42 protein-coding genes are annotated in these 47984 nt (G+C 62.2%); 16 read left to right on the plus strand and 26 right to left on the minus strand.

Annotated elements, in window-relative coordinates:
• Window positions 1–202 precede the first annotated feature (202 nt).
• The 3 genes from CER19_RS20650 to CER19_RS20660 form a co-directional block, all read right to left on the minus strand.
• Window positions 203–1720 carry a glycosyltransferase family 39 protein gene (locus CER19_RS20650; protein WP_116667782.1) on the minus strand — a complete coding sequence of 506 codons (1518 nt, stop codon included), beginning with the start codon at window positions 1718–1720 and terminating at the stop codon, window positions 203–205.
• Window positions 1721–1748: 28 nt separating this feature from the next.
• On the minus strand, window positions 1749–3404 hold the full coding sequence (gene arnT / locus CER19_RS20655) for a lipid IV(A) 4-amino-4-deoxy-L-arabinosyltransferase (RefSeq protein ID WP_116667783.1): 1656 nt from the start codon (window positions 3402–3404) through the stop codon (window positions 1749–1751).
• A 181-nt stretch (window positions 3405–3585) separates the two neighbouring features.
• Window positions 3586–4266, minus strand: coding sequence for a histidine phosphatase family protein (locus tag CER19_RS20660; RefSeq protein WP_116667784.1), 681 nt, complete (start codon window positions 4264–4266; stop codon window positions 3586–3588).
• Between the two features lie 274 nt (window positions 4267–4540).
• Between CER19_RS20660 and CER19_RS20665 the strand changes: the two genes are divergently transcribed.
• The 6 genes from CER19_RS20665 to CER19_RS20690 all read left to right on the plus strand — a co-directional run bounded on the left by CER19_RS20665 (window position 4541) and on the right by CER19_RS20690 (window position 11810).
• The gene (locus tag CER19_RS20665; protein WP_116667785.1) at window positions 4541–5209 is read left to right on the plus strand and encodes an ABC transporter ATP-binding protein; all 669 of its coding nucleotides are present in this window, start codon (window positions 4541–4543) and stop codon (window positions 5207–5209) included.
• A 1-nt stretch (window position 5210) separates the two neighbouring features.
• Window positions 5211–7673: an FtsX-like permease family protein gene (locus CER19_RS20670; protein ID WP_116667786.1), complete on the plus strand. Its 2463-nt coding sequence runs from the start codon at window positions 5211–5213 to the stop codon at window positions 7671–7673.
• Window positions 7663–8727 (plus strand): lipocalin-like domain-containing protein, encoded by a 1065-nt coding sequence (locus tag CER19_RS20675; RefSeq protein WP_116667787.1) that lies wholly within the window; start codon window positions 7663–7665, stop codon window positions 8725–8727. The genes CER19_RS20670 and CER19_RS20675 overlap by 11 nt, the downstream gene beginning before the upstream one ends.
• 140 nt (window positions 8728–8867) lie before the next feature.
• Window positions 8868–9863, plus strand: coding sequence for a hypothetical protein (locus CER19_RS20680; RefSeq protein WP_116667788.1), 996 nt, complete (start codon window positions 8868–8870; stop codon window positions 9861–9863).
• A gap of 2 nt (window positions 9864–9865) precedes the next feature.
• On the plus strand, window positions 9866–10246 hold the full coding sequence (locus CER19_RS20685; protein ID WP_116667789.1) for a hypothetical protein: 381 nt from the start codon (window positions 9866–9868) through the stop codon (window positions 10244–10246).
• A 115-nt stretch (window positions 10247–10361) separates the two neighbouring features.
• Window positions 10362–11810 carry a hypothetical protein gene (locus tag CER19_RS20690; RefSeq protein WP_116667790.1) on the plus strand — a complete coding sequence of 483 codons (1449 nt, stop codon included), beginning with the start codon at window positions 10362–10364 and terminating at the stop codon, window positions 11808–11810.
• A gap of 5 nt (window positions 11811–11815) precedes the next feature.
• Here CER19_RS20690 and CER19_RS20695 read toward each other — a convergent pair whose 3' ends face one another.
• Window positions 11816–12517 carry a sterol desaturase family protein gene (locus tag CER19_RS20695; RefSeq protein ID WP_116667791.1) on the minus strand — a complete coding sequence of 234 codons (702 nt, stop codon included), beginning with the start codon at window positions 12515–12517 and terminating at the stop codon, window positions 11816–11818.
• Between the two features lie 328 nt (window positions 12518–12845).
• On the opposite strand from CER19_RS20695, the gene CER19_RS20700 reads away from it, so the two are divergent.
• The 6 genes from CER19_RS20700 to CER19_RS20725 all read left to right on the plus strand — a co-directional run bounded on the left by CER19_RS20700 (window position 12846) and on the right by CER19_RS20725 (window position 19802).
• Entirely contained in the window at window positions 12846–13769 is a 924-nt protein-coding gene (locus CER19_RS20700) for a substrate-binding domain-containing protein (RefSeq protein WP_116667792.1), read from the plus strand.
• A gap of 62 nt (window positions 13770–13831) precedes the next feature.
• Window positions 13832–15340, plus strand: a complete 1509-nt coding sequence (locus CER19_RS20705; RefSeq protein ID WP_116667793.1) for a sugar ABC transporter ATP-binding protein — start codon at window positions 13832–13834, stop codon at window positions 15338–15340.
• The gene (locus tag CER19_RS20710) at window positions 15306–16298 is read left to right on the plus strand and encodes an ABC transporter permease (protein WP_116667815.1); all 993 of its coding nucleotides are present in this window, start codon (window positions 15306–15308) and stop codon (window positions 16296–16298) included. Before CER19_RS20705 ends, CER19_RS20710 begins: the two co-directional genes overlap by 35 nt.
• Window positions 16299–16323: 25 nt before the next feature.
• On the plus strand, window positions 16324–17403 hold the full coding sequence (locus tag CER19_RS20715; protein ID WP_116667794.1) for an alcohol dehydrogenase catalytic domain-containing protein: 1080 nt from the start codon (window positions 16324–16326) through the stop codon (window positions 17401–17403).
• A gap of 1 nt (window position 17404) precedes the next feature.
• A complete protein-coding gene (locus CER19_RS20720; RefSeq protein ID WP_116667795.1) occupies window positions 17405–18937 on the plus strand; it encodes an FGGY-family carbohydrate kinase in 1533 nt (510 codons plus the stop codon).
• Between the two features lie 139 nt (window positions 18938–19076).
• Window positions 19077–19802, plus strand: coding sequence for an SDR family oxidoreductase (locus CER19_RS20725; protein WP_116667796.1), 726 nt, complete (start codon window positions 19077–19079; stop codon window positions 19800–19802).
• Here CER19_RS20725 and CER19_RS20730 read toward each other — a convergent pair.
• The 15 genes from CER19_RS20730 to CER19_RS20800 form a co-directional block, all read right to left on the minus strand.
• Window positions 19799–20803 (minus strand): LacI family DNA-binding transcriptional regulator, encoded by a 1005-nt coding sequence (locus tag CER19_RS20730; RefSeq protein WP_116667797.1) that lies wholly within the window; start codon window positions 20801–20803, stop codon window positions 19799–19801. The two genes, CER19_RS20725 and CER19_RS20730, sit on opposite strands and share 4 nt — an antisense overlap.
• Before the next feature lie 58 nt (window positions 20804–20861).
• Window positions 20862–21725, minus strand: a complete 864-nt coding sequence (locus CER19_RS20735; protein WP_116667798.1) for a LysR family transcriptional regulator — start codon at window positions 21723–21725, stop codon at window positions 20862–20864.
• Between the two features lie 61 nt (window positions 21726–21786).
• Window positions 21787–23043 carry a Vps62-related protein gene (locus CER19_RS20740; protein WP_165861654.1) on the minus strand — a complete coding sequence of 419 codons (1257 nt, stop codon included), beginning with the start codon at window positions 23041–23043 and terminating at the stop codon, window positions 21787–21789.
• Between the two features lie 346 nt (window positions 23044–23389).
• Complete coding sequence (locus CER19_RS20745) at window positions 23390–24793, minus strand: amidase (RefSeq protein WP_116667800.1); 1404 nt, start codon at window positions 24791–24793, stop codon at window positions 23390–23392.
• Complete coding sequence (locus tag CER19_RS20750) at window positions 24790–26058, minus strand: Zn-dependent hydrolase (RefSeq protein ID WP_116667801.1); 1269 nt, start codon at window positions 26056–26058, stop codon at window positions 24790–24792. The genes CER19_RS20745 and CER19_RS20750 overlap by 4 nt, the downstream gene beginning before the upstream one ends.
• Window positions 26059–26071: 13 nt before the next feature.
• Window positions 26072–26767: an ABC transporter ATP-binding protein gene (locus tag CER19_RS20755; protein WP_116667802.1), complete on the minus strand. Its 696-nt coding sequence runs from the start codon at window positions 26765–26767 to the stop codon at window positions 26072–26074.
• On the minus strand, window positions 26767–27516 hold the full coding sequence (locus tag CER19_RS20760; RefSeq protein ID WP_116667803.1) for an ABC transporter ATP-binding protein: 750 nt from the start codon (window positions 27514–27516) through the stop codon (window positions 26767–26769). Before CER19_RS20760 ends, CER19_RS20755 begins: the two co-directional genes overlap by 1 nt.
• A complete protein-coding gene (locus CER19_RS20765; protein ID WP_116667804.1) occupies window positions 27513–28523 on the minus strand; it encodes a branched-chain amino acid ABC transporter permease in 1011 nt (336 codons plus the stop codon). Before CER19_RS20765 ends, CER19_RS20760 begins: the two co-directional genes overlap by 4 nt.
• 1 nt (window position 28524) lies before the next feature.
• The gene (locus CER19_RS20770) at window positions 28525–29385 is read right to left on the minus strand and encodes a branched-chain amino acid ABC transporter permease (protein WP_020301305.1); all 861 of its coding nucleotides are present in this window, start codon (window positions 29383–29385) and stop codon (window positions 28525–28527) included.
• Between the two features lie 57 nt (window positions 29386–29442).
• Window positions 29443–30645, minus strand: coding sequence for an ABC transporter substrate-binding protein (locus CER19_RS20775; RefSeq protein WP_116667805.1), 1203 nt, complete (start codon window positions 30643–30645; stop codon window positions 29443–29445).
• 206 nt (window positions 30646–30851) lie between these two features.
• A complete protein-coding gene (locus tag CER19_RS20780) occupies window positions 30852–31619 on the minus strand; it encodes a FadR/GntR family transcriptional regulator (protein ID WP_116667806.1) in 768 nt (255 codons plus the stop codon).
• Window positions 31620–31727: 108 nt separating this feature from the next.
• The gene (locus tag CER19_RS20785) at window positions 31728–32483 is read right to left on the minus strand and encodes an alpha/beta hydrolase (protein ID WP_116667816.1); all 756 of its coding nucleotides are present in this window, start codon (window positions 32481–32483) and stop codon (window positions 31728–31730) included.
• A gap of 107 nt (window positions 32484–32590) precedes the next feature.
• On the minus strand, window positions 32591–34003 hold the full coding sequence (locus tag CER19_RS20790; protein ID WP_116667807.1) for an efflux transporter outer membrane subunit: 1413 nt from the start codon (window positions 34001–34003) through the stop codon (window positions 32591–32593).
• Complete coding sequence (locus CER19_RS20795; RefSeq protein ID WP_165861655.1) at window positions 33996–35978, minus strand: MacB family efflux pump subunit; 1983 nt, start codon at window positions 35976–35978, stop codon at window positions 33996–33998. The genes CER19_RS20790 and CER19_RS20795 overlap by 8 nt, the downstream gene beginning before the upstream one ends.
• A complete protein-coding gene (locus CER19_RS20800; protein ID WP_116667808.1) occupies window positions 35968–37137 on the minus strand; it encodes an efflux RND transporter periplasmic adaptor subunit in 1170 nt (389 codons plus the stop codon). The genes CER19_RS20795 and CER19_RS20800 overlap by 11 nt, the downstream gene beginning before the upstream one ends.
• Before the next feature lie 327 nt (window positions 37138–37464).
• Here CER19_RS20800 and CER19_RS20805 point away from each other — a divergent pair, with 327 nt between their 5' ends.
• The 4 genes from CER19_RS20805 to CER19_RS20820 all read left to right on the plus strand — a co-directional run bounded on the left by CER19_RS20805 (window position 37465) and on the right by CER19_RS20820 (window position 41677).
• Complete coding sequence (locus CER19_RS20805; protein WP_060763710.1) at window positions 37465–37947, plus strand: sigma-70 family RNA polymerase sigma factor; 483 nt, start codon at window positions 37465–37467, stop codon at window positions 37945–37947.
• 119 nt (window positions 37948–38066) lie between these two features.
• On the plus strand, window positions 38067–39404 hold the full coding sequence (locus CER19_RS20810; protein ID WP_116667809.1) for a lysine N(6)-hydroxylase/L-ornithine N(5)-oxygenase family protein: 1338 nt from the start codon (window positions 38067–38069) through the stop codon (window positions 39402–39404).
• Between the two features lie 174 nt (window positions 39405–39578).
• A complete protein-coding gene (locus tag CER19_RS20815; RefSeq protein WP_014719028.1) occupies window positions 39579–40799 on the plus strand; it encodes a putative DNA modification/repair radical SAM protein in 1221 nt (406 codons plus the stop codon).
• A complete protein-coding gene (locus CER19_RS20820) occupies window positions 40796–41677 on the plus strand; it encodes a TIGR03915 family putative DNA repair protein (RefSeq protein WP_116667810.1) in 882 nt (293 codons plus the stop codon). Before CER19_RS20815 ends, CER19_RS20820 begins: the two co-directional genes overlap by 4 nt.
• Window positions 41678–41744: 67 nt before the next feature.
• Here the strand turns inward: CER19_RS20820 and CER19_RS20825 are convergent, their stop codons facing one another.
• The 7 genes from CER19_RS20825 to ctlX all read right to left on the minus strand — a co-directional run bounded on the left by CER19_RS20825 (window position 41745) and on the right by ctlX (window position 47662).
• Complete coding sequence (locus CER19_RS20825) at window positions 41745–42242, minus strand: Lrp/AsnC family transcriptional regulator (protein ID WP_116667811.1); 498 nt, start codon at window positions 42240–42242, stop codon at window positions 41745–41747.
• Window positions 42243–42246: 4 nt separating this feature from the next.
• Window positions 42247–43077, minus strand: a complete 831-nt coding sequence (locus CER19_RS20830) for an ABC transporter ATP-binding protein (protein ID WP_305955562.1) — start codon at window positions 43075–43077, stop codon at window positions 42247–42249.
• Between the two features lie 3 nt (window positions 43078–43080).
• Complete coding sequence (locus CER19_RS20835; RefSeq protein WP_014719024.1) at window positions 43081–43794, minus strand: ABC transporter permease; 714 nt, start codon at window positions 43792–43794, stop codon at window positions 43081–43083.
• The gene (locus CER19_RS20840) at window positions 43791–44492 is read right to left on the minus strand and encodes an ABC transporter permease (protein ID WP_014719023.1); all 702 of its coding nucleotides are present in this window, start codon (window positions 44490–44492) and stop codon (window positions 43791–43793) included. The genes CER19_RS20835 and CER19_RS20840 overlap by 4 nt, the downstream gene beginning before the upstream one ends.
• A gap of 178 nt (window positions 44493–44670) precedes the next feature.
• Complete coding sequence (locus CER19_RS20845) at window positions 44671–45450, minus strand: ABC transporter substrate-binding protein (protein WP_116667812.1); 780 nt, start codon at window positions 45448–45450, stop codon at window positions 44671–44673.
• Window positions 45451–45677: 227 nt separating this feature from the next.
• The gene (locus CER19_RS20850) at window positions 45678–46724 is read right to left on the minus strand and encodes an ornithine cyclodeaminase (protein ID WP_116667813.1); all 1047 of its coding nucleotides are present in this window, start codon (window positions 46722–46724) and stop codon (window positions 45678–45680) included.
• An 11-nt stretch (window positions 46725–46735) separates the two neighbouring features.
• Window positions 46736–47662: a citrulline utilization hydrolase CtlX gene (ctlX, locus tag CER19_RS20855; protein WP_116667814.1), complete on the minus strand. Its 927-nt coding sequence runs from the start codon at window positions 47660–47662 to the stop codon at window positions 46736–46738.
• Between the last annotated feature and the right edge of the window lie 322 nt (window positions 47663–47984).

A 47984-nucleotide genomic window follows, 5' to 3' on the forward strand; every position in this document is an offset into this window, starting at 1 on the left:
AGCAGGCCTCACAGCTACAACGACTACCGGTCGCCGGTCGCAAAGGAAAGGTTGGCGGCGTGAACCTTAATCGGTGTCCAAGATTACTTGACCAGTTCAAGCTCGCTCCTACAGAGAGCGATCTACCGTCGTCTTGGCAATCTCCAACAAATGCCACACCGCCAGAATCTTCGCCATGAAAAAGGCCAGCAAGCACAGTGCCTCAGCGTATCCCCGGAACAAACGCCACACTCCCTCCCTCACGCGCCCTGAACAACCGCTCCCCATTATCCGGCTGGGTCGTCACCACCTGATGGTCCACCCCCAGAAACGCCAACGGCGTCGGCTCGTCCTTGGAATACTGCGCGACGATTATCGTGCGTTGCGGATCAAACCCCTGGCCGCTGGTTTTCTCCAGCCAGGCCATGAACGCGGCGCTGTCGCCCTGGCGCGGGAAGTCCTGGCTTTCGCTGACGTAGTAGAAAGGCTTGCCGTGGTTTTGCAGGTACATGGGCAGCTTGTTGTCGACCTCTACCAGCACCAGTTGCCATTGGTTCCAGGGCGCGCGTTTCTCCGCCTGGGCTTGCAGGTCGGCGGCGAAGCGGGTAACGCCGCCGTTGCCGTTGGTCCAGGGGTAGATCACGCCCAGCACCAGCAAGAGCAGGCCCGCGCTGAGGCCAAAGCCTGTTTGCCAACGCGGCCAGCTTGAAGGTTTTTTGCGCAGGCGTTCACTCAGCCACCAGGCACCGAGCAGTTGGGCAAAGGGCACCAGCGGCAACACGTAGTAGCTGCGGCGGCTGCCGCTGGCGGGGGAGAATACAAACAACAGGCCCAGGCCCCACACCAGCCAGCGTACGTTGGGCGGCGCCCTGCGCCAGTTGCGCACGGCCAGCCACAGGCCAAGTAACCAGCAGGGTGCCCAGGGCAGGGTGTAGACCGGCAGGTAAATCAGGGAGGGGTAGATCGGCCCCATATGGTCGAAGGGGTCGAAGAAACGCACCACGTTTTCGCGGAACACCAGTTCCAGGCCGCTCTCGCCGTAAGTGGGGGCGCCGTAGCGGTGGGACAGCACAAAGGGAATCGCATACACCACGCCGGCGATGAGCAGGGCCAGCACCAGGCGCAGGTTGAGGTGGCGTTTGTAGCGGTGTTCGCTGAGCAGGTGTGGCAGCAGTACCAACCCTGGCAGCACCACTCCGATCAAGCCTTTGAACAGCGAGGTGGCGGCCAGCAACAGGAAAAACACCGTGTAGCGCCCCAGCCGCGTGTCATCCGGCCCGCGCCAATACCACCACACCGCTGCCAGCACGCCGCACACGGTGAGTACATCGGCGGTGGCCACGCGGGCCCAGAACAGGAAGTAGAAGGTGGTGGCGAGCATCCACCCGGCGATCAGCCCAGTGCCTTTGCGAAACAGGCGTTCACCGATCAGGTACACCAGCCAGATGCTCAACCACGCGGCAAGCACCGATGACAGGCGCAGCGACCACGGGCCGAGGCCGCCGAGCAGATGGGCAAACCCGGTGATCAGCCAGTAGGAGGGCAGGGGTTTGTCGTAATACGGCGTGCCTTTGAGATACGGGTCGAAATAGTCGCCGCTTTGCAACATCTGCAAGGCGATATTCGCCCAGCGCGTTTCCGGCCCCCACAGGTCGCGGCTGCCCAGGCCCAGCAAGAGCAGCAAGGCCGAGGTGCCCAGCAGTAACACCAGGGCGCCGCGTTCGGTTTTCCAGAAACTCATGGGATGTTCCCTGTGGCAGGCGCTGCATTCAAGGTTGTTGGGGGTAAATCGTCAGCACCAGGTTGCCCTTGCGATAGCGTTTGCCGCCGGGGGGCAACTGCCCTTCTTCGCGGTGTTCGCTGGTGCTCTTGACCTGCATCAGCACGCCGACCGACCCGTGTTGGCGGGCCTCGACCAGCCAGGCCTGGACGCTATCCGGCGTGACCTTGCGCTGTGCCGCGTCTTGGTAGTTCAAGCCGTAGCGCAACTCACCCTGGGTGTTATAAAACGCCACGTCGGGCCGGCGCAGGCGCCAGGTCAAGGCCGATGCCAGGCCCAGGTCATTGCTCAGCAAAGCACGGGTAGGTTGCAGTTCGTCCAGATGTTCCAGCACGAATTGGTCGGGCATCTCGTTGTCTTCGATCAGGGCCGGCATGCCCGCCGGCAGCAGTGCCACCAGCAAACCAATGCCCAGGGCGGGCATCGCCCACAACGTCAGCGGGCGCACCGCTTGCAGCAGGTTGGCGAGGATCCAGCCCAGCAGCACGATAAACGTCAGGGACAGGTTGAACATCTCCGCATGGCTATTGCCATACAGCGGGCGGGTGATTTGCAGGTAGATCAGCGCCACCATGGCCGTCATGCCAAGCACGAAATTGAGCGCGCCGTTGATGACTAGGGTGCGGACCTTGCCTTGCTTGATCAGGTCGATCAAACCGTGGCCCATCAACAACGCCAGGGGCAACAGGCACGGCATGATGTAGGTCGGCAACTTGCCTTTGCTCAGACTGAAAAAGCCCAGGGGTAGCAGCAGCCACAGGGCGAGAAAGGCAATCGCCGGTTGGCGCTTTTCCTGCCAGGTTTTTAGCAGGGTGCCGGGTAGCAAGGCGGCCCACGGCAGGCACGCCACCACCATGATCGGCAAAAAGAACCACAACGGCCGCGCATGCTGTGCGTTGTCGGCGGCAAAGCGGCGGATGTGCTCATGCCAGAAAAAGAAATGCCAGTAATCCGGTTCCCGCAGGTGGATCGCCAGGGCCCATGGCAGGCATACCAGCACGGCAACCAGCACCGCCAGCGGCCCGTAGCGCATCAACTCACCGACGCGACGTTGCCAGACCAGGTAGGGAACGGCGATCAAGACCGGCAATAGCCAGGCCAGGAACCCCTTGGTCATGAATCCCATGGCGCAGGCCACCCCCAACACCGCCCAGGCACACAGGCGTTCGCGTGGCGTGCGGCAGTCCAGGGCAAACCACATCGCCACCAGGCTCAGGTTCACCCACAGGGTGAATTGCGGGTCGAGGTTGGCATACCCGGCTTGCCCGGCCACCAGGCCGAAGCTCATGTAGAGCAGGGCGCAGGCAAAGCTCTTGCGCGGGTCGTTCCACAAACGACGGGCGAGCAGGTAGGCCAGCACCACGCTCAGGCCTGTGCTCAGGACCGAGGCGATGCGCACACCGAACAGGTTTTCACCGAACACCGCCTGGCCGAGGGCGATGAGCCAATAGCCGGCGGCGGGCTTCTCGAAATAACGCACGCCCATGAAGTGCGGCGCCACCCAGTTGCCGCTCATCAGCATTTCCTGGCTGACCTGGGCGTAGCGGGTTTCGTCCGGCGTCCATAAACCGTGAAAGCCCAGGGGCAACAGGAAGAACACGGCAACGCCAAGCAATAGCCAGGACACAGGGTTTATGCGGGGCATACGCACATCGCTCCATAACGTTCAAGCAGGGGCAATGTCGGTATTAATTTAATAGGATGAAGCATCGTAAGGGTCACTAAGTTGTTGTAGGAAAACTTAACTAACAGGCGCGACTAAACATGCCAGAGGGGGGCTGTCGTTTTGCTGAACGTCTCGCGGCTTAATATGTAAACAAGTGTAATTAAAGTTGTTTAAGTGCGGCGGTCCACTCTTCGCTGTTCATGGTGCCCATGGCCTTGAAGGTGCCGTTGGGCAGCATCTTGACGAACAGTGCGCTGCCGTACTCTGCAGCGGCTGCGTGAGGGAAACCCAGGCTGGTCTGGAAGTCGCTCATGCAGGCGCTGTGGGTGATCAGCATCAGGTTGCGCCCCGGCTGTTTGTGGCTGAGGATTTCGTCGCCCATGGCGTCGCCGCAGATGGCCAGCGGGCCGGGGGACAGCTCGGTCTTGCCGAACATGAACAGTGACGTCTGGGCGGTTCGCGTGGTGGGGCTGCTGAGCACGTCGGTCAGGGCCATGCCCAATGAATCAAAGGCTTTGCCCAGTTCGACGGCGCGTTCAGTACCGTTGATGGTCAGGCCATCGGCGGGGCCGAAGCAGGGGTTGGCCGAGCGGTCACAGCGCTCTTCATGGCGCACCAGCACTACCAGCTCACCCTCGCGCCAACTGGCGAGCACCCCGGAGGTCACCAGGCGATTGCCCACGCCCAGGTCCAGGGGCGAGCTGGGCCAGAATAAAAAGCCCGCCAACAACAAGGCGGTAACGCTGATGCCAAGCAGGTGCAGGCGGTATTTTCTCAGGCATTTTAACCTTGACCTTTTGGGTTGCGGGTTGGCCAGGATCATGTCTGCCACGCGGTTCATCCTCGGCACTGTTTATTGTGTTTATAAAAAGGTTGCACGACGGGGCAGTTGCCCTTAGTGAGGCAGGAGACTGTCACAGCACTGCTGTCTTTTTGCTGAACACTTGCATGTTAAGAGTGTCACTTGGATTAACTAATAAGTTGTGAATTACCACGAGTTGGCGGGCACTTTAAAGTTCGGTGGATGGGCAGACGGTGAAATCCATGTGAAAAATTTGCGTGGGCAGGAGCGTCAGCCGTTATTCTCATTGCGGGTCCTTCAGATGAGCGTTCTTATGTTGCAGGTGCAAGGTGTTGTTAAAAACTACGCGACCCCGCAAGGCCCGCTGACCGTCCTGGCCGGCGTCGACCTGTACCTGGGTGCGCGCAGCAGCCTGGCGCTGATGGGCGAATCGGGCAGTGGCAAAAGCACCTTGCTGCACCTGGTGGCCGGGTTGGACCGAGTGGACGCCGGCAGCATCCGCATCGGCGAGCAGCGCCTGGACCAACTCAACGAAGGGCAACTGGCCCATTGGCGCCGCACGCAAATCGGCCTGGTCTTCCAGCAGTTCAACCTCATCGGCAGCTTGCGCGTGGAAGACAACCTGGCGTTCCAGGCGCGGCTGGCGGGGCGTTTCGACCCGCACTGGCAAGCGCAATTGGTGGAACGCCTGGGGCTGGGCGACTTGCTGCGGCGTTACCCCGAGCAACTCTCCGGTGGCCAGCAGCAACGGGTTGCCGTCGGGCGGGCGCTGGCCTCGCGACCGGGTTTGTTGCTGGCCGATGAACCCACCGGCAACCTCGACGAAGCCACCAGCGATGAAGTGCTGCAACTGCTGTTGGACCTGCTGCGGGACAGCCCCACCAGCCTGCTGATGGTCACCCACAGCCCGCGCCTCGCCGCACGGCTTGACCGGCAGGTGGTGCTGCACCGTGGGCGTGTCGTGCCGATGGGCGCGCGCTGAAATGGCGCTGTTTTACTGGACGCTACGCGCTTTGCTGAGCCACTGGCGGCGCCATCCGGTGCAATTTTTCAGCGTGCTCACCGGCCTGTGGCTGGCCACCGCGCTACTGACCGGCGTGCAGGCCCTCAACAGCCAGGCGCGGGACAGCTACGCCCGCGCCAGCCAATTGATCGGTGGCGAACCTCAAGCCAGCCTGATTGCGCCGGACGCCGCCAGTTTCCCCCAAGCACTGTTTGCCGAGCTGCGTCGCGCCGGCTGGCCGGTATCCCCGGTGGTGCAGGGGCGGGTGGTGCTCCAGGGGCGTGAGCAACAGCGTCTGCAATTGATGGGCATCGACCCGGTGTCGTTGCCCGGCAGCGGCAGCGTGGCGGGGCAACGCTTGAGCCAGGCGCAGATGCTGGCGTTTTTCGAGCCGCCGGGGCGTACCTGGGTCGCTGCGCAAACGTTAGAGGCGCTGGGCTTGCAGGCGGGTGAGCAGCCACTGACTTCTACTGGGCAACGCCTGCCACCGTTGCAGGTACAGGCCGATATGGCGCCCGGCCTACTGCTGACCGATATCGGTTTTGCCCAACCCCTGCTCAACATGCCCGGGCGCCTATCGCGCTTACTGTTGGACAACACCTTCGCCGCCCGCCACCCCACGCCACCCGCCGCGTTGCAACTCAAGCAGGGCGAGGACAGCAACCTGTCACGCCTCACCGAAAGCTTTCACCTGAACTTGGATGCGGTGGGTTTTTTATCCTTTGTGGTGGGGCTGTTTATCGTGCATGCGGCCATCGGCCTGGCCCTGGAACAGCGCCGTGGCCTGCTGCGAACCTTGCGCGCCTGTGGGGTCAGCGCACGCATGCTGATCCTGAGCCTGGGCCTCGAATTGGGCGCTTTGGCGGTGTTGAGCGGTGTGCTCGGTATCGCCAGCGGCTACCTGCTGGCCAGCCTGTTGCTGCCGGATGTCGCCGCCAGTTTGCGTGGCCTGTACGGCGCCGAAGTCGCTGGCCAATTGAACTTGAGCCCCTGGTGGTGGCTGGCCGGCCTGGGCGTGAGCCTGCTCGGCGCGTTGCTCGCCGGGGCCAGCAGCCTGTGGCGCGCAGCGCGTTTGCCGTTACTGGCGCTGGCCAACGCCCAGGCCTGGCATCAAGCCCATGAGCGCTGGCTGCGGCGCCAGGGATGGGTAGCGTCCGCGGCCCTGGCGATCGCGCTGTTGGCGCTGTGGCTGGGCGATAGCCTGGCCGCCGGGTTTGTGCTGATGGCGGCCTTGCTGTTGGGCGCGGCGTTGGCGTTACCGGTGCTGCTCAACGGGTTATTGAAAGCGGTGCTGGGGCGCAGCCGCTCGGTGCTGGGCCAGTGGTTCCTGGCCGATTGTCGCCAACAGCTGCCGGCCTTGAGCCTGGCGCTGATGGCGTTGCTGTTGGCCCTGGCGGCGAATATCGGCGCCGGCTCCATGACCTCGGGCTTTCGCCAAACCTTCACCCACTGGCTGGAGCAACGCCTCACCGCCGAGCTGTACCTCAACCCGCAAAATCCACAGCAGGCTGAGCAACTGAAAACGTGGTTGACCCGCCAACCCCTGGTGCAGGCTGTATTGCCCGCCTGGCAGGTGTCAGTACAACTGCAAGGCTGGCCGGCAGAAGTGTTCGGCGTGGTCGACGACCCCACTTATCGTCAACACTGGCCGCTGCTGCAGGCGGTGGACGCGCCCTGGGACCGTTTGCTGCAAGACGACAGCCTGATGCTCAGCGAACAACTGGCGCGACGCCTGAAGGCGCAACTGGGCGATACGGTTTCCATCCCCACCCCGCAGGGCATCTGGGCGCCGAAGATCGTCGGCATCTATGCCGACTACGGCAACCCCAAGGGCCATCTGCTGGTCAACGCCCGGCACCTGTTGGTGCATTGGCCGACGCTCTCACCGGCACGCTTCAACCTGCGGGTGGCGCCCGCCGACGTGCCGCCGCTGATCCGTGAAGTGCAGCGTGAGTTCGCCCTGGAAGACAGCCGCATCGTCGACCAACAGCAACTCAAGGGCTGGTCCAGCCAGGTCTTCGAACGCACTTTCGCCGCCACCGCCGCGTTGAACAGCCTGACCCTTGGCGTCGCCGGCGTGGCGTTGTTCATCAGCCTGCTGACCCAGAGCCAAAGCCGCCTCGGCCAGCTCGCGCCGTTGTGGGCACTGGGCGTGACGCGCCGACAATTGATGCTGCTCAACCTCGGCCAGACCTGGCTGCTGGCGGTACTCACGTTGATCCTGGCGTTGCCGCTGGGGCTGTTGCTGGCGTGGTGCCTGGATGCGGTGATCAACGTGCAGGCCTTCGGCTGGCGCCTGCCGCTGCAGGTATTCCCCGGGCAGCTTGCGCAATTGCTGGGGCTGGCGATGCTTGCCACCTTGCTCGCGTCGGCCTGGCCCCTCTGGCAGTTGTACCGCAGCCGCCCGGCGGATTTGTTGAGGACGTTCGCCCATGAAGATTAAGGCATTGGCGTGCATCGCCTGGTTACTGCTGAGCGGGTGCGACCAGGCGCCCGCACCCGAGGACAGTTTCGCCGGGCTGGGTAGCGATGCGGCGGACTTTGCCCAGGTGGTGCCCGGCAAAGTCTTCAGCTTCCCTGAGGACCATGGGCCCCATGACGGCTTTCGTATCGAATGGTGGTACGTCACTGCCAACCTCAAGGATGCCCAGGGCAATGTCTTCGGCGTGCAATGGACGCTGTTTCGCAACGCGTTGAAGGCCGGCCCTGTTGAACCGGGCTGGCGCGATTCAACCGTGTGGCTCGGCCACGCCGCCGTCACCTCGGCCACCCGCCACTACGCCGCCGAACGCTTGGCCCGGGGTGGCGTGGGGCAAGCCGGGGCCCAGGCGCTGCCGTTCAACGCCTGGATCGACGACTGGACCTTCGCCAGCCGCCCCGGCGCCGCCAGCCCCTTGGCCGACATGCAACTCAAGGCCAGCGGCGCGCAATTTGCCTACGACCTGCACCTGACCTCCAACCGCCCGCTGGTGCTACAAGGCGACCATGGCTACAGCCGCAAATCCGACCAGGGCCAGGCGTCGTACTACTACAGCCAGCCGTTTTTCACTGCCAACGGCAGCGTCAGCCTCGACGGCCACACCTACCAGGTCAGCGGCCCAGCCTGGCTCGACCGCGAGTGGAGCAGCCAACCCCTGGCCGCCAGCCAGACCGGCTGGGACTGGTTCTCCCTGCACTTGGACCGCGGCGCGCAGCTGATGCTGTTTCGCGTGCGGCAGAAAGACAGCGACGGTTACCTCACCGGCACCTGGATCGACGCCCAGGGCCACACCGAGACCTTGCACAACAGCGACATCCAACTCACACCGCTGACCACCACGGCCATCGACGGGCGCAACATTCCCACACGCTGGTCGCTGAAAATTCCCGGCAAACAGCTGGACATCACCACCGAAGCCGTCAACCCGAAGGCGTGGATGGACCTGGGTATTCCGTACTGGGAAGGGCCGGTGCGGTTTGAGGGTGGGGTGGGGTATTTGGAGATGACGGGGTATTAGGGGCGCTTTCTGTAGGCGTTCATCTTTTGCTGTGTAGGCAACTTCCCAAACGTACTTTTTGACCCCCGCCTGCTTGTGTCCGGGCTGTAGGCGCTTGCTTATATTTCGATGCCATCTTCATGGCATTCGAGATGTAAGGCATGGCGCAGGCATACCTCAACGACCGCACCACGGACTACCTCAGTTTGAAATCCCGGCTGATGGGTGGGGCGTTGAGTCTGCAGCGTTCTGATCATTTCAATGTATTGAATAGGCACCTGCGCCATGGGCTGGTGACGCCAGGGCAGTTGGTGATTATCCCGGATAACTACAGCATTACTTGCAGTGCAGAGGAAGCCTGGTTGATGCGTTATGCCGAAGAGATTCGCCGGGGACTGGCACTGGATACATCGGCTGGAGCAGCAGCGATCAATGACTACGACCTGCTGCAGAGCCTGTTGGGATATGGCTCGATAGGAGTGGGCAGTGCGACATCGGCGTGGGGGCGACATCTGGATGAGGGGGTGCTCACGCTCGAGTCGATTGAACAGTTACATCATCGGTTGAAGGGTGGCGGCTTGGATTGGGTTGAGTTTGTTCGCCAGCGGCAGATTCTGTTCGGCAACTTGAACATGCAACTGCAAGGTGCAGCGCGGTTTGGGACGGGGCTGCGAGGAAATCAGTCATTGAAAAAGGTGCTTGGGGTTTCGACCAAGAGCTATCTGCATAAAGGAGAGATAGCGGGGTATGCGCAGCGGATCGGGGCAATTGCGCAGGCGTCGAAATGGCTGGGGAAGGGGACTTATGTGGGGCTGGCTCTGGATGTCGGCGTGGCGAGTTTGGAAATCAAGGAGGCGTGCGTGGAGGGAAGGGAGGCGCAGTGTCGGCGGGCGAAGTATGTGGAGACGGGTAGGTTGGTAGGTGGAGTATTAGGGGCTGCTGTTTTGGGCAAGCGTGGCGCAACTATTGCCCGCAGTGCATGCCGAATTGCATTGGGTGTTTCACTGAAAGGCAACGGTGAACTGGCTTGTGGAATTATCGGAGGGGCTGCGGGCGGGGCTGCGGGAGGCGCTTTTTTTGGTGAGCTTGGTGGGTTTTTGGGGGGAAGAATATTGGAAGTCGACGGCGATCTGATATTCCAACCCGAGGGAACATAACGATGTCCCTTTTTCTTGTATATAGCATTGTGATGTTCGCTTGGGTGTTTGTCGTCTTCGTACTGATAGTGTTTGCTGAATACGCAAAGCTGGATGAACTGGAAAGTTACTTCAGTGAGAACGAGAAGGTTCTTAGGCATAAGCGTTTCAGGGAAGGATATGATCCGATCGATAGATATCATCGCATGAGCCTGATGATCGACATCCTGTCAGGGCCGAAAGCTTTTCTGAAGGCAGGCCTTGTGACCGAAGCCGAGCTGGCGTCTGTCCCCTTGACGCTTAAGCGCTGGGCCTTGTGGCCGTATCGCCTCGCGGATGTTTGTTTCATCGAGATGATTGTGTGGGAGGTTTGGCGCAGATGGTGTGATATCCCAATTCCATAAAAGGAGGCAGAAAAAACACTGTACATGCATACAGCTTTGTCCTACAGTCCATCCCAGGTGACCGGATGTCACCGGTTACCTGAGCTTCAATTTTTTAACTATGGATGGATAAAAAATGAAATCGAAAAAAGCCTTCATTCTGGGCGCGGCCATGGCGGCCTCTTGCTTCGTTTCGGCCTTTGCCCTGGCCGAGCAAACCCCGGCAAAACTCAGCGCACAGGCGGTCAAGCAGGCCGTGGACAAAGCGTTGAAACCTGGCGGTACGCTGGAAAAGGCCAGCGTTTCGGGCGAACTCAAGCAAAAGCTCAATGCCGCCAAGGCCGGGCAGTCCAACGTCGTCAAAAAAAGCAAGGCGGCCGTCGGTAATGCGGCGATTGACTCCCCGGTTGGCCAGCTGGAAAAACCTGACTCGGCGCACATGAAACAAGCCGCAGTTGCAGCCTTCACGCCGTTGTTTCCCACCCTGGATATCAACACCCTTTATACCCTCACCGGTGTGGAGACCGGCGCGCAAATCGCTTACCACTTCAACCTGCCGAAAAACGCGCGAATTCAGGTACAGCTGCTGAACCAGAGTGCCGGGACGGATATGTCGTTGACGCTGTTCCATGACGACGGCCAAGGCAACCTGACGCCGTTGGGCACCTCGGATAACCCCGGCAGTGCCGATGAATACCTCAACGGCGTGTTGCCGGCCGGTGACTACTACTGGTTCATGGTGGCCAATGCCGCGAGCAACTCGCAGTTCAGTTTCGGTGTGGCAGTGGACAGCAATGTGGATGCCTACGAGCCCAACGACACTGAGCAAACCGCGTTCGCGCTGCCGGATGCCTTGAACCAGGTGACCGGTAACCTCGACAGCGTCAATGACGTGGATTACTTCTCCTTCGTCTCGTTGCGTGGCCAAGGTGTGGGCATGTTCCTGGGCGATGACGGTGCGGGCACGCGTAACCAGTGGATCTTCGAACGGTTCGATGGCACCCAGTGGGTGGAAGTCCCGCAGGGCTCTACCTCCACCTATCCCAACCTGACGCCGGGCTACACAGTCAAGGTGCGTGTACGGGCCAACCCGGCGGTGGCATTGAACCCTCAGGCTCAATACAAGCTGACCCTCGGCTCGGCGCCACGCCTGAACCAGCACAATGTGAACGGCGATAACGTGGTGCGCATCCCCAGCTCGATCTTCCAACTGGCCACCCAGGCGGCCCGCAATCTGAGCTGGAGCACCCAGTGGTCAGACAGCACTGGCGAGCCCCTGCGCGGCGTCACCCCTGTACTGCGTGTCGACAAGCATTTTGGCGGCACTTACAACTGGGTCGACTATGAGGCCAAGACCGGCATCACCGGTGCAGCCTCGGGGAATGTCGCGCTGGGCACCTGCTCTGGGGACTACAAAGTGCGGTACCCGGACAGTGGCTCGGGCCAGACCTACAACTGGGAAACCTGGTTCAACGAGGGCGGCTGGCGCATCGAGCTCAGGGAGTTCCCTGGTGTGGGCGTGGGTGGCAATACCGTCCAATACGTCAGCCTCGGCCACATCTGCAGCCAGACCATCGTGCGCTGATTGATCTATGTGTGTGAAGCGGGGGGCAGTCCAGTTGGACTGCCCCTTTTTTTTACTGTGGGTTCCCAATGCAAAGTGCCAAACAGATAGTCCATCAACGGCAGCACGATGTTGAAGTTACGCCCCTGCATCAGCTCACGACGGTGATGCAAGGCGTGCAGGCGGTGCATCTGGCGAATCCACGGCAGGCGCGCCAACGGGTGTTCGGCAGGCAGATGTTCGCAGGCGTGGAACACTTCGTAGAGCAGGTAACCGAGGATCATGCATCCGGCAAACAACCCGGCAACGTTGGGGCTCAGTTGGCTGAGCAGCCACCAGGCGGGAAGGGTGATGGCCAGGCTGTGCAGTACGATCAGCCAGGCCGGAAATAGGATGACGCGCCAGTCCCGGGGGCTGTCGTAGGTCATGTGATCGGGGGTGAAGAAACTGTGGTGGTCGCCAGTGTGGCGTGCGTAGAACAGCCGGGCGAACGCATGTTTGTGATGGCCCAGGTGGCGGTGCACGAGGTAAATGCACAGGTTGAAGAACAGCAGGGTCAGGGGCACGGTCAGCCACTGCAGGGCAGTGATATCGGTGGTTGACGACCAGGCCAGCGTGATGCAGGCGATGCCGTAACCGAGGACGAACGCGGCATGCAGCCAGGGGTTGTAATGCGGGTTAACGTTTGCGCGGTAACGGTCGCGGAAAGACTCGGTTGGGTGGGACATGGCCGGCTGCTCGCTGTGTTTTTATTTGAGGCTGAGCTTAGTTGGCTTAGGCGGATGTGCGAGTTTTTACTGGCAACCCTTGCCCCCTGTAGGAGCGAGCTTGCTCGCGAAAAATGTCAACGATAACGCGGGCTTCTGAATAAACGCGGCGCCTGTGAGTTTTTCGCGAGCAAGCTCGCTCCTACAACAGGAGGGCAAGCCAGCTCCCACATTTCGACCACGGCCGACCAGTGGAGGCTTGCACAGGTCTGAATTACTTGTTAGTTTCTGGCAAAATGTTAACGATAACATTTGCTCTAAAAATAAAAACAAAACAGAGACCCACGCCATGAAAATTCTCTCCAAAACCCTGTGTTTACTGGCTGCCAGCATTACCCTGGGCAGCGCGAGCCCTGCGTTTGCCGACGCCGCCAAGCCCATCCGCATCGGCGCCTCGTTCCAGGAAATCAACAACCCCTATTTCGTCACCATGAAAAATGCCCTGGAAGAAGCCGGCGCGACCATCGGTGCCAAGCTGATCATCACCGACGCCCGCCACGACGTGTCCAAGCAGGTCAGTGATGTCGAAGACATGCTGCAAAAGGGCATCGACATCCTGCTGATCAACCCCACTGACTCCGTCGGCGTGCAATCGGCCGTCAAGTCGGCCCATGCTGCGGGTGTCGTAGTGGTGGCGGTGGATGCCCAGGCAGATGGCCCGTTGGATTCGTTCGTGGGCTCGAAGAACTTCGACGCCGGTTTCCAGGCCTGTGAGTACCTGGCTAAAACCATCGGTGACAAAGGCAATATCGCTATCCTTGACGGCATCGCGGTGGTGCCGATCCTCGAGCGTGTGCGCGGCTGTAAAGAGGCGGTGGCCAAGCACCCGGACATCAAGATTGTCAGCATCCAGAACGGCAAGCAGGAGCGTGACCAGGCCCTGACCGTCACCGAAAACATGTTGCAGGCCCAACCCACCCTCAAGGGTATTTTCAGCGTGAATGACAATGGCTCCCTCGGCGCGCTGTCGGCCATCGAAGCCAGCGGCATGGACGTAAAGTTGGTCAGTGTCGACGGTGCACCGGAAGCGATCAAGGCGATCCAGAAACCCGGCAGCCATTTCATCGCCACCTCGGCCCAATACCCCCGCGACCAGATCCGCCTCGCCCTGGGCATTGCCCTGGCCAAGAAGTGGGGCGCCCAAGTACCGGCCAGCGTGCCGGTGGACATCACCCTGATCGACCAGGCCAAGGCCAAGGACTTCAGCTGGTAAACCCCCAGGCCCCGCGCAATGCGTGGGGCCCAGGTCTTCCTTCTGAGTGCGAGGTCGGCGGTATGAGCAGTCTTCTGAAGCTGGAAAATATCTGTAAGCGTTACCCGGGGGTGCAGGCCCTCAAGGCCATCAACCTGCAAGTGGAGCGCGGCGAAATCCACGCCTTGCTCGGCGAAAATGGCGCGGGCAAGTCCACCCTGATGAAGATTCTGGGCGGGGTCGAGCATCAGGACGAAGGGCAGATCCTTATCGACGGGCAGGCCCGAAAATTTGCGACCTATCGGGATGCAATTGCCGCCGGGATAGGCATTGTGTTCCAGGAATTTAGCCTGATTCCCTACCTCACGGCGGTAGAAAATATCTTCCTGGGCCATGAGCTGAGCAACCGCTTCGGCCTGTTGCGCAAGCGCGAAATGGCCGAGGCCGCGCAGGCGCTGTTCGAGCGCCTCGGGGTCAGTATTGACCTGCACTGCGCGGTCAAGCACCTGAGCGTGGCCGAGCAGCAGTTTGTCGAAATCGCCAAGGCCCTGGCCCTGGACGCACGCTTGCTGGTGCTCGATGAGCCGACCGCGACGCTGACCCCCAGTGAGGCCGAGTTGCTGTTTGACATCATGCGCGAACTCAAGCGCCAGGGTGTGGCGGTGATTTTTATCTCGCATCACCTGGAAGAGATTTTCCAGGTCTGCGACCGCATCAGCGTGCTGCGCGACGGCGGCAATGCAGGCGTCACCGAGGTGGCCGACAGCGACATCGACCGCCTGGTCGAGATGATGGTCGGCCGTCGCCTGGAGTGCAGTTTTCCGCCTAAACCCACTACCGCACGCGGCCCGTTGCTGCTGGAGGTCAAGGATATCCAGCTGGTGCGCAACGGCCCCCACAACCGTTTCAATTTGCACAAAGGCGAGATCCTGGGCTTCGCCGGCCTGGTGGGCTCGGGCCGCACCGAGCTGGCCCTGGGCATGATGGGCGCGCTGCCCACGGTGAGCAAAGACGTGTGGCTGCGCGGGGAAAAAGTCAGCCTCGATGACCCGGCCCAAGCCCTGGCCCACGGCATCGGCCTGCTCCCCGAAAGCCGCAAGAGCGAAGGGCTGATCACCGCTTTCAGCATTCGCGAAAATATCTCGCTGAACAATTTGCCCAAGTATCAGAACGCCTCGGGCCTGATCGACAAGGCCCGCGAGTGCGCCAGCGTCGAAGCGCTGATGCGCCAGCTGTCGATCAAGGCGCCCAGTGGCGAAAGCCTTGTGGTGAACCTCAGCGGCGGCAACCAGCAAAAAGTTGTGATCGCCCGCTGGATCAACCACCACTGCGACGTGCTGGTGTTCGACGAACCCACACGCGGCATCGATGTGGGTGCCAAGGCGCAGATCTACGCGTTGATGCGCAGCCTCACCGAACAGGGCTACGCGATCATCATGATTTCCTCCGAGCTGCCCGAAGTCATCGGCATGTGCGACCGCGTCGCCGTGTTCCACAAGGGCGCCATCGTCAAGGTACTGGAGGCGTCCGCCGTCAATCCTCAAGAGGTCATGCGCCATGCAACAGGGGGCTCAAGTGAATACGTCCATTAACACCGCTGGCACCGGCCGGTTGCGCCTGAACGTGGCGCGGCTGCTGCGTTCGCCGGCGTTTTATCCCTTTGTCGGGCTGGTGGTGGTGACCCTGGTGATGATCCTCGCCAGTGACACTTTCCTCACCGCCAGCAACCTCTCCAACATCGCCCGCCAGGTGTCGATCAACGCAATCATCGCGGTGGGCATGACCTGCGTGATTCTCACCGGTGGCATCGACTTGTCGGTGGGGCCGGTGATGGCGTTGTCAGGCACCTTGACCGCCGGGCTGATGGTCGCCGGGTTGCCGCCGGGCCTGGCGATTGGCGTCGGGCTGCTGGTGGGCGTGGCCTTCGGCATCGGCAACGGGCTGTTCGTGGCGTACCTACACATGCCGCCGATCATCGTCACCCTGGCGACCATGGGCATCGCGCGCGGGTTCGGGCTGATGTACACCGACGGCTACCCGATTTCGGGGTTGCCAGAGTGGTTCGCGTTCTTCGGTCGCGCCAGTGTGTTTGGCCTGCAGGTGCCGATCCTGATCATGCTGATCACCTACCTGGCAGCTTATGTACTGCTGCAACACACGCGTATCGGCCGCTACATCTATGCCATCGGCGGCAATGAAGAAGCGGTGCGCTTGTCCGGGGTCCGTGCGGCGCGTTTCAAGCTGCTGGTGTACGGCATCAGCGGCTTCACCGCCGCGATTGCCGGGCTGGTGCTCACCTCGCGCTTGATGAGCGGCCAGCCGAATGCCGGCGTGTCGTTCGAACTCGATGCAATAGCCGCCGTGGTACTGGGTGGCGCGTCGATTGCCGGCGGCCGCGGAGTGATCATCGGCACCTTGCTCGGCGCCATGCTGCTGGGCGTGTTGAACAACGGTTTGAACATGCTTGGCGTGTCGCCCTACGTCCAGAGCGTGATCAAGGGCGGGATCATCTTGCTGGCGATTTTCATCAGCCGTCAGCGCCATCGTTAATACCTCACCACACAGGACCGAACACATGGACAAGCACACTCACATGCAAGCCGTCGTCTGCCACGGCCCGAAAGACTACCGCCTGGAGCGCATCGGCAAACCCCAGGCGCGTGCCAATGAGCTGGTGATCCGTATTGCTGCCTGCGGCATCTGCGCCAGTGACTGCAAGTGCCACTCGGGCGCGGCGATGTTCTGGGGCGGCGACAACCCCTGGGTCAAGGCGCCAGTGGTACCGGGCCACGAATTTTTCGGCTACGTGGTCGAGGCCGGCGAGGGCGCCGAGGAGCACTTTGAGGTCAAGGTCGGTGACAAGGTCATCGCTGAACAGATCGTGCCGTGTGGCAAGTGCCGCTTCTGCAAATCGGGCAAATACTGGATGTGCGAAGTGCACAACATTTTCGGCTTCCAGCGCGAAGTGGCCGAAGGCGGCATGGCCCAGTACATGCGCATTCCCAAGACCGCCATCGTGCACAAGATCCCCGAGTCGGTGTCCCTGGAAGACTCGGCGCTGGTGGAGCCGATGGCCTGCTCGATCCATACCGTCAACCGTGGCGATATCCAGCTCGACGACGTGGTGGTGATTGCCGGCGCGGGCACCCTGGGTTTGTGCATGGTCCAGGTCGCCGCGCTGAAGACCCCGAAAAAGCTGGTGGTGATCGACATGGTCGACGAGCGCCTGGAACTGGCGAAAAAGTTCGGCGCCGATGTGGTGATCAACCCCGGCCGTGACAACGCTCGCGAGATCATCAACGGCCTCACGGAAAATTACGGCTGCGACGTCTATATCGAAACCACCGGCGTACCGGCCGGCGTCACCCAGGGCCTGGACCTGATCCGCAAGCTCGGGCGCTTTGTCGAGTTCAGCGTGTTTGGCGCCGAGACCAGCGTGGACTGGTCGATCATCGGCGACCGCAAGGAACTCGACGTGCGCGGCGCGCACCTGGGCCCGTATTGCTACCCGATCGCCATTGACCTGTTCGAGCGTGGCCTGGTCACCTCCCAAGGCATCGTCACCCATGATTTCCCGCTGGACGACTGGGCCGAGGCTTTTGAACTGGCCAATTCGACCAAGTCGATCAAGGTGCTGTTGAAGCCGGTGCTCTGAGATGGACTACGTCATCGGTGTAGACATTGGCACCCAGAGCACCAAGGCGCTGCTGGTGGATGCCCAGGGCACGATCATCGCCCAGCACAGCCACGGCTACCGGGTGGACACCCCGAAAGTGCGCTGGGCCGAGCAGTGGCCGCAGGTGTGGCTGGATGCCGTCCAAACCTGCGTGGCCCAGTGCATGGCCAAGGCCGGGGTGCCGGCGCCGCAGGTCAAGGCGCTGTGCATCAGCAGTTTGTACGGTGGTTCGGGCATTGCCGTGGATGCGCAGATGACGCCGCTGCACCCGTGCCTGATCTGGATGGACCGCCGCGCCGGCGAGCAGGTGGCCTGGGTGCGCGAGCACGTGGACTTGGAGCGCTTGTTCGCCATCACCGGTAACTCGGTGGACAGCTACTACGGCTTCACCAAGATGCTCTGGCTCAAGCAGCACCAGCCCCAGGTGTGGGCGAATACCCGTTACCTGTTGCCGCCCAACAGCTATATCAATTGGTGCCTGACCGGCGAGTTGGCGGTGGACCACAGCAGCGCCGGGAATATCGGTGGTGTCTACGATGTGGCGGCGCGCAACTGGTCAGGCGAGATGCTGGATGCGCTGGGTATCGCGCAGTCGATGATGCCCGAGCGGTTGGTGTATTCCGGCGAGGTGGTGGGTGGTTTGCGCGCAGACTGGGCCGCCCGCCTGGGCTTGCAGGCGGGCACGCCAATCCTCGCTGGGGGCGTGGACGCGGCCATGGCGACTTTGGCGGCGGGTGTCACTCAGCCAGGCAATCATGTGGCGATGATCGGCACCAGCATGTGCTGGGGCTATCTGAACCAGCAGGTAGATGCACGTCACGGTTTGGTGAGCATGCCCCACGTATACAACGGCCACCGGGACCTGTACATCTTCGGCGGTGCGATCACCGCCGGGGCCTCGGTCAGCTGGTTTCGCGAGCAGTTCTGCCAGGCCGAAGAACAGCAGGCCCAGGCCACGGGGCAAGACAGCCTGGCACTGTTGGAGCAGAGCGCGATGAAGATTCCGGCAGGCAGCGAAGGCGTGGTGTTTTTGCCTTACCTGATGGGCGAGCGCAGCCCGGTATGGGATGACCACGCCAGCGGCAGTTTTGTCGGGCTCAACCTGTACCACAGTCGCGTTCACCTGTACCGCGCGGTGCTGGAGGGTGTGAGTTTTGCCCTGCGCCACAATATCGAAGCGGGTACTCAAGGCGCGCACTCCCTGGACCCGCGCCTGATTGTGGTAGGCGGAGCGAGCCATTCGGACCTGTGGATGCAGATCATCGCCGACGTCACACGCTACCCGGTGTACACCATCGTGCAGGAGGTAGAAGCAGCCCTGGGCGCGGCGTTGTTGGCGGCACATACGGTGGGGCTGGTGAGTGATGGGCAGATGGACACCGGCTGGGTGCAGTTGCAATTGCGGGCGCAGCCCAAGCGGGAGAATGTCATGACCTATGACCGGGCATTTGCCGAATACCTGAAGCTGTACCCGGCCCTGAAACCCATCATGCACAACCTGCAAGCCACCTGATTCAACACGGTCCAGAAATGTGGGAGCTGGCTTGCCTGCGATAGCGGTGTATCAGCACCCGATAAGGAGACTGACACTCCGCTATCGCAGACAAGCCAGCTCCCACAGTGGATCTTCATTGGTTTTGAGATCTTTATTTATGATCACCACCTTCGACTTCTCTCACCAGCGCATCCTCGTCACCGGTGCCAGCAGCGGCATCGGTCGCGAAATTGCCCAGCAACTGATCGCCAGCGGCGCTGAAGTCTTCGCCCTTGGTCGCGATGCCCAGGCGTTGGCGGCATTGGGTTGCCATACCTTGTGCGTGGATATCGCTGACAGCATCGCCCTCGACAAAACCCTGCAAGATTTGCCGCCCCTGCACGGCTTGGTCAACTGCGCCGGTATCTCACGCCTGGAGCCCGCCGCTGCCATCAGCGCCAACGCTTTCGACCAGGTGATGAGCGTCAACGCCCGCGCCGCTGCGCAAGTGGCCAGCCGGGTCGCGGCGAAGATGATCGAGGCGAACATTGCCGGCAGCATCGTCAACGTCTCCAGCCAGGCGTCGTTGGTGGCGCTGGACGATCACCTGAGCTACTGCGCCTCCAAGGCGGCACTGGACGCGATCACCCGCGTGCAATGCGCCGAGTGGGGCCGTTTTGGCATACGTGTCAACAGCGTCAACCCCACCGTGACTTTGACGCCGATGGCAGCCATGGCCTGGTCCGACCCGGCCAAGCGCGACCCGGCGCTGGCTGCGATTCCGTTGGGGCGTTTTGCGCAACCGGCGGACGTCGCGCTGCCGGTGCTGTTCCTGCTCAGTGACGCGGCAAACATGATCAGTGGCGTCAGCCTGCCGGTAGACGGCGGCTACACCAGCCGTTAGCCGTTTTCCAACTGCCCGGCGATGACCACTTTGTCCCGTGGCTTGTGCGGGTCTTGCAGGCGGTCAAGTAGCAGGCGCACCGCACTGCTGCCGGCCAGGGATGCATCATGGGCTACGCAGGCGATGGGCACGCCAAAGATATCGGCGAAGGGCAGGCGGTCGATGCCGCAGATGGTCAGGCTGTCATGGGCAATATTGTGCATGCGCAACGCGCGCAGGGCGCCCAGGGTGATCAACTGGTTGAAACCCATGATCGCGTCCGGCGCCGAGTGTGCGGTCAGGTAGTCGAGGGTATGCAGATAAGCCGGCATCAGCGTGTAGTCGCCCGCCTGCACCTCGACCTGAATGTCGGGGTGCTCAGCCAGCACTTCGCGCAGGCCTTTGAGGCGCTCCACGCTGATGCGCGAGTGCTCGGGGCCGGTCAGCACCAACAGGCGCTTGAGGTTCGGCGTCTGGCGTAACAGGTAGTGCGCGGCTTGGAGGCCGCTGTGGTAGTTGTCGAGCACCACACGGCTGAACGGGCTGTCGTGGATCGTGCGATCGAGCAGCACCACCGGGGTCTTGCCGTTGCCCAGGCGTTCGAGGTAGTCGGGCTGGTAGCTGGGCTCGTCGGAGACCGGCGACAGGATGATCCCGGCCACGCGGTAGCCCAGCAGGGTATCCACCGCCTTGCTTTCGAGTTCTTCCAGCTCATCGGTGTCCACCAGCATGATGGTGTAGCCGTGCTTTTTCGCCTCGCGGGAGATGGCCTTGATCATCTCGCTGTAGAACGGGTTGTCTACCGAAGCGGTGATGACCCCGATGATCAGGCTTTCACTGCGCTTGAGCCCGCGCGCGAAGGCGTTGGGCACGTAGTCCAGCTCGCGTGCCACTTCAAGAATGCGCGCCAGGGTGGCGGGTTTGACCAGGTCGGGTTTGCTCAAGGCCCGGGACACCGTAATGGTGGTCATACCGACCCGTTTGGCAATGTCGCTGATGGTGACGGACTTTTTCTTGTTCATCGGTAAGGCTGCGAGGGGAAACACCAGCAGGCTAGCATGTGCGCAGGCGTAGAGTGATTCAAATCAGCGGGTCCCAGCGTTGCGACCAGTCGCCTTCGGCCTTCACCACCGCGCGTAGCAGTTCCAGGGCTTGCTGCAACACCGCCGAATCCCGCGCCCGCGAATACACCAGGTAGGTCGGAAAGCTGAATTCCGGCGCCTTGGGCACGCGCTGCATCACGCCGCTGTCCAGGTAGCTTTGCCCCACCCGTGTGCGGAAGTAGCCGGCACCGCCGTTTTCCAGGATGTACTGCAACGCCAGCGGCCCCAGGTTGAAACTCAGCGCGGCACGCGCGCGGTCGGGCAGGGCGGCATCATGCTGCTGGCGAAAACCCTGGCCCCAGTCGATATATACGTAAGGCGAGGGTTTGCTCGCCAATTGCACCAGGATCAGTTTTTCTTCCAGCACCTGCTCCACCTGCAAGCCCGGCCAGTATTGCGGCTGGAACACCAAGGCGGCGTCGAGCACACCCAGCTCCAGTTGGCGCAGCAGGTACTCGCCCTCACGCACCTCGGTGCGCAGTGCATGGCCCGGGATGTGTTCGCGTAACGCTTTGGCCCAACCGAGCATCAGCGGGTTGCACAGGCTGACCTCACCGCCGATATGCAGCACATTGCGATAGCCATCGGGCAACGGCAGGTCCCGCCGCGCCGCTTCCCAGGTTTGCAGCAGCTGGTTGGCGTACACCACAAAGGCCTCGCCATCGGCGGTCAGGCGCGCACCGGCGCGGTTGCGGATAAACAGCGTGCTGCCCAGCTGGCTTTCCAGATTTTTCACCCGTGCGGTGATGGCGGTCTGGGTAACGTGCAGTTTCTCGGCCGCCGCCGCCAGGCTGCCGCAGCGGGTGATTTCGAGGAAGGTGCGTGCCAGTTCGATGTCCATGGATGTCAGCCGCCGAGGAAAGTGGCGGTTATTGTAGAGTCATCGGCGCCTGGACTTGCACTCATTCGTGCTGCACAAACGCGGGGTCCTGGGGTTCCGTCGCTTCGACGATGGTCACTGCTCTCGGCGCTGGCGGGTATTCGGTCCAGTACAAACTACTGTTGGGTTGACGGGTAAGGCTTTTACCCACTTCCGTTTTGTCAGCACGCAGTAGTCGGTAGGTGTAGCTGATCAAGTACACGGCGACGGCTTTATAGGCGCCCAGCGTGCACCAGACGGTGGAGCTTTTTGTGGTGCTCCAACCTTGGGTGATGGCATTGCTTTGACTGATGCTGGAACCGACTTTGACGCTGGTCTTGAAGTAGCCGGCAAAGGTCGCTTCTGCCGATGCCTCTGCGGTCTTGGTATCTGTGTCGGTTTGCGTGGCGCTGGTGGACGTGCTGGATTGGAACGTCCAACTGTAGCGTTGAATGTCACCTGTGTTGTTATAAGCATGGCGTACCAGCTTATAGGTTTCAGTGGTTACCAACTGGTACTGGGGCGATTGAAGGAACTGTTGGTCCGCCGTCAAACCCGGGTCGGAGATGACAAACCAGGGCAGCAAGGTTGTATACGTCGCAGTGTCGGAGGTCAGTGTCGTGGGTTGCGCATAGTTGTGCAGTACGGGGGCGTGCGACGGTTCGGCGGGGGGCTCAATGGACAGGTGAGTACGAAGGGCATAGGTGGGCGTTACGGGTGACGGCGCTTGGTATTGGTCGTGACCGATGAAGGTGCCGGTGCTGAAAAACACTTCTGCTGGCATGGGTGGCGGCGGCGAAATGCTCCAGGCCGAGAAGTTCGTGCCTGAGTGGGTACCCCTGTCGTTCCAGACCTCCTGACTGATGCGGGCTTCAATGACCAGATCTGCGCGGATGCACTTGACCGTTCCGATGTCCGGTGCGCGCAGTGAGTTGCTGCAGACCAACCCCATGCACACGTACCCGGGCGGTGGCTGCGGGCGCCAGATGGACAGGGTGAGCTCGGGTCTTTGTATCTCCCATACCCAGGTAAAACCGGTCGGTGGTTTGAGCGCTGTACCTGTCGAGCCCTGTGCGTCCGCGACGATCGGCACCACTTTCAGGCCATGGATATCAGTAAAGTTGGGCTCCAGTACATCGCCGAGTATCGAATATTCGGCAAGTGCCGGCGTAACTCGGGGGCGATAGAGCGTGAAGGCGGCGTCACCGAAGTGCTCGTATTCGCCGGTACGGTTGTTGCCGTAATAGGTGAAGTTAGAGGTGAAGTTAATAAGCAGGTCTTTGTATCGGATCGATTCCACGGTGGGAACTCCTTCAAGGTTGAGGTGCTGAAACACCCTGAAGATTTGACTGCTGAAACGACCTGGTAGAGCGGTACATAGCTGTCCCAGGCCATTTAGCTGAACGCTGCCGTGAAATCGGTCAACCCGGGTTTTTCGGTGCTTTCAGAAACGGCATCGGGAACGCCTTGGCATACCTTCAACACCTGCTCATCGGCAAACCGCGTGCCCACCACATGCAAGCTGCAGGATTGCAATGCGATCAATGTGGGAGCTGGCTTGCCTGCGAAAGCGGTGTGTCAGAGGCCAATGGGCTAACTGAACCCGCGCTATCGCAGGCAAGCCAGCTCCCACCGTTGTGGGTATTTCAGGTCGGGCTTCTCGGTGTGTGCAAGTGCTCTGTGGGGAATGCCTGTGCATACGCGCGACACACCCTCAACACCTGCTCATCGGCAAACCGCGCGCCCACCACATGCAAGCCCACCGGCAAGCCATTTGCCGCCAACCCACAGGGCACTGACGCCGCCGGTTGCTGGGTGAGGTTGAACGGGTAGGTGAATGGCGTCCATTGCATCCACTCCGTCATCCCCGAGCCCGGCGGTACGTTGTGCCCGGCTTCGAACGCGGTGATCGGCATCATCGGCGACACCAGCACATCGTAATGCTCATGGAACGCTGCCATCCGTGCAACCAGCGCCGCTCGCGCTTCCAGGGCCGTGTTGAAATCGTCCAGGCTCACGCGTTCGCCCCGCTGTGCAATGCGTAGCAGCCCGGGGTCGAGTTGTTGCTTTTGCGCCTCGCTCATCGCGCCGGTCAGGCGAGCGGCACCGGCGGCCCACAAGGTGCTGAAGACATCCAGCGGGTCGCTGAAGCCAGGGTCGATTTGTTCGACATGGGCGCCCAGTTGCACCAGGCCCTGCACCGCCTGCTCCACCACCTGGGCGACCTGGGGGGCGACTTTCACATAGCCGAACGTGGGGCTATAGGCGACACGCAACCCTTTCAAGTCCGTCCCTGGAGCGAGCCAGGGCGTAGTCCGCGGCGCGCCGATCAAGCCATCCCGCGCATCCGGTCGCGCCACGGCTTGCAGCATCAGCACGCTGTCTTCCACGGTGCGCGTCATCGGCCCCAGGTGCGACAGGATCGTCATGGAGCTGGCCGGCCATTGCGGTACATAGCCGAAAGTCGGCTTGATCCCGAAGGTGCCGGTAAACGCACAGGGAATGCGGATCGAGCCACCGGCGTCGCTGCCCTGGTGCAGCACGCCCAGGTTCAACGCCGCCGCCGCAGCGGCGCCGCCAGACGAACCGCCGGCGGTGGTGCGCGTATCCCATGGGTTGCGGGTGATGCCGTACAGCGGGTTGTCGGTGACGCCTTTCCAGCCGAATTCCGGGGTGGTGGTCTTGCCCAGCAGCACCGCGCCGGCCTTGCGCATGAAGGCCGAGAAGGGCGCGTCTACGTCCCACGGGCCCTCGGCGGATGAGGTGCGCGAGCCTTTGCGCGTGGGCATACCGACTGTCAACGTCAGGTCCTTGATCGACGCCGGCACGCCATCCAGCGCGCCGCAGGGTTCACCTTTCAACCAGCGTTGTTCCGACGCTCGCGCAGCGTCCAGTGCGCCTTGCGGGTCGACATGGCAGTAGGCATTCACCACCGGGTTATAGCGCTCGATGCGCAGCAAAGCGTCTTCGGTGACCTCTACGGGTGACAAGCTCTTTTCGCGAAAATGCTGCAACAGTTGCACCGCTGTCAGTTGGCCAATCTCGCTCATGCCACATCCCCCTGGGCCGCATTGACCATGGCGCGCAGCAACACCGCGCAACCCGCTGCCAGGTCATCCGGCGCGGCGTTTTCGATTTCGTTATGGCTGATACCGCCCTCGCACGGCACAAAGATCATCCCGGCCGGGCCCAGTTCAGCGACGAAGATCGCGTCATGCCCGGCGCCGCTGACAATGTCCATATGGCTCAAGCCCAATGCCTGGGCAGCCTCGCGCACGGCATTGACGCAGGTCGGGTGGAAGTCCAGCGGCGGGAAGTCGGCGGTGGGCGTCAGTTCAAACGTCAAGCCGTGGCGGGCGGCCGAGTCCTGGATCACGCTGCGCACTTGATCGACCATGGCTTGCAGCTTGTCGGCGTGCAGGTGACGCAGGTCAATGGTCATGTGCACCTGGCCGGGGATCACGTTGCGCGAGCCAGGGTGCAGGCTCAGGCAGCCGACGGTGCCGCAGGCGTGAGGCTGATGCTGATGGGCGATACGGTTGACCGCGCTGACCACCTCGGCAGCGCCCACCAGGGCATCCTTGCGCAGGTGCATGGGCGTCGGGCCCGCATGCGCCTCCACGCCAGTGAGGGTCAGGTCGAACCATTTCTGGCCCAGGCAGCCCATCACCACGCCCAGGGTAATGGCCTGGTCTTCCAGCACCGGGCCTTGCTCGATGTGCGCTTCGAAATACGCGCCTACCGGATGGCCCAGCACCGCACGGTCACCGGCATAGCCGATGCGCTGCAGTTCGCTGCCTACCGACAGGCCCTGGTCGTCGCGCTTGTCGAGGGTCTCCTGCAGGTCGAACTTCCCGGCAAACACCCCGGAGCCCATCATGCACGGCGGGAAGCGTGAGCCTTCTTCGTTGGTCCACACCACCACTTCGATGGGCGCCTGGGTTTCGATTTGCAGGTCATTGAGTGTGCGGATCACTTCCAGCCCGGCCATCACCCCGTAGCAACCGTCGAACTTGCCGCCGGTGGGCTGGGTGTCGATATGGCTGCCGGTCATGACCGGGGGCAGGGCGGGGTTGCGCCCAGGGCGCCGGGCGAAAATATTGCCGATGGCATCCACACTGACGCTGCACCCGGCGGCTTCGCACCACTGCACAAACAGGTCGCGGGCCTGGCGGTCCAGGTCGGTGAGGGCCAGGCGACACACGCCGCCCTTGGCCGTGGCGCCGAGCTGGGCCAGGTCCATCAGTGACTGCCACAAGCGGTCGCGGTTGATCAGCGGGGCATTGCTCTGGAGCGGTTGCGCAAGACTATTCATCAGGAATCTCCACTCAGGCACTCAAGGCCAGGTAACGGTTTTTGATGGTCGGGTCGGCGCGGAAGTCAGCGGCGCTGCCTTCGTACACCACGCGGCCCTGTTCGAGCACGTAATGGCGGTCGGCGAGCTTGTCGCAGACCATCAGGTTCTGTTCCACCAGCAACACCGGCAGGCCCTCGTCCTTGACCTTGCGCAGGATCTTCACCAGCTCGTCAACGATCACCGGGGCCAGGCCTTCAGTGGGTTCGTCGAGGATCAGCAGCTTGGGGTCGTTCAGCAGGGCGCGGGCGATGGCGAGCATTTGCTGTTCGCCGCCGGACAACGCATGGCCGGCGTTTTTGCGCCGCTCCTTGAGGCGCGGGAACATGGCGTAGACGTCTTCCAACTGCCAGCGGCTGTTCTTGCGGGCGGCGATGCGCAGGTTTTCCTCAACGGTCAGCAGACGGAAAATCCCACGGTTCTCCGGCACCAGCGCCAAGCCCTGGCGTGCGATTTCAAAGATTTTCTGCCCCACCAGCGCCTGGCCGTTGAAGTGAATCTGGCCCTGGCGCGGGCAAATGATGCCCAGGATGCTGCGCAAAGTGGTGGTCTTGCCGGCACCATTGCGACCCAGCAGGGTCACCAGTTCGCCAGGGTTGACGGTCAATGACACGCCTTCCAGCACATGGCTTTTGTCGTAGTAGGAATGGATATTCTCGACGATCAGCATCAGGCAGCCTCCCCAAGATAGGCCGTGCGCACACGTTCATCGGCGCGCACGAACGCCGGCGTGCCTTCCACCAGGATCTGCCCATGGCTCATCACCGTGATGCGTTGGCTGATGGACATGACGATGCTCATGTTGTGTTCGATCAACAGCACCGTGTGGTCGCGGCCAAGGTCGCTGATCAGTTGGGTCATGATCGGAATATCGTCGATGCCCATGCCCGAGGTGGGCTCGTCGAGCATCAACAGTTTGGGTTTGGAGCAGATCGACATGCCCACCTCCAGCACCCGTTGCTGGCCGTGGGACAACTCACCGGCCAGGGTGTCGGCGCGGGCCGTGAGTTGCAGGCGTTCCAGCACCTGGTCGGCCATCTCCAGGTGCTCGCGCTGGCTGTCTACCCGACGCCAGAAATTCAGGGCGCGGGCACCGTCGCGGCCCTGGGCGGCCAGGCGCAGGTTCTCGCGCACGCTGAGGTTCTGGAACAGGCTGGTGAGTTGGAACGAGCGCGCCATGCCCAGGCCGACGCGGCCGTGGGCGGGCTTGCGCATCAGGTTCTTGCCGTCGAAATGGATCGCCCCGGCGGTGGCCTGGCGCTCACCCGTGAGGCAGTGGAACAGGCTGGTCTTGCCGGCACCGTTGGGGCCGATGATGGTGTGGATGGTGCCGGCTTCAACCTTGAGGTTGACGCCATTGACCGCATGGAACGCGCCGTAGGCCAGCTCCAGGTTTTGGGTTTCCAGCAGGATACTCATAGCCCGTCCTCCTTGGCGACGACTGCGGTTTTGCGCGTGCCGCGCAGCTTTTCGAACAGCGATGCCAAGCCGCCCCACAAACCGCCGCGCATGAAGATCACCACCAGGATCAGGATCACCCCCAGCAGCATCAGCCAGCGTGGCCACAGGTCGGAAAGGAAGTCGCCCAGCAGCACGATGGAACCGGCGCCCAGCAGTGAGCCGAACAGCGAGCCGGTGCCGCCGACGATGGTCATGATCAGGATGTTCTCGGACATCGCCAGGTCGATATTCGACAGCGGCACAAAGTGCAACAGCATGGCGTACAGCGCCCCGGCTATCCCGGTGACCGCGCCCGACAGCACGAACACCAGGATCTTGAAGTGACGCGTGTCGTAGCCGATGGCCGAGGCGCGGGTTTCATTCTCGCGGATCGCCATCAGCGTGCTGCCAAACGGCGAGGCGATCACCCGGCGTGCGCCGATGAAAATCAGCAGGAACAGCACCGCGACAAAACCGTAGAAGGCGCGGGCATCGGCCAGGGACAGCAGCACGGTGTCACCCACACGAATTTCCGGACGTGGCACGCTGAGCAGGCCGTTGTCGCCACCTGTCCAGTCGCTCAAGGTGTAGGCGACGAAGTAGGCCATCTGGCTGAACGCCAACGTGAGCATCACGAAGTAAATGCCCGTGCGCCGAATCGCCAGGGCGCCCACCAGCAAAGCCAGCACGCCACCGGCCAGCGCCGCGCCCAGCAACGCGGTGAACAGGCCCAGTTGCAGGTGGATCATCAACAGCGCCGCACAATAAGCACCGGCACCAAAGAAGATGCCTTGGCCGAAGGACAGCAGCCCGGTGTAGCCCAGCAGCAGGTTGCAGGCCAGGGCGGCCATGGCAAAAATCAGGATCTCGGTGGCCAGGGTCGCCGAGGGCAACACCAATGGCAGGCCGATCAGCACGGCCAACACCCACAGCAACATGGCTCTGGATTGGGTCTTGGCAAACGGCAGGGGGTTTTTCTCGCTCATGTCAGGCTCTCCCGAACAGGCCGTAGGGGCGCACCAGGATCACCACGGCCATGGCGCCGTAGATCATCAGGCTCGCACCCTGGGGCCAGAGTGTGGTCATCAGGCTTTGCACCACGCCCACCAGCAAACCGCCGACCAGCGCACCGCTGAACGAGCCCATGCCGCCGATCACCACCACCACGAAGGCGATGCCGAGAATCTCCGGCCCGACGAAGGGCTGGGCGCCGCGCAAGGGCGCGAACAACACCCCGGCGACACCGGCCAGGGCGACGCCGAGGGCGAAGGTCATGGAGAACAGGCGGAAAATATTGGTGCCCAGCAGCGAGACGGTTTCGGTGCTTTCACTGCCGGCGCGCACCAGGGCACCGAAGCGCGTGCGCTCCAGCAGCAGCCACAGGCCCAAGCCCACCAGCCCGGAAAACACGATGAGGAACAGGCGGTAGTACGGATAGACAAAATCACCCACCACCAGCACGCCACGCAACAGTTCCGGCACGGCGACGCTTTTGCCCACCGGGCCCCAGATCATCACGCTGGCTTCCTGGATGATCAGAGCGATTCCCAAGGTCACCAGAATCTGGAACATATGCGGCAAGTGGTAGATACGCTGGATCAACAAGCGCTCAATCACCCAGGCCAACGCAGCCACCACCAACGGCGCGATCAGCAACGCCAGCCAGAAACTGCCGGTGAGGCTCACCGCGGTGTAGCAGATGTAGGCGCCGAGCAGGAAGAACGCGCCGTGGGCGAAGTTGACGAAGTTGAGCAGGCCGAAAATGATCGTCAGCCCCACCGCGATCAGGAAGTAGATCATCCCCAACCCGAGGCCGTTGAGGATCTGGAACAGGTACAGATTAAGCATGCAGGCACCCTCCGCAGGCGGCCGCTTGCGCGGCCCTGCGCGACAATAGTTAAGCGGTCAGCCGAGTGTGCAGCCCGTCGCCTCGACTGCGGGGAACGACTGGCCAGCGCTGAGCACTTTGGCCAGGTCGTCCTTGTCGGCCATGTCGCCGCTGGCCTTGCCGATCAGCAGGTAGTAATCCTTGATCACCTGGTGGTCGCCGGCGCGGATCGACTCTTTACCGGTCGGGCCTTCGTAGCTCAAGCCTTGCAGGGCCTTGGCTACGGTCGGGCCGTCGAAGCTGCCGGTGGCGATGATGGTGTCGAGCATGACTTTGGTGCTGATGTAGTCGGCGGCCAGCGGGTAGGTGGGGTTGATGCCGTATTTGGCCTGGGTCAGCTTGACCAGCTCACGATTGAGCGGGGTGTCGACCTGGTGCCAGTACTGCGCGCCCAGGTACACGCCTTCGAGCACATCGCTGCCCAGTTCCTGGAACTGATCCAGGCCGGCAGACCACACCAGCAATACCTTCATGCGCTCCTTGATGCCAAAGTTCACGGCCTGGCGCAGGGTGTTGGACGATTGGCTGCCAAAGTTGAGCAGCACCAGCACATCGGGCTTGGTGGAAATGGCGTTGGTCAGGTAGCCGGAGAATTCCTGTTCCTGCAGCGAGTGGTAGCTGTTGCCCACGTGTTCCAGGCCATGTTCCTTCAACACGTTTTTGGCGCCTTCGAGCAAGGCTTCGCCGAACACGTATTGCGGGGTGATGGTGTACCAGCGCTTGGCGTCCGGCAGCAACTTGATCAGCGGCACCATGGTTTCGCGGATCGCGCCGTAGGTGGGCACCGACCAGCGGAAGGTCGCCTTGTTGCAGTCCTTGCCTGTGACTTCATCGGCGCCCACCGGGGTCATGAACACGCCGCCGACTTTGTCCACTTCCTTGGCCACCGCCAGGGCGGAAGACGACAGCGTGCACCCCTGGAAGAACCGTGCGCCGTCCTGCGCGATGGCCTCTTGCACCTTGCGCACCGCCTTGCCGGCGTTGCCTTCGGTGTCGATGACCTTGTAGTTCAGCGGGCGGCCGAGCAAGTCGGGGTGTTGTTGCACCGCCAGGCGTGAACCCATGTCGGCAAATTTGCCATAGCTGGCAAAGGCGCCAGACATGGACTTGAGGCCGTAAAAGGTAAAGGGCTCGGCGGCGAATGCCGAACGCACGCTCAGCGGAAGGCTGAGGGCGGCGGCCGCGGTGAGGCTGGCTTTCAATAACGTACGACGCTGCATGGGGTGACTCCCTGGTTTAGTTATTGGCAGGAGCGGCAAGGGCGATACGGTGGAGCAAGGGCCTGTGGGCAGGCTTGTTATTGGATGTGGGAGCTGGCTTGCCTGCGATGCCGGCGCCTCGGTGTCACAGGGGGGCCGAGTCGATGCTATCGCAGGCAAGCCAGCTCCCACATTGATCGGGTTCCCACATTGGATTGTTGGTGTGTTTAAGAGTGGTCGAACTCCAAGAGGAAATGCGGGCTGACCTGGCCTTCCAGCGCGGTCATATGGTGTTCGGCATCGCACATGTGTTCATGCATCAAGCTGCGCACCGCGCTTTCATCCCCGGCGCGAAAGGCGATCAGCAGTTGCCTGTGATAGTCGAGGTTGGCCGCGTCGAACTGCTTGCGCTTGGGCTTGTAGGCCTTTTTCAGCACCACCAGGTCGCGCAGCAAGTCATTGAGAAACTGCGCCATGAAGCTCAGCAGCGGGTTGGGGCAGGCCCGGGCCAGCAGGTTGTGGAACTCCAGTTCCGCCAGGCGCTGTTCGCGCTGGCCGGCTTCGCTGTCTTCGGGGGCGCTGCAAAAATCCACGTTGGCTTGCAGGGCCAGGTAATCGTCTTCGCTCAAACGCCCGAGCACTGACACTGCCAGTTCCACTTCGATGACCTTGCGCATTTGGTAGACCTGCTCGCCGTCCAGGTGCTGGAAGTGCAGGTAATTGCGCAAGGCGCGGCTGGCAGGTTCAGTGCCGGCCTGGTTCAAGTAGGCCCCGCCGCTGGGGCCGGTGCGCGTGCTCACCAAGCCTTCGACCTCCAACGCTTTGAGCGCTTCGCGCGCCGAGCCCTTGGAGCACTGGAAGCTTTCCATCAGCTCGCGCTCGGTGGGCAGGCGGTCGCCGGGCTTCAAGGCGTCGGTGACGATCGAGCGCTTGACCGACTCGACAATCACATCGGAAAGCTTCTGGCGTTTGCGGCGTAACTGGCGACTCAGCATGGCGGTGATTTATCGTATTAATGCGGATAAATAGCACTTAATAACGATTGGGCAGGTGCGTCAACGCAAGGGGTCGTTTTCGGTGAATAGGGGTCGTAAATGTGCAGGTTATTCCCAGGCGCCCGAGTCCAGGCAGCGTGCGGACGCCGGCGGCTGTTTGCCATAAGCGAGGAAATCGCCTAGCCAGCGGCTCACACAACCGTCAGCGCCTGCGTGTGCCGACTCCTTGAGCAAGAGCTGCTCGACACCGGCGGCGAGCGCTTCGCCAGGTTCGGTATTGATCAGCACCATGCGCCCGACGCGCTCGGGAAACAGCGTGCCATAGCGGCTGCCCAGGCGGGGGGCCGCGGCGTTGCCCAGGGAGTTGAGGCGCGCCCCGCCCAGTTGCCCGCGCACGTACTCCCTGTCCCGCGCGGCCTGTTCCACGGCATTGCCCTGGCGCAGGTCGCGGGTGCTCAGCTCTATCACGTCGTAGCGGTCGACCAGGGTGCGATAGGCGGTGGTGGCAAGCGACTCCCAGCGGCTGGCCAAGTGAAGGACGAAAGGGGCGTCTTTGACCCGCTGGGGGTCGCCGGCCTGGATAAACACCACGCCTTCACGGTTGAGCGGCTGCCGTGCGCCTACCCGTGTCACGCTCAGACGAATACGGCCACGCTGGGGGGCGGCATGGTCGCGGGGCACGCTGACCAGGCCGCATTGGGTACGGCCAACCACTTCGGGGTCCAGGCGCGCTGTTGCAGTGAGTGGGCAGTCCAGCAACCAGTCGATCGCGGTGGGGGCGATCAAGGGCTCGGCCAACGCCAGGTTTGGTATCAGCCAAAAGCCGATGCAGACCAGACCGTTTACAAAAGCGCTGGGTTTCATCATGAGGTCCCGGGCATCCGTGTGATAACGGCTTTTTTACCAAGGACCTTGGGGTGGAAAATGTAAGGTGAAGAAACAGCTCGTGTATGAAATATGAGTTTCGTTTATCAGATATCGGTGTTCCAGCCACCGCCCAATGCCTTGTACAGGGCGATGCTGGCTTGCAGGCGCGACAGGCGCAGTAGCACGTTCTGGTCCTGGGCGTCGTACAGGGTGCGCTGGGTTTGCAGTACCGTGAGCAGGTCTTCGGCGCCGGCTTCATAGCGGCTTTGGGCAATCTGGAAGGCGGTCTGCGCCTGTTGCAGCTCCTCGGCCTGCCACTGGCGTTGCTGGTCCAGGCGGGTGATGCTGCTGAGGGCTTTTTCCACATCGGCAAAGCCGTTGATGATCGCCCCACGGTAGGTTTGCAGCAGTTCATCCTGGCGTGCCCGAGCCTTGTCGCGCTCGGCGCTCAGCCGGCCATTGTTGAAGATCGGCGCCATCAGGCCCGAGGTCAGGGTGTAGAAGGGACTGCGCAGGATGTCTTCGGCCTTGGACGCGCCCGAACCGAGGGTCGCACCCAGTGTCACCGTCGGCAGCATGGCCGCACGGGCCACCGTGACGTCGGCACTGGCGGCCGCCAACTGGGCCTCGGCCTGGGCGAGGTCGGGGCGCCGGCTCAATAACTGGCTGGGCACGCCGGGCCCGATACTTGGCCAGGTCAGTGCCTGAAAGGGTTCTGTGCCTAGCTCCAGGGCTTGCACAGGCTGGCCGAGCAGGGCAGCGAGGGTGATCTGCGATTCTTCGGCCGATTGCTCGATCAGCGGCAGTTGCCGTTGCTGACCGGCCACCAGGCTTTTCTGTTGTGCCAGTTCCAGAGCCGTGGCGGAACCTGCGTCGTAGCGGGTCTGCACCAGGTTCAGCACATTGCGCGCATTCGCCAGGTTGAGCTCGGCAATCTGCAGGCGCTGGCGTGCGGCCAGGGTTTGCGCGTAGCGGTCGGCGACGTTGCTGAGCAGGGTCAGTTCCACGTTGGCCTGATCGTACTCACTGGCCTGCAGGCTATGCACTGCACTGTCACGCGCAGCGGCGCGGCCACCCCAGAAGTCGATTTCGTAGCTGGCCGTGAGGTTGGCGGCGTAGTTGTTGACGGTCTTATTGCTCTCAGTGGCGTCCAGGTCCGAGTTGCCGCTGCCCCGCAACAGTCTTTGACGGCTGGCGGCGAGGTTGAACTTCAGCTCCGGCAGCAACGGTGCGCCGGCAATCACTGCTGTGGCCTGGGCCTGACGGACACGCGCCATGGCGGCCGCCACGTCGAAACTGTCACGACGGGCCTGGTCGATCAGGCGGTTCAACGCCGGGCTGCCAAACTGCGTCCACCAGCGCTGGTTGATGGCTTGGGTCGCTTCGCGCTCGGCATAGTGCCAGGCGGCGGGCGCGGGGAGGCCGCTGTCGATGACCGGCGGGTTAGCGCCGCAGGCCGTGAGCAACAGGCACAGGCTGAGCGCTGACAACGGCGGGGTGATGGATCGTTTATTCACTGGTCAACGCCTTAACCGGATCGAGCCGGGCAGCTTTACGGGCCGGCATAAAGCCGAATACGACGCCGGTGACCAGCGCACAACCAAACGCACCGAGCACCGCCACCAGGGAAAACTGCACCGCCACTTCGGCCAGCACCAGCACACCGCCCACCAGCAATGCCAGGGCAATACCGAACAGGCCACCGACCACCGAGAGCATTACCGCCTCGGTAAGGAACTGGCGCAGGATGTCGCGCTGGCGTGCGCCGGTGGCCATGCGGATGCCGATTTCACGGGTGCGTTCGCGCACGGTCATCAACATGATATTCATCACGCCGATGCCGCCCACCAGCAGGGAAATCGCCGCAATCGAGCCGAGCATCAGCGACAGGGTGTTCTGGGTTCGTGCTTCGGCCTGAATCATCGCGGCATTGTTGGTCAGCTCGTAGTCGCGCTTGCCGTTGTGCAGCTTCAGCATCAACTGGTCGATGGCGCGTTCGGCTTCATGCACCTTGCGCGCATCGGTGGTGGCAATCGCCACGTATTCGGGGTTGTAGCTGCCGAACAGGCGGACACTGGCGGCGCTGTAGGGAATGGCGACACGGTCGTCACTGTCCTTGTTGCCGGAGCTGGAACCTTTTTCCGCGAGCACGCCGACCACCTGGAAGGGCACGTTCTCGATCAGGATGTACTGGCCGATAGGGTTGGCCACGCCCTTGAACAATTTTTGGCGGATGCGCGCGCCGATCACAGCGACCGTGGCAGCGGCGCGTTCGTCGGCCTCGGTGAAGTAGCTGCCCTCGACCACCGGCCAGTTGAAGATCTCGGGGAAGTTGGTGTCGTTGCCCCCCACGTAAGCCATATAGTCGACGTTGCCGAAGCGCACACCCGCGTCGGTGCCGTTGACCGGCATGATGCGCTTGACCTGAGGCAGCGTCGCCAGGGCGGCGACATCGTTGAGGGACACGATACCCAGCGGCGTACGCGGGTTGGGCGAAGACCCGCTGAGGTAAATGATATTGGAGCCGAACGCGCCCATCTGCGCCATGACCTGGCGCTTGCTGCCTTCGCCCACCGCCAGCATCACCACCACCGACGCGACGCCGATGATAATGCCCAACAGCGTCAGCGCCGTGCGGAAACGGTTGATCCACATCACCCGCCAAGCGGCTTGTACCGCATCCAGCAATTCAGCTTTCCAGGCACCATTGTGCTCGGCACCGTCGGCCAGGCGTTGGCGCAGGTCCACGGCGTGCAAGGCGCCGGCCGCCACGCTGGGTGTGGCCGCACGGGTGTCAGCCGAATCGCTGATGATCTGGCCGTCGCGAATCTCGATGATGCGGTTGGCCCGCGCCGCCACTTCACGGTCGTGGGTAATCAGGATGACCACATGGCCCTGGCTCGCCAGTTCGTCGAGCAAGGCCATGACCTCGGCACCGCTGTGGCTATCGAGGGCGCCGGTGGGTTCGTCGGCGAGGATGATATGGCCGCCGTTCATCAGGGCGCGGGCGATGGACACCCGTTGCTGTTGCCCACCGGACAATTGGTGCGGCCGATTGCCGGTGCGCTCGGCCAGGCCCAGGCGGGTGAGCAGGGCGCTGGCGCGGGCATGACGTTCGGCGGCGCTGACGCCGGCATAGATCGCCGGCATCTCGACGTTTTCCTGGGCAGAGCCTGACGGAATCAAGTGGTAGCCCTGGAACACAAAACCGAAGGCTTCGCGGCGTAGCCAGGCCAATTCGTCGCTACCCAGGTGGGCGACGTTTTCCCCGGCGAACAGGTAATCACCCTCGGTGGGGCGGTCGAGGCAGCCGAGGATGTTCATCAGCGTCGACTTGCCCGAGCCCGACGCGCCGACAATGGCGACGAACTCGCCGGCATGGATCGACAGGTCAATGCCGCGCAACACATCGACCTGCGGGCTGTCGCCGCCGCCGTAGGATTTGCGGATGCCTTTGAGTTCAATCAGGGGCGTGGTCAAGTCAGCCCCCATTGCTATCAGCCGGGCCGATCAACAGGTGGTCGCCCTCGTTCAGCCCCCCGAGCACTTCGACGCGCAGGCGGTCGCTGATGCCCAGGCGCACTTCGCGGTCTTCGATGGCACCGTTTTTGGCCACCACCCGGGCGATTTGCGCTGCGGAGCCGGGCACGCTTTGCAAGGCGGCGACGGGTACGGTGAGGGCGTCCTTGACCTGGCTGGCGACGAAAAAGACCTGGGTGGTCATCTCGGCCATCAGCGCGTTGTCGGCGTTGTCTACGTCCAGCAGCACCGTGTACAGCACCACTCGGCCTGTGCCGCTCTTGCTGGTGCTGCTCGGGCTGCCGTTGCCCTGGGTTTCGTTCAAGGGTTTGGGCGGGATCGGCAGGATCTGGCGCACGGTGCTGGTCCAGCGCCGGCTGCCACCGCTCAGGGTGGTGAAATACGCGCTCATGCCGGGTTTGACATGGCCGATGTCGGCTTCGGAGACCTCCGCCCACACCGTCATGGGCGACAGCTTGGCGATGCGCAGGATCAGCGGGGTTTGCTGTTGCGCGTTGAGGGTCTGGCCGACGCGCGCGTCCACGGCCACCACGGTGCCGGTCATCGGCGCGTAGATGCGCGTGTAGCCCAACTCGGCTTCATCGCTGCGCAGGCTGGCCTGGGCCTGGCGGATCTGTGCCTGGAACATCTCGACCCGCGCCTGGGTCGCGCGCAGTTCTGCCTTGGCGGTCTGCACGTCTTCTTCGCGGGTGGCGTTGCCGGCACTCAGGCGCTGCTGGCGCTGGTACTTCTGACGGGCCAGTGCGTGCTGGGCTTTCTGCTCCTGCAACTGGGCCTGCAGGTTTTCGATGGCATAGCGGCTGGCGTCGAGCTTGGCTTTTTGCGTGGCGGGGTCGATCTCCACCAGCAATTGGCCTTCCTGGACCTGGTCACCGGCCTCGACGTGGATCTTGCGGATCTGCCCGGAGGCCTGGGCGCCGACGTCCACGTAGCGCCGCGGTTGCAGGGTGCCCAGGGCGGTGACGCTGTTTTCGATGTCGGCGCGGGTCACAGTAACGGTGGCCAGGGCGTCGCGACCCGGCGTCAGGCCCTGCCAGGTGGCAAACGCAACGATGGGAATCAGGCACGCCACCACAAGCAGGGCGCGTCGGGCAGGTCGAGGGCGTTTCATGGGTAGCTTCCAGCCAGGAAAGTTCGGGGCGCAGTCGCGCAGAGCTGACAGGTAAACGAGGAAAATGCTCCGGAATTTAGGCTGTTACATAAGTAGTTACAGCTCAGCTGGAGAAAAAAATCGACCGCTGATGAGAGAGTTCTTTAAAAGTAGATGAGAATTACTATAAATTGCACACACTCAAACTGCCATCATCGGTGATGGCAAAACCGTCAATGATTGCGAGCGCATCCAGGTAAGGGGATGCGCTTTTGGGTTTTTCGCGAGCAAGCTCGCTCCTACAGCGGGGCAAGCGTTGTTTGTACCAAGGCCGTGGGGCCAGGAGTCATGTTGGAAAACTACTATCGCGAGCTGGTGTGTTTCCTCAACGCCAAGCTGGGCAACCGTCAGGTGGCCGAAGATGTGGTGCATGACGCTTATGTGCGGGTGCTCGAGCGCGCAAGCGACACCCCGATCGAACAACCCCGCGCCTTCCTGTACCGCACCGCCTTGAACCTGGTGATCGACGGCCATCGGCGCAATGCCGTGCGCCAGGCCGAGCCCCTGGAGGTGCTGGACAGCGAAGAGCGCTTCGCCGCCTGTTCACCCCACGCCAGCCATGACCAGGGCCAGCGCCTGGAGATGCTCGAACGCGCCCTGGCCGAGTTGCCGGCGGCCTGTCGCGACAGTTTCCTGTTGCGCAAACTCGAAGGCCTGTCCCACCTGCAAATCGCTGAACGCCTGAACATTTCCCGCAGCCTGGTGGAAAAACACATCGTCAATGCGATGAAGCACTGCCGGGTGCGCATGCGCGAGTGGGAAGCGCACTGATCACTGGTTAGTTAAATTTTATTTCACTGTCCTCGTTTCCTATCAACACACGGCCTGTTGTTCAGGCCATGAAGGTATTCCCGCCCCACCGCCATGGGGCTTATCCAGAGGACACTGGAATGACACAGGCAATTGCTTCGCCCGCGGTTCATGACCTGATCGGGATCGGTTTCGGCCCTTCGAACCTGGCGCTGGCCATCGCCCTGCAGGAGCGTGAAAAGGCCCAGGGCAAGCTGGACGTGCTGTTTCTCGACAAACAAGCCGACTACCGCTGGCACGGCAATACCCTGGTGACCCAGAGCGAACTGCAGATTTCCTTCCTCAAGGACTTGGTGACCCTGCGCAACCCCACCAGCCCGTACTCCTTCGTCAACTACCTCAAGGCCCACGACCGCCTGGTGGACTTCATCAACCTGGGCACCTTCTATCCCTGCCGCATGGAGTACAACGACTACCTGCGCTGGGTGGCGGGGCAGTTCCAGGCCCAGGCCAACTACGGTGAAGAAGTGCTGGCCATCGAGCCGATCCTGCATCAGCAACAGGTCGAGGCGCTGCGCGTGATCTCCCGTGATGCCCAGGGCGAGCAGCATGTGCGCACCACCCGTTCGGTGGTGGTCAGTGCCGGTGGTACGCCGCGCATCCCCGAGGCATTCAAGACGCTCAAGGGCGATAGCCGGGTGTTTCACCATTCCCAGTACCTGGAGCGCATGGCCAACCAGCCGTGCGTAGACGGCAAGCCGATGCGCATCGCCGTGATCGGCGGTGGCCAGAGCGCAGCCGAAGCTTTTATCGACCTCAATGACAGTTTCCCGTCGGTGCAGGTCGACATGATCCTGCGCGGCTCGGCGCTCAAGCCGGCCGACGATAGCCCGTTCGTCAACGAAGTGTTCTCGCCGGCCTTTACTGACCTGGTGTTCCAGCAAGTCGGTGCCGAGCGTGAGCGTTTGGTCGCCGAGTACCAGAACACCAACTACTCGGTGGTGGACCTGGACCTGATCGAGCGTATCTACGGAATTTTCTACCGCCAGAAAGTCTCCGGCATCGCCCGCCAGGCGTTCCGCACGCTGACCGTGGTGGAGAAAGCCCCCCCTGGCCCGCTGGGCATCGAATTGGCCCTGCGAAATACCGCCACTGACGAAACCAGCCTCAACCATTACGACGCGGTAATTCTGGCCACCGGCTACGAGCGCCAGATGCACCGGGAACTGTTGGCGCCGCTGGAGGCCTACATGGGCGACTTTGAGGTGGCCCGCGACTACCGCATCGTCACCGACGAGCGCTGCAAAGCTGGCATTTACATCCAGGGCTTCAGCCAGGCCAGCCATGGCTTGAGCGATACCTTGCTGTCGGTGCTGCCGATTCGGGCCGATGAGATTGCGGCGTCGTTGTATGCGCTGGACCATCACCGCGGCAAGGCGCGTTCGGTGCAGGATCTGCTCCTGGCAACCGCCAGCTGACCTGCCTCTCTGTAGGAGCGAGCTTGCTCGCGAAGAGCGTCAACGATAACGCGCCCTCTCTGGATTAACGCGGCGCTCTTGCGTTCTTCGCGAGCAAGCTCGCTCCTACAGACGGCACTTGTGACAAAGTGTGGCTATTGGTACTGTACAAAAAACCAGTATCGGTAGCCCTCCATGCAGTTGATCGAAAAACTCAGCATCCTCGCCGACGCCGCCAAGTACGACGCGTCCTGCGCCAGCAGTGGCGCGCCCAAGCGCAGTTCCGAGGGCAAGGCGGGGCTGGGTTCCACCAATGGCATGGGCATCTGCCACAGCTACACGCCTGATGGCCGTTGTGTGTCATTGCTCAAGGTGTTGCTCACCAACTTCTGCCTCTACGACTGCCAATACTGCGTCAACCGCCGCTCTAGCGACGTGCCCCGTGCGCGCTTCAGCCCGGAGGAGGTGGTCACCCTGACGCTGGATTTCTACAAGCGCAATTGCGTCAGCGGGCTGTTCCTCAGTTCCGGCATCATCCGTTCGTCGGACTACACCATGGAGCAACTGGTACGGGTCGCCAAGTTGCTGCGCGAAGAGCATGACTTTCGCGGTTATATCCACCTCAAGACCATCCCCGATGCCGACCCGGCCCTGATCGCCGAGGCTGGCCGTTATGCCGATCGCCTCAGCGTGAATATCGAACTGCCCACCGACGCCAGCCTGCAAACCCTGGCGCCCGAGAAGCAGATCGGCTCGATCAAGCAGGCCATGCAGACCATCTACACCGGCGAACAGACGGTGCTCAACGAACCCCGCGCGCCACGTTTCGCCCCGGCCGGGCAGAGCACGCAGATGATCGTCGGCGCCGACGACACCGACGACAGCACCATCCTGCACGGTGCCGAGGCGTTGTACGGTAATTTCAAGCTGCGCCGTGTGTATTACTCGGCGTTCAGCCCCATCCCCAACAGCCCGAAAAGCGTACCCTTGGCCGCGCCGCCGCTGATGCGCGAGCACCGCTTGTACCAGGCCGATTTCCTGTTGCGCAGCTACGGTTTCAGCGCCAATGAGCTGTTCGCCGGCCCCGGTGACCTGGCACTGGATATCGACCCCAAGCTGGCCTGGGCCCTGGAGCATCGCGAGGTGTTCCCCCTGGACTTGAACCGCGCCGAGCCGACCCTGATCGCACGTATCCCCGGCATCGGCCTGCGCACCACCCAGCGGCTGGTCGACCTGCGCCGTGAACGCAAGATCCGCTTCGAAGACCTGGCGCGCATGCGTTGCGTGCTGGCCAAGGCCAAGCCGTTTTTCATCACCAGCGACTACCACCCGCAACAGGCCGACAGCACCAGTGTGTTGCTGCGCGAACAACTGCGTGACCGTCCGCAGCCGCAACAGATGGGGCTGTGGGGATGATCAGCCTGGAGTGCGACAACCTTTTCAGCACTTGGCGCGAACAGGCACGCTGGTTGCTCAGCCATCAGGTCGACCCCAGCCAGGTCAGCTGGGGCGAGGTGCAGGCGGCGGACCTATTTGCTACCGATGAACCTATCCCACCAGGGATGGGGCCGTTTCAGGCGCGCATACCCAAGGCGTTGTTGCAATTGCTGGAGTCCGCTGCCTGTTATCACGGTGATCAGCGCTGGAGCCTGCTGTATGAAGTGCTGTGGCGGGTCAGCCACGGTGATCGCACGGCCATGCTCGCGGGGGACAAGCTTGGCAGCGAATTGCAGCGGCGCATCAAGCAAGTCAGCCGGGAAGCCCACCACTTGCACGCGTTTGTGCGCTTCATCGCGCTGCCGGTCGAGGCCGGGTCGGCACTGCCGGAGTACGTGGCCTGGCATGAGCCGGCCCATGACATTCTCAAGAGCGCCAGCGAGCATTTCATCGGGCGCATGGGCCGCCATCGCTGGATGATCGCCACGCCCCTGGACGGGGTGTATTACGACGGCGAGCAACTGATTCATCAGCGCCAGTGCCCCGAGGCCTGGCAGCAACTGGCACAGAATGTCGAAGATCCCCACAGCGCCATGTGGCTGACCTACTACAGCCACATCTTCAACCCGGCGCGGCTGAACCCCAAAGTGATGGAAGGGCATTTGCCCAGCCGCTTCTGGAAGAATTTGCCCGAGGGCAAGTTGATCCCGGGGTTGATCAGCGAGGCGCGTACGGGCAAGCAGAAGGATGGGCAGGCGAAGCTGGTGGGGGCCAAGCCAGGCAAAAGAATTGCAAACCCGGTCAATGTGGGAGCTGGCTTGCCTGCGATAGCGGTCGACCAGTCAGATGTGGGGTGACTGATGCACCGCTATCGCAGGCAAGCCAGCTCCCACATTTGCTTTTCGCAGCCTGGGGGAGTGGGTATCAGGCCAGTTCGGTCGCAGTGTTCTTCACTACTGCCAACTCCGGATGCGCCACTAACTTATCAATGTGCAACTCGTCATTGTTCAACCAGATCTCCGTCAGCACTCGGTAATGTTCCATATCCCGGCAGCGCATGCGCAGGCTGTAGTCGAACGGCCCGCTGATCAGCTGGCATTCGAACACCTGCGGGCAGGCTTTTACGCAGGCTTCGAAGGCCTTTTGCGCCGAGCGCCCGCTTTGGTTGGACAAGGCCACCAGCACCAGCAGTGACAGCCCCGGTGAGACCATCTGCACATCGATGATCGCCCCATACCCACGGATCACCCCGCGTCGCTCCAGCTTGCGCACCCGTTCCAGGCAGGGCCTGGGGGTGAGGTGCACCAGTGACGAGAGCTTTTCGTAGGTGATACGCCCCTGATGCCTGAGTACGTCGATGATCGCTTCGTCGATGCGATCCAGCGTAGGGGAAGAATGGGGTCCGTTGGCCTTGGTATCCATGAGTTCACTTCAAACGGTTGGAAAGAAATTGCTGCAAGCGTTCGCTGGTGGGATGGTCGAGGATCTCGGCGCCGCCGTGTTCTTCGACTCGGCCCTGGTGCAGGAACAGCACTTGGCTGGACACCTGGCGGGCAAAGCCCATTTCGTGGGTGACCATCAGCATGGTACGACCTTCCTCGGCCAACGTCTGTATGACTTTGAGGACTTCTCCTACAAGTTCCGGGTCCAGGGCCGAGGTGGGTTCATCAAACAGGATAATCTCCGGTTCCATTGCCAGCGCGCGCGCAATGGCCACGCGCTGCTGCTGGCCACCGGACAGGAACGCCGGGTACTGGTCCGCCACGCGGCTCGGCAGGCCGACCTTGTTCAGGTACAGCCGCGCACGCTTCTCGGCTTCGGCGGCGCTCACGTTCAGCACCCGGCGCGGGGCCATGGTGATGTTTTCCAGCACGGTCATGTGGCTCCACAGGTTGAAGTGCTGGAACACCATGGCCAGGCGCGTGCGCAGGTTTTGCAGTTGCGCCTGGTGCGGCGCACGGGTGCCGGCGCGGCCTGGTTGCATTTCGATGCTGATGCCGTCCAGGGTGATCACCCCGGCGTCAGGCTGTTCCAGAAAGTTGATGCACCGCAGCATCGTGCTTTTGCCCGAGCCGCTGGCGCCGATCAAGCTGATCACATCGCCCTGGCGTGCGTTGAGGGACACGCCCTTGAGCACCTCGTGTTCGCCGTAGCGTTTATGGATACCTTCGACTTGCAGCTTGATGGCCGCCGTGGCGGTTTTGCCGACGGGTACATCCATTGGATAAGCGGCCAGGGCCTGCGCGGACTGATTCATGGGTTAGCCTCGGGTAGGAACAAGAAAGCGCATCCAGCGACGTTCGGCCAGCCTGAACAGGCCCACCAGTGCAAAGGACAGCAGCATGTAGAGCAGGGCGGCGATGCCGAAAGCCTGGAAGGTCAGGAACGTCTCGGCGTTGGCATCGCGGGCGACCTTGAGGATGTCGGCGACGGTGGCGGTGAACGCCAGCGACGTGGCGTGCAGCATCAGGATCATTTCATTGCTGTAGGCCGGCAGGGCGCGACGCAACGCGGCGGGCACGATCACAAACAGGTTCAGCCGCCAGCCGTGCAGGCCATAGGCGCGTGCCGCTTCGATCTCACCATGGGGAATGTTGCGGATTGCCCCAGCGAAAATTTCTACGGTGTAGGCGCAGGTGTTGAGCACAAACGCCAACAGCGTGCAGTTCAGCGCATTGCGGAAAAACTGGTTGAGCAGGGCGTTGTCCTGCACCACCTCCAGGCTGTACAGCCCGGTGTAGCAAATCAGCAGTTGGATATACAGCGGCGTGCCACGGAACAGGTAGGTGTAGACCTCCACCGGCCAGCGCAGCCAGAAATGCTCTGAGACGCGTGCCAGCGCCAGGGGGATCGACAGGCCAAAGCCGAGCACCACCGAGATAATGAACAGCCACAAGGTCATGGCAACACCGGACAGGCCGCTGCCATCGCTGAATAGGTAGGCCAGGCCGTATTGCTGGAACAGTTCGATCATCGCGCCATCCCCTTGATGCCCAGGTTATAGCGCCGTTCCAGGCGCTTGAAGATGCGATTGGAGAGGGTGGTAATCACCAGATACACCAGGCCTGCGAGGATCAGGAAGTACAGCGGCTCGCTGGTGGACTTGCCGGCGTTCTGCGCGGCCTTGACCAGGTCTGACAGGCCGATGATCGACACCAGCGCCGTGGACTTGAGCAGCACCAGCCAGTTATTGCCAAGGCCCGGCAGGGCAAAGCGCATCAGTTGCGGGAACAGCACCAGGTGAAAGCGCTGCCAGCGGCTCAGGCCGTAGGCGGTGGCGGCTTCCAGTTGGCCCGCCGGCACACTGAGGATCGCGCCCCGGAAGTTTTCGGTGAAATACGCGCCGTAGATAAAGCCCAGGGTGATCACCCCAGCGGTAAACGGGTCGATTTCAACGTAGTCCCAGCCGAACGCTTCAGTCAGGTCGTTGAGCCACAGTTGCAGGCTGTAAAAGATCAGCAGGATCAGCACCAGGTCCGGCACGCTACGAATCAACGTGGTGTAAAGCGTGGCCGGCACGCGCAACCATTTGGCGCTGGAGAGTTTGGCGCCGGCGGCGACCAGGCCCAGGGTAAGGCTCAGGGCCAGGGCGAGGAACGCCAGCTTGAGCGTCATCCAGGCACCCTGGGCCAGCATGGGGCCGTAGCCTTGCAGGTTGAGGAGGTCGTTCATGGGGAAGATCTCGAAGGAGTGCACGGATTTACTGTGGGAGCTGGCTTGTTGTGGCGAGGGAGCTTGCTCCCGTTCGACAGCGCAGCTGGAGCCGGCTTTTTGGGGGCGCTTCGCACCCCAGCGGGAGCAAGCTCCCTCGCCACAACAAGCCCGCTCCCACAGGGGCACGGGTTGCCGGTTACTCGTTGTAGATGTCCTGATCGCCAAAGTATTTCTTCTGGATCTGGGCGTAGGTGCCATCGGCCTGGACGGCGGCGATGCCCTTGTTGATCAGCTCACGCAATGCCTGGTCGTTCTTGCGCAGGCCCCTGGCGATGTCCAGCGGCAGGGTCGGGGCCTTGAAGGCCGGGCCGGGCTTGAAGTCGGCGCCTTCGGGTTTGGACAGGAAGTTGAGCTGGGCTTCGAGCTTGTCCGTCAGGGTGGCGTCGAGGCGGCCGTTCTGCAGGTCGGCGTAGTTCTGTTCCTGGGACTGGTACGCCTTGATCTGTGCACCGAGCTTGGCCAGGTGCGCGCGAGCATAGGCTTCCTGCAACGAGCCTTGCAGCACGCCAACGTGCTTGCCGTTCAGCGACTCGGGGGTGTCACCGAAGGTGGCGTTTTTGCGGGTGATCACCGAGGTGGGGCTGAGGAACAGGCGGTCGGTGAAGTCGATAACTTTCTCGCGGGCCGGGGTCACGGCCATGGAGGACATGATCGCGTCGAACTTGCGCGCACGCAGGGCCGGGATCATGCCGTCGAATTCGTTGTGCACCCAGGTGCATTTCACTTCGAGCTTGGCGCAGATGGCGTTGCCCAATTCGATATCGAAGCCTTGCAGGCTGCCATCGGCGGCGACAGATTCGAAGGGCGGGTATTCGGGGAACACGCCAAACCGGATTTCTTTCCAGTCCTGGGCGTGGGCGGCAGTGGCGCACAGTGGCAACAGCAACGCAGCGAAGAGTGATCGCAGAGGAGTCATGTGTCGGTCCCTATATTTTGTAATTGATGTCAGGGGCAGTGAATAACTGGGAGCAGAGAATGCTTCATGATGGTGCGTTTTTTGTGTCGTTTACCCGGTGTGCAAAGCGCAAATTGCGCTGTTAAAACGAGCAATGCAGCGGAAACGGCTGTGACACCGGCAAAATCGGCTTTCAAACCGTGAAAATCTGGCCTGCCCTGGGCGAAAAGCGGCAGGCCAGAGCGGTTTCAGGCGCGCTTTTTGTGCTGTACAACCGGTTGCTGGGCCAGGCGCGCAAACAGGTCTTTCGGGTCGGCCAGGTCTGGCACCAGCTCCAGCTCACTGCCCACTTCCAACGCCTTGGCCACGTCCAGTACATAGCGCAGGGCCGAGTAGTCTTCGATGGCGAAACCCACCGAGTCGAACAGGGTAATTTGGCGGTCATTTTCGCGGCCCGGCTGTTGGCCGTTGATCACTTGCCACAGCTCGGTGACCGGCGAATCTTCCGGCATATGCTGGATTTCGCCTTCGATGCGGCTTTGCGGTTCGTACTCGACGATCACCCGGGCGCGCTCGACGATGCGGCGGTCCAGCTCGGTCTTGCCCGGGCAGTCACCGCCCACGGCATTGAGGTGCATGCCTGGCTCGATCATCTCGTCAGTCAGGATGGTGGCGTAGGCTTTGTCCGCAGTCACAGTGGTGACAATGTCCGCGCCTTTGACCGCCTCGGCGACGCTGGCGGCCAGGATCACCTTGATCGCCGGGAACGCCTTGAGGTTGGCGGCGAGCTTGGCGGTGGCCTGGGGGTCGATGTCGAACAGGCGGATTTCAGTAATGCCAAGCATGGCGTGGAAGGCCAGTGCCTGGAATTCGCTCTGGCAGCCGTTGCCGATCAGCGCCATGCTGCGGCTGTTGGCGCGGGCCAGGTAGCGGGCGACCAGGGCCGAGGTGGCGGCGGTGCGGATGGCGGTGGTGAGGGTCATTTCCGCCAGCAGCACCGGCTTGCCGGTGTCGACGTCGCCCAAGGCACCGAACGCCATCACGGTGAGCATGCCGGCGAGGGTGTTTTTCGGGTGGCCGTTGACGTACTTGAAGGCGTACAGCGAGGCGTCGGACACCGGCATCAGCTCGATCACGCCATCCGGTGAATGGTTGGCCAGGCGCGCGCATTTTTCGAAATCCTGCCAGCGCAGGTAGTCAGCGCGAATGTAGTCGGCCATCTCGGTGATGCAGGTTTGCAGGCCTTTTTGCGAAACCAGGTAGCTGAGGTCGTTGACGTCGATATAACGGGTCATGGCAAGACTCCTTATTGAAATGAGGGACGGGCCGGCAGATGCACTTCGGCCAGCATGCAGCGGGCACTGCCGCCGCCGATGCGTTCGATGTTGTCGATATTCACCACCACCGGCCGCGTATGGCGCTCCACATGCTGACGCTGCGTCGGATGCAGGGCACCCCAGGCACTGGCGGACATCACCAGCAACGGCTGGCCGTCCCGGTCGTGGACTTCCAGCATGTTGCCGGCGAAGGCTTCCAGCTGGTCGAAGTCGAGGCTGAGGATGTCCTTGCCGGTGTCACGCAGAGAGCGTTCCAGGGCCAGACGCTCTCTGTCGTCGGGCAGGGCCTGCAGGCACACTACCGCGAGGTCGCGGCCCACGCTCATCATCACGTTACTGTGGTAGATGGGGGCCTGGTGACGGTCCAGGGCATGGAACACACAGAGTTGGTAGTCGAGGCGTTCGGCAAACTGGCGCAGGGCCGCGTGGTGGGTGCGCCCCGAATGGCAGGCGTAGCTGATGCGGTGCTGGCGGTCGAGCACCATGCTGCCGGTGCCTTCCAGGAAGATGTTCTGTTGTTCCAGGTGGCTGAGGTCGATGGTGGCGCTGATCGCAAAACGTTGCTCCAAGACTTGCAGCACGCCCTTGTTGCGCTCCAGTCGGCGGTTCTGGCCTTCCATGGGGTAGAGCACCAGGCTGCCGTCGGCATGGCTGCTCCACCAGTTGTTGGGGAAGATCGAGTCGGGCGTGTGGGGCGCCGGCGTGTCCTGCACCACCAGTACCTCCACGCCGTGCTGGCGCAAGGTCTCGACATAACCGTCGAACTCCTCCAGCGCTTTGTGCTGTGCACTGAGCGGGTCCAGCGGCGGGCGTTGGAAACGGTTGTTGATCGCGGTATCCGGGTTGAAGGCAAAGCGCGCCGGGCGGATCATCAGGACGGTGTTGGTGGTTTGCATGGGGGCACGGGTCCATGGGGGGATCTTGTAGCGCTATTTTGTGCGTTGTGCGGGGAGGATCCCGGCTGAAACAGTAGGGCGGCTCAGCCGGGAAAGCTGAAAAGGGGAGTGACGCAGCCGAATCAGCTGCTAGGTTGAAATGCAATCAAACTGTGGGAGCTGGCTTGGCTGCGGTCGGGGGGGGGGAGTCCCCTTCAATTGGCTGGGCCACCGCTATTCCACGGACAGCAGCCTCCCCCTTTGGACTGCTGGTATTTGTATTGTTTGGTCCGCCCGCAGGAACCACGTCTCCTGTGCGTCCACTTGCCGACGCTTACACTGT

It is taken from the genome of Pseudomonas sp. GL93 (genome assembly GCF_003408955.1).
GTDB lineage: Bacteria > Pseudomonadota > Gammaproteobacteria > Pseudomonadales > Pseudomonadaceae > Aquipseudomonas > Aquipseudomonas paracarnis.

Excerpts from the sequence above, each read along its gene's own strand:
- CER19_RS20715 (WP_116667794.1), top strand. The coding sequence starts at position 16,324 with ATGGACAAGCACACTCACATGCAAGCCGTCGTCTGCCACGGCCCGAAA.
- CER19_RS20735 (WP_116667798.1), bottom strand. The coding sequence starts at position 21,725 with ATGGACATCGAACTGGCACGCACCTTCCTCGAAATCACCCGCTGCGGC.
- CER19_RS20730 (WP_116667797.1), bottom strand. The coding sequence starts at position 20,803 with ATGAACAAGAAAAAGTCCGTCACCATCAGCGACATTGCCAAACGGGTC.
- CER19_RS20785 (WP_116667816.1), bottom strand. The coding sequence starts at position 32,483 with ATGAAACCCAGCGCTTTTGTAAACGGTCTGGTCTGCATCGGCTTTTGG.
- CER19_RS20660 (WP_116667784.1), bottom strand. The coding sequence starts at position 4,266 with ATGAACCGCGTGGCAGACATGATCCTGGCCAACCCGCAACCCAAAAGG.
- CER19_RS20650 (WP_116667782.1), bottom strand. The coding sequence starts at position 1,720 with ATGAGTTTCTGGAAAACCGAACGCGGCGCCCTGGTGTTACTGCTGGGC.
- CER19_RS20805 (WP_060763710.1), top strand. The coding sequence starts at position 37,465 with ATGTTGGAAAACTACTATCGCGAGCTGGTGTGTTTCCTCAACGCCAAG.
- CER19_RS20720 (WP_116667795.1), top strand. The coding sequence starts at position 17,405 with ATGGACTACGTCATCGGTGTAGACATTGGCACCCAGAGCACCAAGGCG.
- CER19_RS20690 (WP_116667790.1), top strand. The coding sequence starts at position 10,362 with ATGAAATCGAAAAAAGCCTTCATTCTGGGCGCGGCCATGGCGGCCTCT.
- CER19_RS20850 (WP_116667813.1), bottom strand. The coding sequence starts at position 46,724 with ATGACCCGTTATATCGACGTCAACGACCTCAGCTACCTGGTTTCGCAA.
- CER19_RS20750 (WP_116667801.1), bottom strand. The coding sequence starts at position 26,058 with ATGAATAGTCTTGCGCAACCGCTCCAGAGCAATGCCCCGCTGATCAAC.
- CER19_RS20845 (WP_116667812.1), bottom strand. The coding sequence starts at position 45,450 with ATGACTCCTCTGCGATCACTCTTCGCTGCGTTGCTGTTGCCACTGTGC.
- CER19_RS20675 (WP_116667787.1), top strand. The coding sequence starts at position 7,663 with ATGAAGATTAAGGCATTGGCGTGCATCGCCTGGTTACTGCTGAGCGGG.
- CER19_RS20810 (WP_116667809.1), top strand. The coding sequence starts at position 38,067 with ATGACACAGGCAATTGCTTCGCCCGCGGTTCATGACCTGATCGGGATC.
- CER19_RS20770 (WP_020301305.1), bottom strand. The coding sequence starts at position 29,385 with ATGCTTAATCTGTACCTGTTCCAGATCCTCAACGGCCTCGGGTTGGGG.
- CER19_RS20725 (WP_116667796.1), top strand. The coding sequence starts at position 19,077 with ATGATCACCACCTTCGACTTCTCTCACCAGCGCATCCTCGTCACCGGT.
- ctlX (WP_116667814.1), bottom strand. The coding sequence starts at position 47,662 with ATGCAAACCACCAACACCGTCCTGATGATCCGCCCGGCGCGCTTTGCC.
- CER19_RS20665 (WP_116667785.1), top strand. The coding sequence starts at position 4,541 with ATGTTGCAGGTGCAAGGTGTTGTTAAAAACTACGCGACCCCGCAAGGC.
- CER19_RS20815 (WP_014719028.1), top strand. The coding sequence starts at position 39,579 with ATGCAGTTGATCGAAAAACTCAGCATCCTCGCCGACGCCGCCAAGTAC.
- CER19_RS20710 (WP_116667815.1), top strand. The coding sequence starts at position 15,306 with ATGCAACAGGGGGCTCAAGTGAATACGTCCATTAACACCGCTGGCACC.
- CER19_RS20685 (WP_116667789.1), top strand. The coding sequence starts at position 9,866 with ATGTCCCTTTTTCTTGTATATAGCATTGTGATGTTCGCTTGGGTGTTT.
- CER19_RS20775 (WP_116667805.1), bottom strand. The coding sequence starts at position 30,645 with ATGCAGCGTCGTACGTTATTGAAAGCCAGCCTCACCGCGGCCGCCGCC.
- arnT (WP_116667783.1), bottom strand. The coding sequence starts at position 3,404 with ATGCCCCGCATAAACCCTGTGTCCTGGCTATTGCTTGGCGTTGCCGTG.
- CER19_RS20700 (WP_116667792.1), top strand. The coding sequence starts at position 12,846 with ATGAAAATTCTCTCCAAAACCCTGTGTTTACTGGCTGCCAGCATTACC.
- CER19_RS20695 (WP_116667791.1), bottom strand. The coding sequence starts at position 12,517 with ATGTCCCACCCAACCGAGTCTTTCCGCGACCGTTACCGCGCAAACGTT.
- CER19_RS20670 (WP_116667786.1), top strand. The coding sequence starts at position 5,211 with ATGGCGCTGTTTTACTGGACGCTACGCGCTTTGCTGAGCCACTGGCGG.
- CER19_RS20840 (WP_014719023.1), bottom strand. The coding sequence starts at position 44,492 with ATGAACGACCTCCTCAACCTGCAAGGCTACGGCCCCATGCTGGCCCAG.
- CER19_RS20830 (WP_305955562.1), bottom strand. The coding sequence starts at position 43,077 with ATGAATCAGTCCGCGCAGGCCCTGGCCGCTTATCCAATGGATGTACCC.
- CER19_RS20780 (WP_116667806.1), bottom strand. The coding sequence starts at position 31,619 with ATGCTGAGTCGCCAGTTACGCCGCAAACGCCAGAAGCTTTCCGATGTG.
- CER19_RS20765 (WP_116667804.1), bottom strand. The coding sequence starts at position 28,523 with ATGAGCGAGAAAAACCCCCTGCCGTTTGCCAAGACCCAATCCAGAGCC.
- CER19_RS20825 (WP_116667811.1), bottom strand. The coding sequence starts at position 42,242 with ATGGATACCAAGGCCAACGGACCCCATTCTTCCCCTACGCTGGATCGC.
- CER19_RS20745 (WP_116667800.1), bottom strand. The coding sequence starts at position 24,793 with ATGAGCGAGATTGGCCAACTGACAGCGGTGCAACTGTTGCAGCATTTT.
- CER19_RS20755 (WP_116667802.1), bottom strand. The coding sequence starts at position 26,767 with ATGCTGATCGTCGAGAATATCCATTCCTACTACGACAAAAGCCATGTG.
- CER19_RS20800 (WP_116667808.1), bottom strand. The coding sequence starts at position 37,137 with ATGAAACGCCCTCGACCTGCCCGACGCGCCCTGCTTGTGGTGGCGTGC.
- CER19_RS20705 (WP_116667793.1), top strand. The coding sequence starts at position 13,832 with ATGAGCAGTCTTCTGAAGCTGGAAAATATCTGTAAGCGTTACCCGGGG.
- CER19_RS20820 (WP_116667810.1), top strand. The coding sequence starts at position 40,796 with ATGATCAGCCTGGAGTGCGACAACCTTTTCAGCACTTGGCGCGAACAG.
- CER19_RS20835 (WP_014719024.1), bottom strand. The coding sequence starts at position 43,794 with ATGATCGAACTGTTCCAGCAATACGGCCTGGCCTACCTATTCAGCGAT.
- CER19_RS20795 (WP_165861655.1), bottom strand. The coding sequence starts at position 35,978 with ATGGGGGCTGACTTGACCACGCCCCTGATTGAACTCAAAGGCATCCGC.
- CER19_RS20760 (WP_116667803.1), bottom strand. The coding sequence starts at position 27,516 with ATGAGTATCCTGCTGGAAACCCAAAACCTGGAGCTGGCCTACGGCGCG.
- CER19_RS20680 (WP_116667788.1), top strand. The coding sequence starts at position 8,868 with ATGGCGCAGGCATACCTCAACGACCGCACCACGGACTACCTCAGTTTG.